Origin of the sequence: Leptospira kobayashii (assembly GCF_003114835.2) — a bacterium.
In the GTDB taxonomy this organism is placed as follows: domain Bacteria; phylum Spirochaetota; class Leptospiria; order Leptospirales; family Leptospiraceae; genus Leptospira_A; species Leptospira_A kobayashii.
The window spans coordinates 2,829,461-2,887,131 of the sequence record NZ_AP025028.1 but is presented as its reverse complement, the minus strand read 5'-3'; the positions used below and the strand labels follow the sequence as shown (position 1 = coordinate 2,887,131).

29 protein-coding genes (2 of these 29 running past the window's edge) are annotated in these 57,671 nt (G+C 41.4%); 23 read left to right on the top strand and 6 right to left on the bottom strand.

Annotated elements, in window-relative coordinates:
• Positions 1-645 carry the 3' portion of a Kelch repeat-containing protein gene (locus tag DI077_RS12920; protein ID WP_109020199.1) on the top strand. The gene continues 1,134 nt to the left of window position 1, outside the view, so the window shows 645 of its 1,779 coding nt (coding positions 1,135-1,779); the start codon falls outside the window, past its left edge; its stop codon occupies positions 643-645.
• Entirely contained in the window at positions 638-2,413 is a 1,776-nt protein-coding gene (locus tag DI077_RS12915) for a Kelch repeat-containing protein (protein WP_109020196.1), read from the top strand. Before DI077_RS12920 ends, DI077_RS12915 begins: the two co-directional genes overlap by 8 nt.
• On the opposite strand, the gene DI077_RS12910 is transcribed toward DI077_RS12915, so the two are convergent.
• Positions 2,410-3,318 carry a DUF4384 domain-containing protein gene (locus DI077_RS12910; protein WP_109020194.1) on the bottom strand — a complete coding sequence of 303 codons (909 nt, stop codon included), beginning with the start codon at positions 3,316-3,318 and terminating at the stop codon, positions 2,410-2,412. The two genes, DI077_RS12915 and DI077_RS12910, sit on opposite strands and share 4 nt — an antisense overlap.
• Positions 3,319-3,321: 3 nt before the next feature.
• On the bottom strand, positions 3,322-4,032 hold the full coding sequence (locus tag DI077_RS12905) for a FecR family protein (RefSeq protein ID WP_109020192.1): 711 nt from the start codon (positions 4,030-4,032) through the stop codon (positions 3,322-3,324).
• A gap of 503 nt (positions 4,033-4,535) precedes the next feature.
• On the opposite strand from DI077_RS12905, the gene DI077_RS12900 reads away from it, so the two are divergent.
• From DI077_RS12900 to DI077_RS12840, 13 genes are all read left to right on the top strand, one after another.
• Entirely contained in the window at positions 4,536-6,194 is a 1,659-nt protein-coding gene (locus DI077_RS12900; RefSeq protein WP_109020190.1) for a TolC family protein, read from the top strand.
• Positions 6,195-7,946: an Ig-like domain-containing domain gene (locus tag DI077_RS12895; RefSeq protein WP_109020188.1), complete on the top strand. Its 1,752-nt coding sequence runs from the start codon at positions 6,195-6,197 to the stop codon at positions 7,944-7,946.
• A 2-nt stretch (positions 7,947-7,948) separates the two neighbouring features.
• Positions 7,949-8,635: a lipoprotein gene (locus tag DI077_RS12890; RefSeq protein WP_167837141.1), complete on the top strand. Its 687-nt coding sequence runs from the start codon at positions 7,949-7,951 to the stop codon at positions 8,633-8,635.
• Position 8,636: 1 nt separating this feature from the next.
• Entirely contained in the window at positions 8,637-9,254 is a 618-nt protein-coding gene (locus DI077_RS12885) for a tetratricopeptide repeat protein (protein WP_109020183.1), read from the top strand.
• A gap of 3 nt (positions 9,255-9,257) precedes the next feature.
• Positions 9,258-9,938 carry a hypothetical protein gene (locus DI077_RS12880; protein ID WP_109020180.1) on the top strand — a complete coding sequence of 227 codons (681 nt, stop codon included), beginning with the start codon at positions 9,258-9,260 and terminating at the stop codon, positions 9,936-9,938.
• Positions 9,939-9,941: 3 nt separating this feature from the next.
• Complete coding sequence (locus DI077_RS12875) at positions 9,942-11,450, top strand: efflux RND transporter periplasmic adaptor subunit (RefSeq protein WP_109020178.1); 1,509 nt, start codon at positions 9,942-9,944, stop codon at positions 11,448-11,450.
• Positions 11,447-14,533, top strand: a complete 3,087-nt coding sequence (locus DI077_RS12870; protein WP_109020176.1) for an efflux RND transporter permease subunit — start codon at positions 11,447-11,449, stop codon at positions 14,531-14,533. The genes DI077_RS12875 and DI077_RS12870 overlap by 4 nt, the downstream gene beginning before the upstream one ends.
• Positions 14,530-17,523 carry an efflux RND transporter permease subunit gene (locus tag DI077_RS12865; protein ID WP_109020174.1) on the top strand — a complete coding sequence of 998 codons (2,994 nt, stop codon included), beginning with the start codon at positions 14,530-14,532 and terminating at the stop codon, positions 17,521-17,523. Before DI077_RS12870 ends, DI077_RS12865 begins: the two co-directional genes overlap by 4 nt.
• A 268-nt stretch (positions 17,524-17,791) precedes the next feature.
• The gene (locus DI077_RS12860; protein ID WP_242935192.1) at positions 17,792-26,170 is read left to right on the top strand and encodes a TIGR04388 family protein; all 8,379 of its coding nucleotides are present in this window, start codon (positions 17,792-17,794) and stop codon (positions 26,168-26,170) included.
• Positions 26,167-26,826: a hypothetical protein gene (locus DI077_RS12855; RefSeq protein WP_109022557.1), complete on the top strand. Its 660-nt coding sequence runs from the start codon at positions 26,167-26,169 to the stop codon at positions 26,824-26,826. The genes DI077_RS12860 and DI077_RS12855 overlap by 4 nt, the downstream gene beginning before the upstream one ends.
• A complete protein-coding gene (locus tag DI077_RS12850) occupies positions 26,823-27,044 on the top strand; it encodes a hypothetical protein (protein WP_135354950.1) in 222 nt (73 codons plus the stop codon). Before DI077_RS12855 ends, DI077_RS12850 begins: the two co-directional genes overlap by 4 nt.
• Positions 27,045-27,342: 298 nt before the next feature.
• Positions 27,343-33,351, top strand: coding sequence for a TIGR04388 family protein (locus DI077_RS12845; protein WP_109022559.1), 6,009 nt, complete (start codon positions 27,343-27,345; stop codon positions 33,349-33,351).
• 7 nt (positions 33,352-33,358) lie between these two features.
• Positions 33,359-33,841: a hypothetical protein gene (locus tag DI077_RS12840; RefSeq protein ID WP_135354951.1), complete on the top strand. Its 483-nt coding sequence runs from the start codon at positions 33,359-33,361 to the stop codon at positions 33,839-33,841.
• A gap of 7 nt (positions 33,842-33,848) precedes the next feature.
• On the opposite strand, the gene DI077_RS12835 is transcribed toward DI077_RS12840, so the two are convergent.
• Both DI077_RS12835 and DI077_RS12830 read right to left on the bottom strand, forming a co-directional pair.
• On the bottom strand, positions 33,849-34,493 hold the full coding sequence (locus DI077_RS12835) for a DUF2625 family protein (RefSeq protein WP_109022561.1): 645 nt from the start codon (positions 34,491-34,493) through the stop codon (positions 33,849-33,851).
• Between the two features lie 132 nt (positions 34,494-34,625).
• Positions 34,626-35,300 (bottom strand): glycosyltransferase, encoded by a 675-nt coding sequence (locus DI077_RS12830; protein ID WP_109022562.1) that lies wholly within the window; start codon positions 35,298-35,300, stop codon positions 34,626-34,628.
• 381 nt (positions 35,301-35,681) lie between these two features.
• On the opposite strand from DI077_RS12830, the gene DI077_RS12825 reads away from it, so the two are divergent.
• On the top strand, positions 35,682-37,754 hold the full coding sequence (locus DI077_RS12825) for a methyl-accepting chemotaxis protein (RefSeq protein WP_109022563.1): 2,073 nt from the start codon (positions 35,682-35,684) through the stop codon (positions 37,752-37,754).
• Positions 37,755-37,763: 9 nt separating this feature from the next.
• Here the strand turns inward: DI077_RS12825 and DI077_RS12820 are convergent, their stop codons facing one another.
• Positions 37,764-39,614 carry an alginate export family protein gene (locus tag DI077_RS12820; RefSeq protein ID WP_109022564.1) on the bottom strand — a complete coding sequence of 617 codons (1,851 nt, stop codon included), beginning with the start codon at positions 39,612-39,614 and terminating at the stop codon, positions 37,764-37,766.
• A gap of 797 nt (positions 39,615-40,411) precedes the next feature.
• On the opposite strand from DI077_RS12820, the gene DI077_RS12815 reads away from it, so the two are divergent.
• The 4 genes from DI077_RS12815 (at position 40,412) to DI077_RS12800 (ending at position 52,200) form a co-directional block, all read left to right on the top strand.
• The gene (locus DI077_RS12815) at positions 40,412-46,714 is read left to right on the top strand and encodes a TIGR04388 family protein (protein WP_242935191.1); all 6,303 of its coding nucleotides are present in this window, start codon (positions 40,412-40,414) and stop codon (positions 46,712-46,714) included.
• 6 nt (positions 46,715-46,720) lie between these two features.
• On the top strand, positions 46,721-47,137 hold the full coding sequence (locus DI077_RS12810) for a hypothetical protein (protein ID WP_109019008.1): 417 nt from the start codon (positions 46,721-46,723) through the stop codon (positions 47,135-47,137).
• Positions 47,138-47,606: 469 nt separating this feature from the next.
• Positions 47,607-51,419: a hypothetical protein gene (locus DI077_RS12805; protein ID WP_109019009.1), complete on the top strand. Its 3,813-nt coding sequence runs from the start codon at positions 47,607-47,609 to the stop codon at positions 51,417-51,419.
• Positions 51,409-52,200 carry an SH3 domain-containing protein gene (locus DI077_RS12800; RefSeq protein WP_109019010.1) on the top strand — a complete coding sequence of 264 codons (792 nt, stop codon included), beginning with the start codon at positions 51,409-51,411 and terminating at the stop codon, positions 52,198-52,200. Before DI077_RS12805 ends, DI077_RS12800 begins: the two co-directional genes overlap by 11 nt.
• A gap of 620 nt (positions 52,201-52,820) precedes the next feature.
• On the opposite strand, the gene DI077_RS12795 is transcribed toward DI077_RS12800, so the two are convergent.
• A complete protein-coding gene (locus DI077_RS12795; RefSeq protein WP_109019011.1) occupies positions 52,821-53,810 on the bottom strand; it encodes an HpcH/HpaI aldolase/citrate lyase family protein in 990 nt (329 codons plus the stop codon).
• A 492-nt stretch (positions 53,811-54,302) separates the two neighbouring features.
• On the opposite strand from DI077_RS12795, the gene DI077_RS12790 reads away from it, so the two are divergent.
• The 3 genes from DI077_RS12790 to DI077_RS12780 all read left to right on the top strand — a co-directional run.
• Complete coding sequence (locus tag DI077_RS12790; RefSeq protein WP_109019012.1) at positions 54,303-54,707, top strand: VOC family protein; 405 nt, start codon at positions 54,303-54,305, stop codon at positions 54,705-54,707.
• Positions 54,704-55,747 (top strand): esterase/lipase family protein, encoded by a 1,044-nt coding sequence (locus DI077_RS12785; RefSeq protein WP_109019013.1) that lies wholly within the window; start codon positions 54,704-54,706, stop codon positions 55,745-55,747. The genes DI077_RS12790 and DI077_RS12785 overlap by 4 nt, the downstream gene beginning before the upstream one ends.
• Before the next feature lie 421 nt (positions 55,748-56,168).
• Positions 56,169-57,671, top strand: the beginning of a protein-coding gene (locus tag DI077_RS12780) for a DUF1554 domain-containing protein (RefSeq protein WP_109019014.1). Its footprint extends 1,743 nt past the window's final position; only the first 1,503 of its 3,246 coding nucleotides appear in the window; the start codon lies at positions 56,169-56,171; the stop codon falls past the right edge of the window.

The window sequence follows — 57,671 nt, the reverse complement described above, 5'->3', positions numbered from 1 at the left end:
GGTGGAATTGTAAACGAAATGTCTTCCCCTTTTCCTTCCATTGCAAGTGCGGAAATTTATAACCCGGCTCTCGGAACGGTTACCACGATCGGAAGTTTGAATTTTGCTAGAAAGGATCATCAGGTTTTGAGATTGGAAGACGGAGGGCTGTACGTATTCGGGGGATTCAAACAACTGGCATTCCCGGATGAATATTCAAATGATACGGAAAAATATAATGAAGTTTCCAAAACTTTTTCTGTTATTCCCAAATACAAACTGAACTTTCCGAGACATTCCTTTTCAGTTCACAAAACCTTCGGAGAAAGTTTGGTTGTCATTGGAACAACGGTTCAGACTGAAATTTATCAGCCGAACGTCGGGGCTTTCGTCACTGGTAGCAATCAGAGTATTCCGAGATCCGGGGAGAACGCCATCCAATTTAGTGATAAAAAAATCATTTTGATCGGAGGAGACAATCAAGGAAGTCTTGTTTCCAGAATCGACTTCTATGATCCCGACACGGAAAGATTCCGATTGGGAAGCAGATTACTTTATCCCAGAACTGCTTCCGAGTCAGTGATGTTGCCCGATGGAAAGGTATTTGTGATAGGCGGCTATTCTTTCGCTCATATTCCTAATATAGAAGAGTATTCTTATGAATAAAATAGGGATATCAATTATCACCTGTTTTTGTTTTTACTGCACATCCCCGGCAACTAACGAGGGGAAGGCTTCCGAGATTTTATTTCAGGAATTGATTGCCAATTCCAGTTTGCTTCAATCGGAAAACTGCTCTGTAACACCTGCTAAAGACTCCAGTTTGAAATCTTTCGAACCCATCAAGTTGAAATGTGCGAGAGGGTATGAAATCAAAGACGAAGCTCTGAAAGAAGGCTCCATTAAATATGCCGCCGTCGTATCAGGGGATCAAAATTCGGTCGCCGATTTTTATTGGGAAAGGGTTTCCTCGGAAGAGGTCCATTTGAAATCCTATTCGAAATCCGTTTCCGGAAAAGTCGGATTTCTTTTAAACCCGATTTTAAACAGAGATGGAAATCCTCTGCCTGCATTGGATTATTTTATGACTGTTGATCCTTTCGGTCCTGCAGTGAGTTTAAAGTACCCTTCCGGAAGTTACGATGAATCCATTTTTTTATCAAATACCTATGATATTACTTTCTCCGAACCGGTTACGGGAGCGATGGATCTTTCCAATTATAAATTGGATTCCTCGGTAGGCGGAAATATCACAATTCGAAATATCGCGAAACTAAACGAGTTATCCTATAGGATTTTTTGGCAGGGAAACTATCCCAGACAAGGCGGGAAGTTATCACTTTCATTGAAAGGAATCAAGGATAGCGCGGGAAATGAAATCAATCAGCGTATCGATTATCAGATATTAGGTTGGAAGGACGGGCCGAATATCATCCAGCCCAGGATGAATTTCAGATCAGTTCAGTTGTCCACCGGAGAGGTTCTGATTTTGGGCGGTATCATTAGTTCTACTGCATTGAAGTCCGTGGAAGGGTATAAGGAAGCCGACGGTGTTTTTGTCGCCAAGAATGATTTAACTGTTGCAAGGCGCCTATTCACTGCTTCCATCAATTCTTCGGATGAGATAGTGATCGCCGGAGGGTATACAACCAACGGTTCGAGTTCCGTTACAAATACGACTGATATATACAATCCGAATACGGGAACCTGGGCGGCAGGACCTACTTTGAGCTCTACCAGAATTTCTCATGCTTCCTGTACTCTCTCTGACGGAAGGGTGATGATTTCCGGGGGCAGAATCAATACGAGTGGTCCGGCATTGAATCAAGTAGGGATCATCACTCTCAATCATTCCGGAGGAGGAACGATCACTAATTATTCAATGTTAGTTGCCAGATACGGTCATGCTTGTGTGACTCTACCCAACGGTTTGACTTGGATTGTAGGTTACGGAAAACAAACGGAATACTTTGATCCTACAACGAATACATTTTCCATAGGCCCTGATCTGGTAGCTCCGCAAGATTCTATGGTAACTATCCAGGACAGGGATGGGAATGTTTACTTAATTGCAGGAAGTTCGGGGCTTACTACCGATATAGTTCAAAAGTTCGATTGGAGAACCGGAAAGGCATCCATTTTCGGTTACTTGCCCCGAACACTGGTTCGCCACGCAGTGGCGCCTTTGCCTGATGATAGTTTCTTAGTAGTAGGGGGAGTTTCTTTTCCACTCACCGCACCCGTTGAAATACCGAACGTTTCGAAAGTATGGAATTCCGGAAATCTGGAGGCATCCGAGCTCTCCAGTTTAAAACAGGCTAGGGGCGGGCACGAATTGGTTAGGTTGCCTTCCGGAAAAATCATTGTAATCGGAGGAGCGGCCGGTTCGGGAGCCGTCGATTATATGCAAAATACGGAAATATTCGGTCCTTAATTCACAGGCGATACTTCGAATTCCCATTCCAATACACTGGCCGAGTTTAGGTTTTTAGCAAGTACCTCTTGCGGGTTTCCCGACTTTGAGCTTGTGATGGCAGGAGGAAACAGTTTATAAAATGTATCTTCTTTTCCTCCCCTAAGCTGAAATCCTTTCCATTCTTCTTTGGAAGCAAATGCTCTCAACTTGTCTTTCCCGAAAGGCGGAGATGCTACAAATGATTTTGTCTCACTCGGAATGATGATTTTTTCTCCTTTCTTCAGAAAATTATTTCCTTGGGAAGGATTAGGAAACAACAAAACGGGATCCTCTCCTCTCTTGTCGGAGATAAGAACTACATATACGAAATTGTCTTCCGTTGTTTCCAATTCGAAACGGATCGGTTCACCTGACACGTATTTTGTTTTTAGTGAATGGAATTTCAAGCTCGAACCGGAATTGGATTTTGTCTGGGAAAGGGCCAGATAAACGTTCTTTTTGTCCATGTAAGAATAAAAATCCTGAATCAAAGTTTTTCTTAAGGATTCCGGCAAAGAATTTTTGTATTCCAATTTGCCGGACATAACGTCTGCTAATTGGATTTGGAAATTGGATCCTGAGAGATTGACAATGATTATTTTGTCGCAAGATTCCAGATTTTTCAGAAATGTTTTTGTCGTTTCGTCCGGCTCACTGTTGCCGTCCCAAGCGAGAGGTTGAGGTAAAGTATAATGGGTTTGTAAAATAGGAATGGCCCGTTTTGCGGAAACAATCTGAGCCTTCATATGTTGAACCAGTTCAAGGCTTTCCTTGGAATCGGAAACCGAATAAAATCCTACTTTATATAATATCACTGTTCCCTGGGATTCGTGGGAAAATAATGATATGGCAAAGACGGGGAAAAAAAGAAAAATCTTTTTCATAAGTTAATTTTTTCCTTTCATTTCATTCATTAGATCTTCGTTTTTTTGGTATTGTTCCTTGATCAATTGGTAGTTTTCTTCTTTGAGTTGTTTGAACTGTTCGAAGATTTTCATCTTTTCCTTCGCGTATTCATTTAAAATTTGTTTTTTTAAAGTCGCTCCGTCCAAGGTGACTTCTTCGTTCGCACCGGTTAAGACTTCCTTTCCTTTTTTGTCGGGTACTACGGCAACGGTTCCTTCATTTACATAGACTCCTTCTCTCAGATCCAAATCGGAATCTTCTTCCGGGCCGGAAGGTGCGGCGACTATAAATTCGGTCCCTCTTACTCCCGCCACGAGACTTGGACTAACAATGTTTAGTTTATTTTGGGCTTTGTTATTTTTGTGAGCTTTTACGAATAATTTTCCGGTATAAACTTTTACCGTGGATTGTCTGGATTTCGGATTGAGCAGATCCTCTAGGGAGGCTTCCGTGAATTTGGCCAGACGAATGGTAGCTTGGGTTGCTAGTTGCAACTCGCAAGTGCCGTCTTTGGAAGTTACCTTGTCTCCTTTTTTAAGAACCTGGTTGATTCTGAGAGCTTCGCCCGTTTTTTTCGACTTAGGCCCGGACCACGTGACTTCCCCTTTGACAAAACTGACTACCGCCACATCTTCTGCGAATACCGGGAAAAAATAAGACAAACAGAGAAGTAGAGGAATAATCTTTTTCATAGAAACGTTTTAACGGGCAATTTTTTTGTTACAAGCGGAAAAAAAAAGGACTTATCCCAAAAAACGGGGCTTTCCGTTTACTACCTGAGGGAACAGTCGCGGCTTTTTACTATGATCCACCGGAAGGTGTTAAAAAAATCCGACAAAAGATTTTCATTTTGTAATTTTCATGTATATTTTGTTTGGCGGCGGGTAGCCAAAAGGATCAATTGCTTATTCGGCGAACAGTTAATAAATAATATCCAATTTCAGCTATGATTTGAACCCTTATTGTTAGCCGGATGAAGGTTGGTTTCCGGTTTGTTAAGAAAAATATGTTATTTGAAATTTATTGCATCAGTTTAAAAAAAATATCTGAATAAATTCCCGTAAACTTTCCACAAACGAAAAAATATTTCTTTTCTTTAATTGGTGTTACATTTTCGATGGCTATTAAGATAGGGCGGAATGTTTTCCGAGAATGTTCTGCGGTAAATTCATCTTTAGTTTAATAAATCGAGATCATGGTAAAAAGAATTATGTCTACTAGATGGAAGTGGAAGAAAAAACACTCAATAAATTATGGACTGCTTATCTTACTTTGTCCTCTCGTTCTTTTCTCCGTTATCAAATCGGAACAAGCTTACGATCCTCTTTCCTTATCTCTGGAGGAAGCAGAGGTAGTAGGTATCACAAACAGCGTAATCCTTCAAAGTTTAAAAGACAGAAGAGAAGTTTTCAAAATGATCTCCACAGAAAAATGGAGAAATTACCTGCCTCGTGTAGGAGTCAGTTACTTCGGATTAAAAAACAATAATATCAATCAATCGGACAGTCAGTACAATGATATTCGGCTCCAGATCAACCAGCTTCTCTACGATGGTGGAGAAAATAAGTTGGAAATCGAATCGGCCACCTTACAGGAACTCATCAATCAGGAAGATTGGAAAATCACAAAGGACAAGTTATCTCTCGAAATCAGGAAAACCTATATCAAGTCTTTGGCCAATCAGGTAAAGTTGCATTTGGTCAAAAAAACCCTGGAAAGAACCTTATCACAGATCAATGACATAAAAAAAGAAAATGCGATGGGATTTGCAACGGAATTGCAGAGACTTGAAATCGAATCCAAGATCAGGGAAATCGAACTTCTGTTATTAAAAACAGAATCGAACAACAACCAGGCGAATATCGAATTAAGAAAAACTCTCAATTTGCCATTGGAGCTTCCCCTTCGTCTGAAGGAATCCCTGTTAAACGATTATGTTCTTCTTCCTCCTTATTTTAAAGAAGAAACTTCAAGTCTTGCCGTAGTACACAAACCGGAGATCAAAAAATCTCAAATTACGATTGAGAATTTAAAAACAAGAAAGGAAATCACCGAAAATTACTGGAAACCCAAAGTATTCCTGGGAAGTTATTACGGCCAAAACATCAACGGTCCTTTGCCTGTAAAAAACGATGTATACGGATTCAGTATCTCATTTCAAACCCAGTTGGGAAGTACTACGAATCAGTCTACCGCCAATTACGGAATGCAAACGGACGGAACCGGTATTCAAAGGATTCCCGGATTCGGTCCTCAGTTTGTCGGCCGAGGGGAAAATGCATTCAATAGTAGCACCTTAAATCTGTTTGACGATTTATCCTATTCCAGAAAAATCTATGAAGGAAAGATCGCTCTTTCCGATGCCATACGCAACAACCAATTGATTGAAATCGCTTTAAAAGCCGAAGCATTCAAAGCACGTGAAAAAGTGAGAGAGGCTTGGCAGGTTTTACGACTTACAAATTCCCGTTTTTATATCACTTACGAAACTTGGAAATCAATGCAGGCAAAATCCGTCACCGGATTTTCCAAAAAAACCGAAATGTTATCCGCCGAACTGGAATTGTTGAAATCCGCCGACGATTTAACTACGGCTATCAGTAGTTATCTGGAGTCCGTTATGGATCTTTCGTTTGCCACGGGAGTGGATGTTTCCGAATGGCAATTTTACATGTACAAAAAGGGTGAGGGAAATTCTTTATTGGCCCAGCTGTATTCCGATGATTCCTTTATTTTCAACAAATCCAAAGATCTGTCGGATAAAAATATTTTTGATGAGAATGATTCGAAACCGGAGAAGGGCGATAACAAACGACGCAAAAAATCGGAATATGATTTTTATTTGGAAGATTAGATGAAAAAGCAGTATTACTTTCTATTATTTGTTTCCCTCTTTGCCTTTGAGTCATGCAAACATGCAAGCTCGGACGCATCGAAAATGCTCACTTTCCTTGGAAATGATTCATCGCCTAAGGTAGTCTCTGCGGTACCTGCTATGGGCGATAAGGAACTACCCCGTAGTCAAAAAATTGCGATTTTGTTTGATAAACCGATGAATATCAATTCTTGTGTTCAGAGTTTTTCCGTTTCCCCGGCAACTCAAGGTTTTTATGATCTGAACGATTATAGTCTGAATTTTACTCCCAGCACTCTTTACAATTACGGTACTTATACATACACTCTTACGAAAAATTGCGAATCGAAAGAAGGCCATGATTTAAAGGATGTTTTCACCGCAAGTTTCACTGTAGGGAATCAAACAAGTGCCGGAACTTTTCCGGAAGTTCAATCGATTACGGTTAGTGCGGGTTCTTCCAGCGTTTGTAATTCCGCAAATCCTCCTTCGGTGAATATTTTAAGTGATTCCGTAACGGACGCTTGTATGGGCACTCCTCTTAGAAATAAAATAAAAGTTCATTTTTCGCGTGCTATGGACCGGGGTGCGACGATTTCCGCTATCACTTTTTCACCTAACTTCAATGTGACTTATTACTGGGAGTCCGATACGGATTTGTCTATTAGTCCGGATGTTCCTTTTCCCTATCAATCCAGAATCAATATGACCGTTTCTACGGTTGCACAGGACACGCAAGGTATCAGAATGCAAATTCCTGTGGCGGGAAGTTTCCAAGTAGGAACTCCGAATTTGGTTCCCCGATTGACATCCCTCACAGTTTCTACGGGAACATTGGCGGATTGTTTGGCGGGGATAGGAGTCTTGGGAGATTTGACTACTACGTCGATTACTACTGCCTGTCTTGGGAATCCTACAAACAATCCTATCGTGTTTAATTTTTCAAGACCAATGAATCAGGTTCAAACCCAATCTAATATCGGGTTTAGCCCTTCTTTCACCGGGACTTTTGTTTGGTCTCCCGACAACCTAACGCTTACATATACGCCTGATGCAAAATTAAGTTATGGAGTCCGTTATACGATTACCGTAGGTCAAAACGTGGTAACTACGGACAAAATTACCGTAGAAGCCCCTTCCACCTATAGTTTCGTCGCAGGCGGGCCTGTTTCTTCTTCTCCCACCGTACAGGCGGTAGGTGTGGCTTCCCAAGGTTGCGCCACGACCTTCCCCGGTACCGGAAGTGCTGCGGGAGGCAACTGGCTTTCCGGGTCTTGCTACTGGGACAATACACTGGCAGTGCTAAGCCCGAGTTCTTATACATTCCGTGCGGGAGATGACGGAACGGGAGCATCTGCTACCACTGCTGCTTGTGCGGATGTCACTTCCGACAATTTCCGACTGATCTTTACAAACTATATGGACTTGAATAGTGCGGTAAATGCGGTTCGTTTGCGAAGACTTTCTCCTCCTTCTACCATTGTCCAGCTATCTTCCTGGACTTGGACGGATTGCCAGGCTGCTTTTCCTTACGGTTGTAGGGTTCTCAATCTATCTTTCGCCGAACAGGAAGCATCTTGTAACGGATCTCTTTTCGGCAATGCATCTACCGGAGGAGATTTCAATCTTTTGCGTTCCGATAATACTCCCGCCGGTTTTCCTTATTATATGATTACAGTAGACACATCTGCAAGAGACGTGAACAATCTGCCTTTTTCCTCCAATTTTAATTTTACCATGGAAGCTAAATGATAATGAATCGAAGTCATGAAAAAGCCGGAGTTTTATTATTTAGCGTTTTATTACTGTTAGTTGTCGGTTGTGCCAAAAATCCGTATAATATCCGTTCTGCTGTGTCTTCCGGGTCCTCTTCCCGAAAAGTTTTGGTAGGTTATATCGAAAACAGGGATTTGAAATCCCTCAAGCAAGCTCCGAAAAACTTTAAAGACCTTTTGCAATTCGAACTGATAAAGAACGGATTCAATTTGGTGCCTTACCGTAAAAATAACATAAACGCTAGGAACAAAGAAGGCAATAAGGATACGATCGGAGCACTTCCTGAATCTTTACGAAGGATTGCCGGAGAAAACAGTTACGAAGATTATAAAGAAGAAAGGCTTTTGGATAAGGAAGAAATAAAGTCCCTTTCTCAAAATGATTCTTTTGATCTTCTTGTGCAAGGATCGATTTCCATTCAATCGAACGATCAGATTTTGGATCGAAAGGAATACAATTATATTTTTCTGCATATATTTGATTCTGAAGGCAATAACTTAGGAATGATTTCATCCACTTTCGACAATAAGATCTTATATGAATCCGAGTTGATGAAAAAAGTTGTGGAAGGCCTTGCCATCGAATTGAAAAGAAATTCCGGCGAGATGATTGCCAGACAAGGAATAAAAGACACGCCGAAAGTCAGTTCGAAAGGTGACAATTGAAATGGCATTCCGGCGTTTTATTTTGTTTTGTTGTTTTGTATCTTTGTTTGCGATCTTTTCGTGTTCCGACAGCGAGACTTTGGAAAAAAATTATTTGGCAGGTAAGGAAGAATACGCCAAAGGCAATTTGGATTCGGCTTTGAATTACCTGAATCAGGTCGACAAGGAAGACTCCTGTTATTCGGATACCCCTATTTATTTGGCTAAAATCGAATTTTATAAAGGGAATTTCAAGAAAGTAGAAGAACGATTGGAAGATGTTTTAGACGATCCTATTTTGGGTTTTCAGGCTAAATTATGGAAATTGAAAGCCGGGTATGCCGGCGGTAAGGATCGCAAAACACTACTTAGTCTTGTTGACGAATTGTTATTAGTAGATAGTTCCAATTTGGATTTATTGATTATCTCCGCTAAAATCAATATAGAGATGGGAAAAATATCCGATGCCATCCGATCTTATAACAGAGCTGTCATCCAGGAAGATAAAATCGCATTAGCGAAGAAGGAACTTGCTTTAATCTACGGCAAAGTAGATTCGAAAAACAAAGATGTAGAAGCCGTCAGTGCATCGAACGCCACAATCAAACGAAGTCCGCAAAGTAAAAATAAAAGGAAGTAAAGTATGAGTTTTCTAAAGAGAATCGTTTCGCCCGCTTACCATATTCAGAATTGGAAGAATATTGTTAAAAATCCTATCATAGAGTATGATAAAAATACAAGCCCTAGAGAAGTTTTCCGTATCGGATTAAGATACTTTCTGTATTTTTCATTCACATATATGTTTTTTTACTTTTTATTATTTCTCTGCGCTTATCCTTATTATAGCAAATTAAACGAAGCTCTCCAGTTGGATTTTGCGGCGAAAGGAAATTCCGGTTTAAGTTATCTGCTAAATTCTTATCCATTCAATGTAGTTTATGTTTTCTCGGCTTTAATCATCTTCATATTTTATATAACAGTGTTTAGTTACTACCTGGCTAAATTTCTGGAAAGTGACGATCGTTCTTTCCTTGCTCATTTTGGAATCTGTCTTCATTCAACTGCGGGTTTGATCACTGTTTTGTTCATTGTACTCATTGTGAATTCGATTTTTCCTTTCAGCCAACCGGTCGGATACGTTTTCTTCGGTTTATTGATCGCAGCTTGGATGATTCTATTCGGTATCGGAATCTATTTATCCGCTCGAATTTTTATCAAAGCATCGAACGAATATTTCGGTCACAACAAGAGAAGAGCGGGTTTAACTTGGCTCGTTCCTTTGTTTCTTTTTTGTTATTTTGTTTTCGGAATCCTGACAGCCTAACTGATGCTAAAAGAGAAGTTCGATTTCCTAACTAAAATTCCTTTTTTCTCCAAGGTAGTGATCAGTGCGCTCATATACCTCGGATTATCGCTCGGATACAGCAATTTGACTTGGGGAGATTTGAGGGCGAAGGTTCCTTTTTTGAACAGGATGTTTTATTCGCCGAAACTTTCTTTGGTCAATTATTATGAAAAGTTGGGGAAAGAGGATAAGAAAGAATCCGAAGGTTTGAGCGATGAAGGAAGTTTAGCGGTTGAATTGTTAAGTATAAAGGAAGAAAGCAGCACTCCCGTTCTATCCTACTCAGCGCTTTTGGAACCGATTGAAAAGGTGGAGATATACTCGAAAGTCAGCGGAAGGTTGGAAAAAACTTTTGTAAACGAGGGAGATTCCGTTTCTCAAGGTCAAAAATTGGCAAAGTTGGACAGTCTGACTTTCGAGTTGGATCTTGCCAAACAAAAAGCGGCATTGGAATCCTCGCAGGCTTTGTACCGGCTTTCCGGAGACAAGTTAGCAATCGCTAAACGAAACTTGGAGATCAAACTCGGAGAAGCTGATAAAAGAATCAATCTCTATAATAAAGCGATCGCCGAACTAGAAAGATTTCAGGACGTGATTAAGAAAAAAGAAGTTCTTCTGGAAAACAAAGCGATCACGGAAGAAGAAATGGCCAACCTTCGCCTTGAACTGAATACCAGAGAGATTAATGTCAGTAATGCGAAGCGGGATTTAGATATGATTCTCGTAGGAATTCGGGATGAAGATATTCAGGCGGAAGGATTGCCGGTCCCCGCCGATAGAAAGGAAAAAAACGAAGTATTAAAAAGAATCAATACGAAGATAGAGAGTTCGGAGCAGGAAGTCGCTTTTAGAAATTTAAAAGCTGCCGAAGTCAATTTACAAACAACAGAGATGTTGATTAAGGAATCCGTCCTCTTTTCCCCGTTAAACGGCGTTGTCGCAAAAATCAACAGAACTGCGGGGGAGCTAGTCAATGCGGGTAGCGGAGGAAGTCTTCCTATCATGACAGTTATTTCGGTAAAATCGGTATATGTAGCTTTTTCCGTAAATGAGGGGGATCTTTCCAAACTGAAGGTGGGATTAAAAGCTGATATAAAGGCCGATGTTTCTCCTGACAAAACATATCGTGGCACGGTGAAAAAGATCAGCCCTTATGTTGATAGTAAAACGCATACTGCGGAAGTAAAGATTCAATTGGACAATCAATATTCCTTGTTAAAGCCCGGTATGTTTGTTAGGTGTGAGGTGATTACCGGAAAAGAAGAAAAATCCATTTTTGTTCCTTTGACTTCTCTCATAGCAGTGAATGAAACGGAAGCATTTGTTTTCGTTGTTCGCAACAAGCGAGCCTATAAGAAACAGGTGAAGCTAGGTGCGAAAAAAGAAGATAGGGTGGAGATCCTGGATGGATTGGAGGAAGGCGATTCGATTGCACTCAGTTCGGTCAGCAGGTTGTTTGACGGAATACTTGTTACACCAAAACTTCAATGATTGAAGCCATTCAGAAATTTATCTTAAAAAGAAAAGTCGCCACCAGTATGGTTTACGGTGGCTTTCTTATTTTTGGGGCACTATCTTTAAGAGATATTCCCATCGGTTTACTTCCCAATATCGAATTTCCCAGACTATCGATTATAACTACTTATTCCAATGCTTCCCCGGCGGAGATGGAAAATTTGATCACCAAACCTATTTCCGAAGTGGTGGGTACGATCCAGGGTGTCGTGAAGGTGGAATCTGAATCGATTGAAGGATATTCTTTTGTTCATTTGAGTTTTAAAAACGGAACAGACATCCATTTTTCTTTGGTGGAAGTTCGTGAGAAATTGGATTTGATTCGGGACTTTCTCCCGCAAGACGCAAGCAAACCTCTGATTTCCAGATTTGATCCGAACAAATCCTCCTTTATGGAGATTGTATTTTTTTCCAACGGGTTGTCCGACGAACACAACTTACGCCAGTTTGTTGAAGAAAATTTGAAAGTATACTTGGATCGTGTGGACGGAGTAGCAGCGGTTCAAATATCCGGGGGATACCAAAAGGAAGTATTCATTGAAATCGATCCGGAACGGATGAATTCGTTTCGGATTTCTCCACAGGATTTGCGTTCTCTCATTTCCATTAATAATAAAAATTACCCTGCAGGCCAATTGCCTTTCGGCAAAAAAGACTTACTGGTCAGAGCCATAGGAGAATATAATTCCACCGAGGAAGTCGGCGGCACAATCGCTTTCTTCAACGAAGGTGCGGGTCCTGTTTATATTTCCGATTTCAGCAATGTGAAAGAACGTTTTCGGGATAGAAGAGGTCTTGCCCGATACAACGGGAAAGAATGTATTGTAGCTTACATTTATAAGGAACCGGGCAAAAACTCGGTACAAATCGCGGAAAATGTTTCCAGTGCGTTATCATTCATTCAAACTCAATTCAAAAAGGAAATTTCTTTGGAAGTTGTTTACGATGAATCCGATTTTATCAAACAATCCATTAATAATTTATTTTTAAGTTTAATCATAGGTGCAATACTCGCCTTTCTAGCGTTACTTATTATTCTAAAAAATCTGCAAAGTCCTAGTTTGTTACTGCTTGCGATTCCGGTTACACTTTTCCCCAGTTTTCTTATATTTAAGTTTGCAGGTATCAGCTTTAACATGATGAGCCTCGGTGGTTTGGCATTGGGAGTTGGTATGCTTTTCGATTCCAGTAACGTAGTGCTTTCCGCAATCGAAAGAAATTTGTTATTGGGAAGTCAACTAACAAAGGCTATTTTAGATGGTGGTAAAGAGGTCGCCACTTCGATTTTGTCCGCTACATTGACTACGATCATAGTATTTTTACCGATTACTTTTTTGAAGAGTACTTTGGGAATCGTATTCTCCGAAATGGCTTTGGCCATCGTAGTCACATTGTCGATGAGTCTAATTGTTTCTTTGACTTTTATACCTCTTGCCGCTTCTTTCTTGTATAAATCCCGAAAAACATTAACTTCTCAAAAAAGTAAATTTCAAATTTATGATGAAGAAAAATTGATCAAAGGTTACCATTCCTTTCTTAAGGAAATGATCGCGACTCCTAACATTTATTTATTGGCGATCATTGCTTTGCTTGTTTTCAGTTTTACTTTGATTCCATTCATTCAAAAGGAATTTTTACCCAAAGTCGATACGGGCGAATTCGAAATGACTGTTTCATTGCCACGAGGAACCGATCTGTCGACTATGTCCGATTTCATTTCCTATCTGGAAGGGGAGCTTTTGAAAGATAAAAAAGTAGCCCGGGTCGTCACAAATATAGGCGGTGAAGAAGATGATTTGAAAATCAATCCGAATGCGATAGTCGATCCCAATAAAGCGTCGCTTCGGGTCGTACTTCAGGAAGACAAGGATGTAAGAACTTCCGACTTCATAAGTATGTTCAGAAAAAAATTGGTGATCGATCCGAGTTATGAGATCATATTCAATACGCGTGATAATATGCTCGGTGATCTTTTGGGCCAAAAAAAAGGATCACTTCAATTTCTGTTGATTGGCAATGATTTGGAATCGATCCAGGAGTTCGGAATAAAAGCGAAGAGCCGATTGCTTTCCAAACCAAGCGTTTTGGAAGTGAAGCTTGGGATGGATACAAAGAATACCGAATATCATTTGAAGTTCAATCAGGTGAAAATGTCCCGATACGGATTGACCAATGCGGCCGTGTCCACTTTCGTCAGGATCGCTCTGAAAGGTCTGACTTCATCCTCGATGAAAATTGCAGGAATGGAAACCAACATCCGGATCGGTATGGAAAAAAAATATGCCAATACCCTGGAAAAATTGAAACGTTTGAAAATCAGAACGCCTTCCGGGGATAATATCAGTTTGGAACAATTCGTAGAGATAAAAGAGGAGAAAAACCTATCGTCCATTATGCGCCGTGGGAATTTCCGGATCAATCCGATTGATGTGACTTTGGATCCCAGTTTGACAAGGGCCGAATCCGATATCAAATCCATGATTCAGAAATGGGAACTTCCGGAAGGAGTCAAACTCCAGTTTGCCGGAGAAGAAGAGGACATAGATGCTTCTTTTAAGGAAGTGATTTTTTCTTTTCTTTTGGCACTATTGCTTATCTATATGTTGTTGTCCGCCCAATTCGAATCTTACTCTTCTTCCTTTCTGATGCTTTTTTCCGTCCCTTTGATTTTCATCGGAACTTTCCCTGCGTTGATACTCGGAGGAAAGTCACTTAACATAAGTTCATTTATGGGTTTCATTCTCCTAATGGGGGTTGTTGTGGACAATGCTTCCCTGTTCTTCGAATACTATCGTTTGTTCTTGGAAGAAAAGAAAGAGCGTTTGGCGGCTATTCTGGCAAGTAGCGAAGCAGTATTCAAACCTGTGATCATGAACAATACTACAACCATTTTGGGTATGTTGCCCATTGTTTTCGAGCTGGGAAAAGGTTCGGAATTTCAGGCCCCTTTGGGAGTAGTCGTTGTTAGTGGGCTTTTTACTTCCACCTTGCTCTCTCTCTTTGTCATACCTTTATTATTTTATAAATTCAATAAAAATGTAACTCCCCACCATCGATGAAAAAATCAAAGATCATACTCTCCATAGAGGAAAGACCTGTGCTCTATTTGATGTTTGCATTGGGGCTTACTTTATTCGGTGTTTTATCTTTTCAGGAAATCAAATTTTCTTTAAGTAGAAAAGAAATTTACCCTGGTATTGCCATTCGGGTGGATGCTTCCGGTTTTGACGCATATCAAACGGAGGAAGTCATTACAACTCCTATTGAAAAAATCATTTCAACAGTGGGAGGAATCAAAGAAATCCGGTCCATCTCCGAATCGGGTAAGTCCGTCATTCAAGTGCAAATGGAAAGAAACTTGGATTTAAAAACCAAGGCTTTGGAAATCAGAGAAAAGATAGATTTGATCTCTTACCAATTTCCGAGAGAAGTCCATAAACCTATGGTCTATCGGTTTGATCCGGGAAATACTCCTGCCATGGTCGCTACTTTTTATAATGAAGGATTAACTCAAGATGAGCTTCGAGAGTTAGTCGAAAAAACCTATAAGGCGGAATTGGAAAATATAGAAGGGGTGAGTCAGGTCATCGTTGCGGGAGGACGGATTCGTGAAATCCTGGTTGCATGCGATGCAAAACAATTGGAAGCTTATACTCTTAACTTAAGAGACATCGTAAATAAAATTCAAGATTGGAATGCGAACTTTTCCTTGGGTAATATTCGTGTATCGGATAAAGACAGTTCCGTATTTGCAAATAGCAAATTCTCCGATCTTTATGCATTGAGAAATATTCCTTTGGTAGTGGATTCTGCGGGCAGAGTTGTATTTTTACATGATGTTGCGAAAGTATCTTTGGAACCTAGGGATGACGAAATAGGTGCCCGTTTGAACGCAGAGGAAAGGGTCTCCGTTTTTATATATAATAACCAAACAAGCGATATACTAAAAATCTCCGGGCAAGCAAGATCGTTATTCTCTTCGAAAAAAAAAGGAAAATTGGAAGTGATTGTGACTCAGGATGAAGCGTTTTCCTTGATTAATACGATTCGTTCCTTACTCATTTCAGGTTTTTTTATCATTTTTTTGATCTTACTGTTTTTTTATAGAAATGCGGATTTCAAAAGGTTTTTTCCTTTTTATCTGATGAGTATACCTTCTTCCTGGTTTATTTTTTCATTGGCAATCGGTATCGGTCGTTTTGATTTAAGTTTGGCTTTCTCCTACGGATTTATCGTCGGTCAGATTTTTTGGGGCATGTTTGTTCTTCGGGTTTATCGGTTTAAAAAGAAGAATATCTATCTTTTCGATTATTATAAATTCAGTCTTTTGTTCGTTATCATCTTAGGTGTTTCCGTTGTTTTTTTATTACTTTCCGAAGGTATCTTTCTATTCTGGTTCGAGTTTGTTTTTGCCATTTGTTTTTCCGTAATTTCAAGTTATCTCTTGTTCCCTGTTTTTTATATCAATCTTGGAGATAGTGTTCTCTTCCTATGGATTCATAGAGAGAATCGTTATTTTATCAAATACTATGATCTTCTCTGCAAATTTCTGGTTAAGAAGGGTTTTGATTGGAGAAAGAAAACGGAGGATTCTCTTTTTACAAATATCTATTTATATCCGGTGAGTCTTGTCTTTCTAAGTTTGCTCGGTATCTATACCTTGTTTTCCTCCGGCTTGAAATATTCAATCGATTCGGATAAAAAGGAAGTAATCGCTTTCCTGGAGTTTCCTCCGGGAACATCTTTCCAACATACAAGCCAAATTACTTTGTCTGCAGAAAAGAAAATTCTTACGGTCACAGGTGTAAAAGAAGTCATTAGTAAAATAGACCCCGCTCATTCGTTACTCTTAATCAAGTTAGACGATGGTAATTTTCCCGACCGGGATTTTCTTTCTTCTTTAAAAACATCCATAGGATCAACAGATGACGGGTTTCTTTATTTTTCTTCGGATGAAGACTCTAAATTTTTTAAAGAAGTCGCATTTGACGTTATCGGTTATGATATCAAGGATTTGGAAAAACATGTAAGCCGGGTTGCCGAAAAAGTAAAATCTATGGAAGGAGTTGCCGAATCGGTTTTACGATTCAAACCTTCCCGTGAAGAGTTGCAGTTGAGTTATAATCCTTATAAGTTCGAGCTTTCCGATATGAAGTTTCATGATTTCGGAGATAATTTACGTTTGGCGATCCAGGGTGGTGTTGCAACGAAGTACCTGGATCAGGAAAGAGAAGTCGATATTCGCGTGCGTTATGCGGAAGAATATCGCAAGTCTTCGGATCATTTGAGTGAGATTAGAATCAAAAACAGTTCGGGACGATTTGTACCTATTTCGGAACTGGTTCATCCCAAGGAGGCTCTTGTTCCGCAAAAGATATATCATAAAAACCGCTCCAGGTCCCTTTCGTTTGCGGTAAAAATGGAAGGCAACTCCCGATCGGAACTGGATAGTTTGATTGATACGGTTATGGATTCTCCTCTTCCGGAAGGTTATCGGGTCGAGCTTAGCAACGAGGAAGATAAGGGTTTTTTCGGTTCCGATTTTTTCCAAAAGATTATTTTTCTAAATCTGCTATGGTTGAACCCTTTGATTTATTTTTCTTTAACCGGCAATTTGAAAAAATCGAAATCATATATCCTGAAAACGATTGCCCCTCTGTTCTTTAGTATTTTTCTTTGGAAGTTTTTTTTCTCAAGCGTTATCTATCTTCCGTTTCTGATCGGTTTGGGGATAGGTCATGTTTTCGGTATTTTTTTATTGGAAAGTAAATACCACCTAACACAATATCCTGTTTTCTATTTTGTTTCTTTGTTTATTCCTTTTATTATAATATCCGATGCTTCTTTGATCAGTTTGGTTCATATTTTCAGTGCGGTCCTGCTGTTTTGTTTTTGTCTCTTGGGTCAGGAAAGGATTACAAGGGAATGGAATCGGAAATATGAAAATCAAAGTATGATTTTACTTTTGTGGGAACTTGTACAGAAGTTTTGGAGATTGGCAAATGAAAAAATGATCTCTCTTAAGCGAAAGAAAGCGACCGGTAAATAGTCTGAAATGAGTTCCCCCTCGCCAGCGATCGTAGCGATGCGACCAGAGGCACCCCAAAGCCATTCGCTTTTCGTCGGTTGTTCCAAGACAAATACTGAACCGAAATCCCGAGAAAATAATTTATTGCATTCTCCGTGGTTTTTTTATGAAAAAATCGAATTTTTTTCACGCAAAAAAAATCACTCATAAAATGTTTTTTTTGACTATATTAAGATATTTGTGTCTAGTTTGTAAAATCGTAGGTTAACTACGTTTAAGGGTTAAAAGTATGTTCACTACTCTCTCTAAAAAAGTAAAACCTTCTCTTCAGGAAGAAACTTTATCAGTCGCAGAGGATTCGTATTCGCTTACTACCAAAATCCAGGCAAGTCTCAGTCTTTTCGCCTTTCTTTTTTCCCTACTGTTTGCCGGCTCCATCGCATCTCAGGAGGTGATCCCTCAACTGCAGATGGAAGCGTATAACTCTAATTTAATGAATCAGGTATATGGTCAGAGTTATTTTTTAAATTCATTAAGTGCCTGGACGGATCAAGTGACTTATTACAAAGGAGTGCTTCGGGCATACTGGGAAGCTGCTGCGGATGATGCTATTTACAATTATGTGGATAGCATTACAACGAGCGATGCTTTCAATTCCGTGGATGCTTATAAAGACTATGTTTTCAAAGAGCTGGACTCGCAAAAGATCGCCGCGTTGAATATTTGGGAAAATCAGGCGAATCTTCAATTACTGGAAAATAGAAACGAGTTTGTATTGAAATTGAATACCGACCGGGTGGATCAGTCTTATTTGAGTCGTTTGGGAATTCAAGGAACTTTCAACCAACCGCAGGATCCGAATGCAAGCACCCAGGAATTACAGAGACAAATAGCTTCCGCTGCCAATAATTGGAATACGAATTTCAATCAAAGTTATCAAGCGGGTTTGAACGATTTTGCCAATTCTTTAAATACGATTCAAAACAAATACGACTCCTTCCTGCAATCGATGAATGATTCGGAAGCGACTTTTACGGACAATTTGTCCGCTATCGATTCGTACAAAACAGTTGTTAAAGATGCGATCAGGGGAATGGTCGGTCAATTCCAGGGAATGATCGATCAACCTTGCAACCAAGCTACCTCTTGTCTCTATCGTGACGGAAACAACGGAGGATTGAATACGGCCGGTCAGACATTGAACGATCTGGTTGCAAGACTCAATACGGTTTTGAACAATCAAAACCTGGATTCTTCCAATGTGCTTACTACTATTTCCTCCGAAATCAACAGCTTTCTGTCCAATCAGACAAACGCGGCCCGACTAACGCAAATTGATTATTCCAATCAGGTGACTACGACTCAAACATCGTTGAACCCTCCTTCGACTTACGGATTAGGAAATGTAAGCAGTTTGATTACTGCAGTGAATAACGGGACTCTTTCATTCTATGATTTGCAGTCTTCGCAAACTTCACAATGGAGAGTTGATACGAGCGGTATATTTTCAGGTATTGTGGATCCATTCATCGAGACCATGATCAGATCGATTACCAACGGAAACAGCGCCAATATCAAAGGAATCATCGAATCTCAAATAGGTGGCGGTAGGACTGCAACGGTTCTTGCAACGAATGTTTATACGGATTGGAACGGCGGCTCCAACGGAGACGGATGGGCTTATTTCCGCGCACTGAATACCGAAATGAATTTAAACCGGGACGGGGCCGCCACTTGGAATTGGGGTGCAGAAAGGTTTATCGTAAGTCCTCCCGCTTATTGGATCAACTGGTTCCAGATGGGTAGGATCGGTTATCAGGTAGTTTATGAAATGTACGATCCGAACGCACAAGCATTGGCAACTTATTGGAATGGAAATTACACTTCTCTCAACGGCCAATTGGCTCAATATCAAAATAATATAACGCCTGCTATAGGAAATTGGGAATCGCAGGTGGCGAGCTATAATTCGTTTTACGAACAGTGGAAAACAAGTGCAGATGCTTTGAAAGCCCAGGCACAAGCTGATTATGAAAACTCTATGGCGGATTTGGAGAGTAAAAAATCAGCTTGGTTGAATCAGATGGAAGCGGAAAGAAATGCGGGATTGAACCAATGGGATCAGTTGTATTCAAACGCTTCTTCGTCAGGCGGACAGAATGCACAATCGGTCGCAAGTTCCATTCAAGCTGTAAATAGTTCCGTCTCCTCAGGAATTAATATCGCAACAGGCACCCAGTCCATATTGGATAATTATAATAATAAATTGGATACTTTGGCTAGTACTGAATTTACATTTACAGACACTACAAAAAGATACGAGCCCGCTCTTGCCGATACCGGAATTCAAAAACAATTGGATCCTTTCGCTCAGATTGGAAATTTAGGAGCGGATTATTCCATTGGAAACATAACAAAAGGCGAGCTGGGAAATAAACTTGCATTTTCCGGTGGAATCAAACAAGCGTTTAATGATATCTCCGACTCGACCATCCGATATGGAATCGGTGCTTCTACGGGAGGTTTCTCCAACGGAACTTTCGGTTCTTTGCAGCAAGCAGCTTTTAATTCCACCGGAATCACTCCGAAAAATACGGATGTTGCGGGAGGAGAAACATCCTTTACTACGCAAAAATTCAGCATTCTAGGTGCTGCGAATGAAAAGAAAATAGATACCAGTCTGAGTGTCGATGGCAAGGACCTAACAGAAGTTTTTGGGAAAACGGCGAATGGTGTTTATCAATATTCTCAGCTGCTTTCTCTTAACGAAAACAATTCCAGTGCGGCAAAGGCGGAACAGGAAAAAGCGGTCAATCAAATGGCATATCAGGTGAATTGGGATTCCAAATGGAGTGCTAAATTGGATGAGACAGGTTCTTTGAAATTAAACGGAACCATAGGGAATCTCTCCAACCAGGAAGTAACCGATATTCTAAAGAAATTATCCACCTACGAATACAAAGGTCTAAAATTCGATCAGTTCTGTATTGCAGGAACAACGGATTATGCTGCTTGTCAGGCGGAAGAACAAAGGATGTCCAAACTTCAGTCGGATGATTACAAAGCGAAATTCCAATCGGATATAGACAAACTCGCCGCCCAAGGTTATGAGATCCAAAATGGAATGATCGTTAAATCCCTTTCCCGTGAGGATAAAATCAGATTGGGACAAACGGAAGGATTGACTTTAACCGATACTGAGAAACAAACAGCAAGTGTATGTTATGTGGACCCTTCCAAGTGTAAGGATTTGCTCAAACAGGAATTTACTATTTCTTACGATAAAACCGGTGGAGTTACATTATCCAAGATCATTAGTAATGGAAGCATCGGAGGCACAAACAATGCGGGGCAGTATATCTCCGGAACGCAAACCGAATCCAGATACATCAGTCTTTCCAAAGTAGCACCTGTGGTAGCCCCTAAAGGCACCGACTTGTTTGCGGAATGGGGGCAAGACGTTTGGAATGATATAGATACTCAAGCAAGCCAAGTGATGAATGATTTTTATACGAAGAGCCTGGCACAGGATTCCAAGATGCTTACGCAGGCAACTTCGGTCATTCGTGATGTCGAATCCAAAAACGAAAAATTATTCCAACAAAAGAAAGCAGTACAAGAAGAAACCGATGAGATGATCAAAGAATTGGTTATGGCTTATATTTCCGGAGGGATGGCCGGAGTCACTGCTTCCATTAAAAGTCAGATCGAAGATAAAATCAACTCAGGACTTGCCGAAGCATTTATCCGAGGTACAGGAGGAAGTGAAGCGGACATACAAAAGGTTGCCGACTTAATCAGTCTTGTGCGAGGACGTATGCAGGCTGACAAGATGAAAAAAAGAGCCAATACGATGTCCATCAGTAACCCGATCCGTTCTTTGGAAAATATGGTCAGTAAATCTTTCAGCACTGTAATGGAAGTTGCAAATAACGTTACTTTCGGAGCCGCAGGAGCTGTGTTAGCTGTTGGAACCGGAATTGTAACGAAGGTCGCGGGGGTGGTATCGGATACAATCGGATCAGTCACAAGGGCTTTAGGCCCTCTTGGAAATACCATCGGAGCAATTTTAAGCCCTACAACTATGTTGGCAGCCGAAGCCACGAAGAAAGCGGCAGACTATATAGGCGAACAATCGGAAAAGATGCTCGGTGCCAAAAATGCTATGAGTGAAATCAAAGCAAACGAAGAGTCCATCATAAAAAATTATGCATCTCAGGCAATTGCCAAGTCAACCGGTTTGCCTCCTGAAGTGGCAAACAATTTGGTGAATGACTATGTAGGTTCACAGAAAGCTAAAAAAGCTAGAAGAGCTGTTAATGCAAATCCACTCGCGAACATAGGTTCCCAAGTAGTCGGTGCAGTGGGGGGAATCATTAAAACCGCGGCAGTTGCATTCGGAGCAAAAGAAAGAGACATCCAGGAGATGTTGAGCGACGGAAATAAAATACTCTATTCGGGGAATTTGGATGTTACTGCGGATGAATTGCGGAATGAAGCATACACCAACCAAATGTTCGGTATGAAATTGGGAGCGCTCAGTTATACTTCTTCCACTCCTAAAGATAAGGAAGGAATCGTAGAAGAACTCGGGCAACGTATGGTGGTGGATCAACTAGCGGCTGCTACCGGATGGGATAAGGATGTAACCAATGCTTTGTTCCGAAAAGAATACGGCAGGATAAAACAGAAGAAAGCGGATAAGAAGGCTCAAAACGCAGCAATCAAGTCTACTGCTATAACCGCCGTTACTACCGCTCTGACGTTGGGGGCAGCTGGTGCTTTAGGTTCAGCAATGCAAGGCGCAATGAACGCAGTAGGCGGTATTGTCGGCGGTGGTGCCAATGTTGGTGCCGCCATTATTAAAGGTGCGATTCAAGTTGTGGATGGTGCAAGGAATGGATGGGAAGGAGCACTCGCCGGTGCTGCAAACGGTGCTTTGGGAGTTATGGGAGCATCCGGTGCTTTTGATATAGGTTCCAGTTTCACATCTTCATTGGGGAGCACTGCAAGTTCTTTCCTACAAAACTCTGCCGTAGGTTTGGGAGTGAGTTATGACAAACAAAACGGTTGGGGAGGAATGATCGGGATCGGAGGAGGTACCGCTAATGCATCCATCAGCTTTTCTCAAAGAGGGGACACTACTATTTCCGGGTCAATGAATATATCGGGTGTTAAAGGGTTGCAAGTAACGGCAAGTACCACAACGAACGGAGCCACATCCATAGGTGTGAATTATAATGCAGGTAAAGGGCCTAGAGAAGGTTGGAATTTAGGAGCGAACTACGATATTAATGGGGGAGGTTTTTCCGGAAGCATCGGTTATACGAATCCGGGCACAGGTTTGGGACTTACTTCTACAATCGATCGGAACGGATTATCCACTTCTTCCCAAATCAACGGTGTGAACATCGCAACAAACGGACCAGACGGGTTCAATATGGATGAGATGAATTGGGCCGAGCAAAATATTAATTTGGCGCAAGATAGAACGGATAAATTAAAAGAAAGCGGAACCTTACGTAAGGCAGGTTATAGTCAGGAACAGATAGACGCAATGAGTGACACAGACCGTGCCGAGTTAGCAGAGATTGCGGAAACGGAACAAACGTTACTTGGTTTAAAAGATAAGGAAGGCAAACCTTATACTCAAGAGCGATTGGATAAAATGTCTGCGGAAGAAATGGGTAAATTAGCAAATGAGCAAACTCCTCAGCCGATTGATATAGAAGCAATTACTGGCACTGCGCTTGCATCTTTGGCAGCCGGAGCAATCGCTTTTGTAGGATTAGGTGGTAATGGATCTTCGAATGGTAGTGAAAGCACTCCTCGGGTTACGGAAGTTGTGGCGAGAAGGAAGGAAGATGAAGAGGGGGGAGGAGATAAGCCGGAGGACGATTCGGATTCTACGCAGGATTATAGATTAACTAAAGAAGAAAAAGAGTTATATGGAAAACTGCAAGAACTAGCTTACGAAAACAAACTCACACCGAAGCAAGAAGCGCTATACAAACAATTTGAAATCATTCGCTATAATGCTAATCCGGAGATAGCTGATAACGGAACTTCCGGTGTCACTGCTGATCGAAATGCTGCTCGTGAAGCGAGCGAGCAAATTAAGAAATTGATGAAAGAGGGAGATGTCAAGACGCCTAAGAAGAAATTGGCGGTAGAGACTAAGAAAGAAGAAACAACAGTTGTTAAGAAACCTAAAAAAGATAAAGTAACCGGTGAACCGAATCTGAAAGATAAATTCCTTAAAGCTATTGGGGATGGATTGAACACAACGGGAAGATTTATAGAAGCATTGGTTGCTCCTGGTTTATCAGCACAAGAAATACCGAAAGGATCCTCCGGCCTGCATCCGGAGACAGAAAGAATCCTTTCCCAAACGGATTCTGGTAAAAAGTATCTGAAGGACAAAATAGATGCTACGGCAAAGATCGCGGAAATCAAATCGACAGAGGAATATAAAAAACTACGGGCTCAGAAACCTGAGTTATTGACGAAACAATTCGATCTTCATAGAGAAATAGACAAGAAATTGTCCGATGGCTATAAGGAAAGTGACGCTGAAATTAAAGCACTAAGAGCCACTTTAGCAAAGACCGAAAGCAATCTCAAAACTGTAACAGCTCAACTGAATCCGAAAGAATTAAAAGCTGCAGAGAACAAACTGGCAAAAGCAAATGCCGGAATTGATGCGCAAATTAGTGAATATAAGACGCAACTTAATTCAGCCACCGCAAAAGATGGCACTGTGGTGTTTAAGAAAACTGACTACGGAGTCACATCGGAATCTTTAAAAGCAAAGCAAGCAATCGTCGAAAAAATGTTGGTTGGGGAGACAAATGCTAATAAGTTGAAGTCAGTCCGCAGTATTATAGAAAATAATAATAAATTGATATCAGACATTGACAGAATACTCGGATCAGTAAAGACAGATACGGATGTAATGCGTTATATGGATAATCCTGCGTTGATAGATAAAATATTGTCAGATGTTACTGTGCCGAGTCAGGCAAGAACTTATTTCATAATGTTAAAGGACGCCATGGTTAGATCTGGAATTGAAGGAAAAAATCAGTCTTCTATAACTGATAATTCAGATTCCCAAATGATCAGAGAAAATGCAATTAAAACAGTCATTACTGAGTTGAAGGCAGATAAAGAATCAATGGTCAAGTGGTTGGAAATCAAACAAAATGAAGCGAGGGCAAAATCTAACGAAACATTGAATCGTGTCATTATCGATAATAACCAAAGTCATAACCCGGATCAGCTTGACAAAACTCAAGCGAGTATCGCGTTGAAGGCAGTTTTGAATAATAAGGAATTGTTTGATAATTATGTAGCTCAAAATGTATCTTCAAGAAAAGATATTTTTGATCAGAGGCTGGACCTTGCTGATCGGAAATCAAAGTTAGAAGCGGATTTACAAGCATCGAATCTAACTAAAGAACAAAAGGCAAGTATTAGAAAAGAAATTGGGCAATTGGAAGTAAAAAGTAAGGCACTTGACAAGAATATTTCTACCAATGTGATCATGATGAAAGAGGGAGAATCTGTAGCGAATTATTTAATTCGTATGAAAGATGATGCAGTCACTGAACTGAATGCAATATCTGATACCAAAGAACGAATCCATAAGGAAATAATCGAAGCACTCTCAAAGACTCCTTTGAATGCTGCTAAACTAGAGCAATTGGACTCAATGAGTAAGTCTCTTGAAGCTCGAGAGGCTAAGGTTAAATTTCTATCAGAGCGATTAAATAACATCAATGTAGCCGAAGTAAGTAAATATCTATCCAATGCCAAAAGGGAGCTTACTCTTCCCGACGGAGTGATCAACCCTGCGGGTACAGGGCGAACTATAACATACAATTCAAGTTTTGGTTGGGATGGTTATGGCCGTGGTCATGATATTTACGAATACGTAACGGGGAATCCCCATAAAGGAGTTGATATCGGGGGTAGGATAGGGGATCCTATTCGAAGCATTACCGACGGAACTATCATTGATTCTACCAAAGGACAATCAATTTATATTCCAAGTTCTCAGAAACTATTGAATGCTGGAGTAGTGTATTTGAATGCAGAGACGGATACAGCAGGCTTTTATGATTCAAAGGGGAATCGATTATCAAATGAGAAATTATTAGAGATAGACTCCGAGTTTAAACCGACGGACTTTAGGAAGACAGGAGTACAGTACAAAGACGGAAATTTTTATCGTTTGGAATTTCAAAATAATGTTAAGGTAAGTGTAAATTTAAGTGCTGCCGAGGTAGCGATGTTACCTCGAGAGTTGACGACTGGGGATCCGAAGGATATAGCAAAGAATTTTAGTTCAAATGGAAATTCAGTAAAGATGAAAACGATAATCGACGGCCAGGCTTATGAAGTGACTTATAAACATTTGGATAAGCTACCATCAGAAAAATATACAACCGCTGGAAATCTGATAACTAGAAATACAACCTTTGGAGAGCTTGGGACGACAGGCAGTTCCACCGGAGCCCATTTGCACTTGGAAGTGCAAACTAAAAACGAGCCAATAGGAATCAGTAAAGATTATTATGAGCCAATGTACGGCGAAGATAAAAAAACGATAGTCGGTTATTTGGTAAATGCGGACTATTTTCTGCGAGAGCTATCGGCAAAATGAAATATAGTAAATTAATATTATTAGTCATTTGTTTGTTTCTATTTGCTTCCAATGGCTGCAAAAAGAAACGCTATGGTAAGGATTGGATCAAGGGGCCCGAAAGAGAGGAATTATCTCCTGGGATATTTTATATAAGAAACAAAAGTTCAGAAGAAGATTTTATAAAATATGAAATGGATCCAAGAGAGATTTCTATTAAGGAAGTCGTTCCTTTTATTATAAAGCTAAGAGAAGACATAAAGAATAAAAATTTCGAAGCTATTGTAAAGAGTACAACAATGGCTGGTGATCTTCGTACAAAACTCGGGGACAAAAGAATCACGGAAGCGGCTTTTGATATATGGATCAGTGATTATAAAAAAAATGGTAAAGATATCTATTGTGGTTTCGATGATTTGTTTTCAAAACCAGTAACGAAGATCGAATTTTCTCTAACAAATCTGGGTGAGCCGTCAGAAACAAACTCGATTATCTTTTATAATATCGACTATGTTATTAAAGTTTTATATGAGGATAAGGAGCCTTTAGTTTTGCGGACATTTTTATCATCCGATTTTGACAATAAATATCCACGTAACTACATAAGCGAATATGTCGGACGATGTCCACGACCAAGATTGAATAATGTTTACGAAGAATGGGAAAACATGGAGTGAGTTCCCCAGCGCCAGGGATCGGAGCGAGGCGGCCAAAGGCCGCCGTCCGAAGGACCGAAGCCGCGATCGGCGGAGTCGCGGAAGAGCCCCCGGTCGGGGATCAGGAATTATCCGGAATTATCGAATCAATCCGAGGCGCCCATAAAAAACCGGTAGAGGCTAACTATCCTTCCTTTGAGTCCTCACCTAATCATATGAATGTGATGTTTTGTTTATGATGAAAAATACAAAATCCTGGTATTTTATTTTTTTTTGAAATTAGAAATATTAATATATTATAAAAATATTAATTATAATTAAATATATTCTGTTTTTCTGATTTTATTGAATTCTGATTTTCTACAAACGATATCCCATTTGGTACATCTTTACTCGTCCGAAAAAAGAATAATTTATAAATTATTTCCAAAATTTTCTTTCAAGGTGAGAAAAAAAATGATACAAGTTTGAGCTTTAGCGGGTCAAAGGCGGTTTCATTTTTTAAGTAAAGACTTCTTAATATAACAGGTATTGCATATGAAAACAGTTTTGAAGAGGCAAATGGATCATGCCGATGGAAGTAAAATATCCAAATTCCATCGGGAATACTCGCCGATTACCAAAATGCAGGCAGGTTTGTGTCTATTTTCTTTCGTGTTTTCCCTGTTTTTTACCGGCACAATCATATCTCAGGAAGTTATCCCCCAACTTCAACTGGAAGAATACAATGCAAATCTAATGAACCAAGTGTACGGCCAAAGTTATTTTTTGGGCAATACCGCGACTTGGACGGATCAGGTAAATTATTATAAAGGAGTGTTGCGTGCTTATTGGGAAGCGGCTGCCGACAATGCGATATATGATTACGTTTCCAACATAACTACAAACGATTCGTTTAATAGTGTCGATGCATACAAGGATTATGTGCAAAGAGAACTGGATTCGCAAAAGATAGCTGCGATGAACGAATGGGAAAATGAAGCGAATCTTCATATGTTGGAAAACAGAAACGAGTTCGTAGCGAGATTGAATTCGAATCGGGTGGATCAATCCTATTTGAGTCGATTGGGGATGCAGGCAACATTCAGTGGGCCTCAGGATCCGAATTTTCAAGCAAGTCAGTTACAACAACAAATTGTTTCCGCTGCAAATAGTTGGAATGCAAATTTCAATCAGACGTATCAATCCGGCTTGAATGATTTTGCAGGTTCGTTGGAAACAATCCAAAATAAATACGATTCCTTTATCCAATCCATGAATGACTCGGAAGCGACTTTTTCGGACAATTTGTCCGCGATCGATTCTTATAAGTCGATTGTGAAGGATGCGATTCGGGGAATTGTCGGCCAGTTTCAGGGAATGCTCGATCAACCTTGTAACCAGTCCTCTTCCTGCTTATATAGAGATGCGAATAACGGTCAGTTGAATGCAGCAGGTCAAACTATGAACGGTTTGGTGGTAAGATTGAATGCGGTGTTAGCCAATGCAAGCCTGGATACTTCAAACGTTCTTACAACGATTTCAACGGAGATAAATAATTTTTTGGCTGACCAAACGAATTCAGCTCATTTAACTCAAGTTGATTATTCCAAACAAATTACTACGACACAAAATTCGATTCATTCCACCTCCAAATATGGATTAGGTGATTTGTCCTCCTATGTCCAGGCTGTGAATGCGGGTTGGTATTCGTTTGGCAATGTAAGCGGCAGCCAACAGAGTATTTGGAGAAGGGATTCTTCAGGCGCTTTTTCCGGAATTGTAGATTCGCAAATTAAAGAGATGATACTTGCGATCGTCAATGGAGATACGAATGGAATTAAGGGGATGGTAGAAGCTTACGTAGGTGGGGGGAGAACGGTAAGTATTCTTGCCACCAATGTTTATACCGATTGGGCAGGAGGTATCAATAGTGACGGAATCGCAAATTTGAATGAAAGCAATACTCAAATGAATTGGAACCGAGATCACGGTGCCACTTGGACTTGGGGAGCTAACCGATATTATCCACCTTTCTTCTTTTGGACGGATTGGTTTCAGATGGGGCAGATCGGTTATGACGTCGCCTATCAAATGTATGATCCTAATGCGGATGCACAGTCCGCCTATTGGAGCGGAAATTTCACATCTTTAAGCGGTCAATTGAATCAGTATAAAAATGTGATCGCTCCTGCGATCGGAAACTGGGAAGCGCAGGTCGCCAGCTATAATTCGTTCTACGATCAATGGAAGGTAAGTTCCGATTCTTTGAAGCTGCAGGCGAAAGAGGATTATGAAAGATCATTGTCGGACTTGGAATCCAAAAAATCCGCATGGATTAGCAAAATGGAAGAAGAGAGAAACGCAGGCCTGAATAAATGGGAAGAATTATATTCAAAAGTCTCCGAGTTGAAAAATACTCAGGATGCCAATATCATATCGGGAGCTATCCAAAATACTTTTAAATCAACAGTGACGGATTTGCATATTGCTACAGGAGCAAAATCCATATCGGACAATTATACTAGTCAATTGGATACATTGAGTAAAACCGAATTCACGTTCACTGATATTCCTGCGACTAAGAGTGATTCCATGTTAGCCGGATTCGGCGGAATGGGAGCAGATCCTTTTGTGAAGGTTTCCAATAGAATAGGATTTGATACCGCATTGCAAAGCGGAGATCTGATTACTGACAGAATGTACGCAAGCGTGACCGGAAGTCTTGATGCAAATTCAGGATACGGAATCACCAATTCTACGGGAGGATTTGCAAGCGGGCTCGTCGGTTCGATTCAGCAGGCGGCATTCAATGCGGTCGGCATTTCTTCCGGAGGCACAACTCAAAAGTTCAGTATATTGAATGCTGCTAATGAGAAAAAAGTAGATACAAGCATTACCGTCGACGGAAAGGAACTAACAGATGTTTTTGGAAAAACTGCGAATGGAGTGTATCAGCTCTCTCAGATACTTTCCATGAATGAAAACAATTCCATTGCTGCAAAACTGGAACAGTCGAAGATCGTGAATCAAATGGCATATACAGTGGATTGGGATTCCAAATGGAGTGCCAAGTGGGATGAAAACGGCAATTTGAAATTGAATGGAACTATCGGGAATCTGACTGCAAGTCAGGTAAATGCAATACTCAAAAAACAAGCGAACTATGAATACACAGGTCAGAAATTCGAGGGGTTTTGCGTAGTAGGTAGTTCCCATTATGCGGCATGTCAGGAGGAAGAGAAACGATTGTCTAAATTGCAATCGGAGGATTTCAATAACACGTTTAAAAGCGAAATATCTCTACTTGCATCCCAAGGATATGAAATCCAAAACGGAATGATTGTAAAGTCCTTAAGCCGTGAAGAAAAAATCCGAATTGGCCAGACGGAAGGATTGACTTTAACCGACGAAGAGAAAGAAACAGCTGGCACTTGTTATCTGGATCCTTCCAAATGCCAGGATCTTTTGAAAAAAGAATTCGATATCGCTTATGATAACAACGGAGGAGTCACTTTATCAAAAATCATAAGCAACGGTAGGATAGGAGGGCAAAGTGCGGGAACTTATATAAGCGGGACGCAAAACGAAGTTAGGCATATTAATTTATCTCAAATCAACCCTGTAACCGCTCCGAAAGGCAAAGATCTGTTTGACGCCTGGGAAGACAGTGAATGGGCTGATGTGGACGCGCAGGCAAACACGGTGATGAATGATTTTTTCAGTAAAGCTTTGGATCGGGATTCTAAAATGTTGACCCAAGCCTCAGCGTCCATTCGTGAAGTTGAATTGAAAAATGAGAAAAATTTTCAGGCCGAAAAGAAAGCTGCAGAAGAGAGAGATGCTTTCTTAAAGGATATGATTATGGCTTATCTCTCAGGAGGTATGGCCGGTGTTCAGGCAGCGCTTAAAAATAAAGTAGAGGATAAAATCAATACGGAGTTAGCGGCTGCATTCATTCGTGCTACAGGCGGAAGCGATCAGGAAATACAAATGTTATCCGACATGGTCGGCCTTGTGCGTGGTCGTATGCAGGCGAATAATATTAAAAAAAGAGCGAATACCATGTCGATCAAAGATCCAGTTCGTTCTATCGGAAACATCGCGACCAAAACATATGCGGCGATGAATGAAATAGGGAATGTAATGACTTTCGGTTTGAGCGGTGCTACGAATGCATTGGTAACCGGGCTTGCGATTTCCGGTGCAAAGACCGTATTTGGGTCAAAAGCGGTAGATGCAAAGTTGGATCGAATCAACGGAGCGAAAACTACATACCAGGAAATACGAGCCAACGAAAAGGCGTTGATTAAAAGTTATACGACACAAGCTGTCTCTACTGCTTCCGGATTACCCGCTTCCGTCGTAGGTCAGATGTTGACTGATTATGAAGGAAGTATGGCTGCTAAAAAAGCTCGGAGGGCAGTCAGATCCAATCCGATTGCAAATATAAGTTCTCAGATAACCGGAATCGCAGGAGGAATCATTAAGACTGCTGCCGTTGCTTTCGGTGCAAAGGAGAGAGACATCCAAAAGGCGATCAGCCAGGGAAATCAATTGAATCATGCAGGCACTCTGGATTCAAGTTGGTCGGAGATTCAATCGGAAGCTTACGCAAATCAGATGTTAGGGATGAAAGCAAGTAGTTTGAGTTATTCTTCCCAAATACCTACTTGGAAAAACAAAGAAGGTATCATTAAGGAAGTCGGACAACGAATTGTTGTGGATGAGATTGTAAAAGCAACAGGTTGGGACAAAGACATAACGAATACTGTATTTCGACAAGAATACGGAAAAAGACTGCAAAAGAAAGCCGATAAAAAAGCGCAAAAAGAAGCGGCCCGTTCAACAGTTATCACTGCAATTGTAACCGTTGCTACGTTAGGTGCCGGTGGGGCATTGGGTGCAGGTTTGCAGGGAGCGATGAGTTCCATAGGTTCCGCGGTGGGTGCCAGTGCGAATGTGGCGGCAAACGTCGGTGCTGCCGTTGTCAAAGCTGCCGTTCAAGTAGTGGATGGAACAAGGAACGGTGCCAAGGGTGCGCTAGCCGGTTTGGCAAATGGTGTTTTAGGAGTCGTCACAGCCGGAGCATTCCAGGGAAACATGGTCGCAGATCTTTTAAGGGAAGGAAGCGATAAAGTAGGATTGGGAATCGGAGTTACTTACGATAAACAAAACGGTTGGGGTGGTTCCTTGGGACTTGGAAATAAAACAAATAATGCATCCATTTCTTTCTCAGAAAGAGGAGCTACTTCCGTTTCGCTTTCCAGCGGAGGTCCTCTCGGTACTCAGTTTAGCATTAATCATTCAACGAGCGGAACATCTTCGATTGGTGTGAATTATGGCGGCAAAGGACCGTTAGATGGAGCAAACGTATCTGCAAATTACGATTTAAACGGAGGAGGAGTTTCCGCCGGAGTGAGTTATACCGACCCTGGCACTAGAACCGGTTTTTCTTTGAACATGGGCAAAGACGGTTTGGTTGCCTCTGCGCAAACCAATGGGGTAAAATTAGGAAGCGTCTCCGAAAACGGTTTTCAAGCGGGAGAAATGAGCTGGGCACAAGAAAATATAAGTGCCGCACAAAGCGCTGCAGTCTCTTCGGAAAAAAATTCGAGTCTGGGAAATGTATTAAGAAATGTTCCGCTTGTAGGAAAATTGTTAGGTGCTGGAGGCGATATCATTTCAGGAACTCTATCTTCCGCAACGGATGTAGTTACATTGGGTCAGGCAGGATCGTTTCGCGCAGGTATTTCTGAATTAGGGAGAGGTTTAAGTGATGTAGGGGAAATTCTATCGGATCTCGGAACAGGCGTTGCAGAATTGGCAGTTGTAGGATCTTCTTCCTTAAGAGACGGGTTTCATAAGGTTCCTGTCATAGGTGGAATGTTAGGTGCTGTTGGCGATGTTTTTGCAGGCACGGTATCCGCTACTGCAAATGTTTTAACTTTAGGAAAGGTTGGGTCAATTCGGGAAGGAATTTCCGATATAGGGAAAGGATTTTATAATTTAGGGGATATTCTGGTTCGTGATGTTGCTGCGGCAGGAGCGGGGTTGATCGGAACATTTGTTACTACCACAATGGATGTGGCAAATATTTTAACTCTCGGGCAATTGGATATGTATGGTAGTCCGAAAGGGGAAGAAGTTACCGAAGTAAAAAATATATTGAACGGAACCGATGAAAAACACGATCCGAGAGAACGTTATGCAACAGGGTTTCCCGGAGCAATAGGCAGGGCCGTGTTAGATCTTGTAATACCGGATTATGGAATGTTTGGTGGTGCAGGTTGGGGGACCGATTTTTTAGGATTTGATAAAAGTATGCGTATCAACCAGGCGGATGTTGCTTCCTTGGAACATGATAGAGATATGAATGAAATTCATTGGATTAGAAGAAATTGGAGCACTAACCCAACCAAACAATCCGTCGGTCCGATAGGAACAGCATTTACTTTACTGGGGACTGCTGGATTCGGTGTGATCGGTACAGCTCAGTCGTTGTTATATGAAATTACCGGAAAGGGGGCTAACGAGTTTACTGCACCGATGAAAAAAGATGAGTAAACATAATATGTATTTTAAGATAAAAAGACTACCCAGTTTATTATTCTTCATAATTGCTTCTTGCATTCTCTTCAATGCATGCGGAATCGTTAAATTGAGTCCGCATGTAAATAAAGCGATAGAAGTTAAGAAGATTTCCGATCCTTCGAAAACAATTACCGTTCCGGACGGAATGGTTTGGTATGATGAAAATCCTCCCGCCGCAGGGATCAGATTTCCACCGGGGATTTACATTCTGGAGGTGGAGAGTTCGGATTATTTATTTTTTCATTCTCCCGAGCCATTGGAGTTTAGGATTTTTAAAAACGGAAAACCTGTGGATGGCAAAAAAATAAAAGGGGGGATCATGTTTGCAAAAAGAAACAATTCCGATGCAGCACCTTATGCGGGTTACGTGAACGGTGAAACCGAAACTGAAAGGATAATGGTTTGGAAATTGGGAAAAGATTTCCTTTTGAGAGAAGGAAAGGAATGGAAAAAGTCGTTTTGATGTAAAACTATTCTTCTTCCAGTTCTTCGTCTTCTTCCGTAGTGAGTTCCCAAAGATCCCGTAAACTCACTACGTTCCGTTTTAAAGATTCGATATCTTCTTCTTCCAGTTCATACACCGGGGGATCGAACTGAAATCCTTGATTTGCTTTTAAAGCTTCGCAGTCGGCCGCAAAGGATTTCCAGAAATACGGTTTATAATAATCTTCGATATCTCCATACAGACACCAATGAAAAAAATCGTTATAGTCTAGTTCCGTACTTTCCCAAAGAAGAGTATCCGGTGCAAAATAATAAACCATGCCGTCTTCATCCTCGAAGGCGCCCGTATTGACTGCAAAAAATCCACCTAATACGTCGTAACCGACGAGAAGAGCGTCTTCGATGAAAACCTGTTCGGAATCGTTGATGTCGTTCCAATCCGAGATAGAGTCCGTAAATTCGGAAGATTCACCACCAAACAGGCGTATCCATCCGTGGTAAACGGAAATACCTGCCGTGTATTTCAGAGTCATCCCTAAAATTGACTCTTCATCGATTCCCAATGCCTCTAAAATGGAATCCCCTTCCTGATTTTTTCTCGGATAGAGTATCGCATGATTCGTAGCATTTTTTATTTCATTCAGAAATTCGGGATTGATCTTTTGGCCCATAGATCATTGGGAACAAACCGGATCAGTTTGGCAAGTAGTTACTAGAAGGAATCGGTTTGTTTTTGTTCTAAAAATTTTGCATTTCCTTTCACTGATTCGAAATTTTGCCGAAAAAGTTTTACATGTTTGGAATTATGAGGAATCTCTCGAACCAGCTCTTTTTATCTTAGCAACTAACCAGAGAAATACGAGTTTCCAGAACATATAGTTGTGAAAAACCGTAATTTTAAACCAACCTTGGGATTTATATTTGCGGTTACTGGTTCGGATATATCCCTGCATCTGATTCAATCTGATATTTTTTTCTTTAGCCATCCAAACAAAAAAAAGATCTTCACCAAGAGTAAGACTTTCATCGAAGCCTTTTAAAATTAAAAATCTCTCCTTTGCAATGCAGAAACTTTGATCTCCGTAAGGACAACCGAATAGATAAGACCGGAGATTCGCACCGATGGAATTGAAATACATCAAAAAAGATTCCGGATAAAATTTTAATTTAAAGTAATGAAGTTTGTCCGGGCCTTCTGCAATTGCTTTCTCCAAAGCCAGGATTTCTTCTTTTTCCAAACGGCTATCTCCATGTAAAAACCAAAGGAATTTACCATGTGCTTTTTTCGCTCCTTCATTGAGAGCGTAAGCTCTGTTTCCTTTTTCTTTCGGAGAAGAAACGATCACTTCCCAATCTTCCGGAATGTGATGGTTTAAAAACTTTAAAAGTTCCTCCGCTTCATTATCTCCGGGAAAGATAGGAATGATAATAGAAACTGATTTTTCCATCGAAGTAAAACAAATTAGAGTTTTTGCCATTAGTATGCACAAGTCTTCTCTTTTCTAAAGAAAAAAGTAGAAACTACTTTACTATTTTTTTGAAAAGGAAATTGATTCTTCCTCCTCAGCCTATGAAAATCCACAGGAAGCAAATACGATGGAACCCAGGAGGTTGCGGGCGGGGCGGATCATCTAACAGGTTACTCGAACGATATTTTGCACCAAGCCGAACATCTTACCAAACTGATCGGAAAATTCAAAATCGAAAATTAGATTCATTCTAAATCCGTTTGTAAGACTGCTGATATCCGATTTTAGTCATTCATCAGTAGCCCTACAAAAAAACTTTTTTAAACCGGGAAATGCCGTAGTTAAGAAATATCTTTACTAATTACTTCCGTCGGATAGATTACACTACCTATGAGCATTCGCCTTCGTATATCCTTGTACATCTCTTTCGTGTTATTTATCGGTTTTTTTATCCTTACTTCCATTCAGTCTTATCAAACTTTTGTCAACCTGAAAGAAGAAGTGGAGCAGAGTGCTGATGTAACCGCGGAAAGATGGTCATTCGAAGTCATGGAACAGCTCAATACGATGATGGGTGTAACGCGGGGGTTTCGTTTTCCATTGATGTATGCATCCCCTCCCAGAGAGCAAGTGATTTCAACAATGAAGGAGATCTTAAAAAGGAATTTCAATTATTTCGCGATGTGGGTTTGTTACGAACCGAACGCATACGACAAACAGGATTTTAGGTTCAAAAACACATTGGGTCATGATTCAACAGGAAGATTTGTCCCTTATCTTCATCAAACGGAAAAAGAAGGAAACATTCAAATCGAAGCACTTGAAGGTTATGACAACCTGGATGGTACAGGCGACTATTATCAAATCACTAAAAAAACGGACAAAATGTCCGTGGTGGGTCCTTATGATTATAAGGTCGGTTCCAAAAATATTCTTATGATTTCTCTTGTAACTCCGATCAGTCTACCGGGAAAATTTTACGGGGCAGCGGGTCTTGACATCGATCTTAAAAACTTGCAGGAAAGGATCGGAGATAAAAAACCGTTTCGGGGGCAAGGATACATCGCTCTTGTTTCACCAAATGGAACTTATGCGATGAACGGAGATGACAAGTCCCAACTTGGAAAAAAGATTCTTGATTCGGACGAACTGAAAGTTTATCTGCAGAATAATAAAGAAGGGAAAAGGTTTACTTACTCATCCAACGGATACACTCATTATTATTTTCCGTTTCATATCGGAAAAGATCCGAAATTCTGGACCATGCAAGTCAGCATACCAAATTCCATTTATTTTAAAAGCGTCGGGAAAATCGTTTTAGAATCCAGTATCATTTCTCTTTTGATACTAATGTTCGTATTGATCGCTTTGAATCTGATTTTTCAAAGATTGGTAAGCCGCGGGCTAACGATAGCGATGCATTTTTCATCCAGAATTGCTGATGGAGATCTTACCGCTGTAAACCATTATAAGAAAACCGACGAGATCGGCCATCTTCTTCAATCCATGACGGCAATGAAGGAAAGTTTGTTTTCCATGATCAGTCAAATCAAACTCTCCTCTGAAAAATTGGGATCCCATTCCACCGAAATGACAAGAACTTCGGAAAATTTTTCCGACATTGCTCAGACGCAAGCTTCCGCTGCGGAAGAATCTTCTGCGGCAGTGGAAGAACTTTCCGCCTCTGCCGATCATGTGGGACGATCTATGGAAACTGCGGTAGGAAAAATGCGGGAAATCGATTCCAATGTTTTAAGGTTGAGAGAACAGATTCAAAGCATCAACCAAGAGATGCAAAGCCTTGCAAAATTGGCGACCGATTCGAAAGAACAGGCAGTGATCGGAGAAAAGGCAATGTCCTCCTCGACGGATGCAATGGAAGAAATCGGGGACAGAGCCTCTCGTATTACGGAAGTTTTGGATATTATCACCGAGATATCGGAAAAAATAAACTTACTCGCGTTAAATGCTGCGATCGAAGCCGCAAGGGCCGGAGATGCAGGGCGCGGGTTTGCTGTTGTGGCGGAAGAGATTGGAAAACTTGCAGGACAGACTTCTCTTTCCGTACAAGAGATCAGCGGACTTGTCGAGTCTACAAATCTTGCGGTTACAAACGGTAATGCCAAAGTGGAAGAAGCGGCTAAGGTCTTACGATCTCTCAACTTAAGCGTGAATGAGTTCGAGTCTTCCGCGAACAAAGTATTGGTTTCGGTAAAATCCCAGGAAACAAATACGAAAGATATCGGAGAGAGTGCCACCGCTTTGACAACACTCAATCTTCAAATTGAAGAAGCTGTCTTTGAGCAAAAAAGAGCTACGGAAGAGATCACAAAAACCATTTTGAGCATTTCCGACGGAACTCAGGAAGTGGCGGGTGGAGCGGACAACCTTACCAATTTATCGGCCGATATGCAAAGACAGGCAGAGCATTTGGGTCAATTAATTGGCAGGTTTAAAGTCTAAGATATTTCCTTAAATGGCAAATACCGATTGGAACGTAAAATAAGATGCGTTCGGTTTGAAATCGTATCTATGCAAAGGATCTGCATTCCACATATTGTTCTTTTGATTGCGGATTGCATCTCCTCCGTAAAGTTGAGAAGCTCCGAACCAGAAGGAAACATTTTCAAACGGAGTTACGATATAGATGAAATTCAACTCTGTTGCGATTTTTTTACCTAATCTAGGAGCAAACTGATCGTATTGTTGAGTATTGAAATAATCTTCAGTGCTGGCAAGTCCGCCGGTTTTAGCGTTCCCTGTCACATAATTGTTGTTATCGTAATACCCGTCTTGGAGTTTTACTTTGTAATACCAATGAGGGTTGAAGATAAAAGTTCCCCATTTACCCGCTTCGTATTTCAAATGAATGGAATAATCTTTTACGTTTTGCCAAAAGACGGCTCCCGAGTTTCCGTTCCCTGCGAAAGGAATGCTTCCTCCTGCCATCCGTCTTGTAGCGAATAACGGGTTGAATGTGGCAACGGATGCGTCGTTTCTGTTGGGATCTCCCGAAGCTTGGACATATTGTACGCCGATTCGGAATTCCTTAATAGGTGAATAACCGAGTTGCACCGCGACCAAATTGGCATCGTATTTTCCATTCTGAGCAAAGAGAGGTTGTGTTCCGTTGGTTTGGTTGGTTTTGAGTTTGCCATCCAGATTCATCCAATCGGGAGCGATCCTTTGACCGTTGTATCCCGATTGCCAAGCTGCTTCTACCATCCAATCGAATTTGACTCCGTCCGGAACCGCATTGCTTTTGGTTCGGTTGGTAAGTCTGAATCCATAAGTATTCATCTGGTCGTTTCCGCGGTAGATCTGTTCTGTTGCCCAGTCCGGTGGATTTTTCACGGCAGTTCTTTTTTTGAAAAGACTGAAATCGTAAACATCGATTCCCAACCAATCCGCTACTTTGAAATTGTGATGAATACCTGCATAATATGCTTCACCTGGCCCACCTAACTTTGTGGAGTTGTTGGAAACGAGACTATTTGAATTGCTCTCGGTGCTGATTACGGATGCGAATACGTCGGTAGTATGATTTTCTATTTTGGTAGTGAGTCGGATGGCATCGAATGAATTTCCGTTCAAACTATCATTTCTCGCTCCCACAATTCGTCCGTCGCCAAAGTCGATGATTTGTCTACCCGTTCTCAATCGGATTCCTTCTTTGGCTGTTTTCAAATCAACAAAGGCTTCTCTGAATCCTGTGTAGTTATTCACAGGAATTGTTGTTTGTTTGGTGGTATCGTAAGTGGTGCCCGCATTGGTAATCACTGCATATTTTTGATCTTGGTTTCCGGAGGAAATTACCTCTCCCCCCCATAAGCGAACGTCTTGAAATGCTACTTTGAAAAGAACATTGGGAGTTAAATCCCCGATCAGATAAAATTGAGTTTGGTTGACTACGGAGTTTCTAGTGTCGGCAGTTGTTTTATCAAAATCGAGGTTAGTGATCGCATCCGCTTTCGGTCGGAGACCAAACCCGACTTTGTATTTGTCTGCGAACCATAAATCAGGATTGGATTGAATTGCTTTTCTTTGTGCTGAAGTGATTTGCAAACTTCTTAAATATTCACCAGATAAGTTTGCCTTCAAAGGACTTTTGTAAGGTTCCACAACTTCCGGCTTGGCTTGCAATGCTTGCGTAGCAGTAGTTCCTTCCTGAGTAGGGGGAGGGTTTTGCGTGCCTGTGCTCGGCGTGTTTGTTTCCTGGCTGGGCGGTTTGGTGGTTGCTTCCGTAGAGTTCGGTGGTGTATTTTGCGCAAACAAACTCGCAGTGGATAAGAGTAAAATAGGGATCAGTTTTTCAAATTTCATAGGATGATGTACCTGCCGTTCCTGGCAGATTAGGAATTTACGCAGGTGGGTCAATAAATTATCTATTATTGCAGATAAAATTCCGTAATAATAGATCAAATTCGCTATTTTGAACATTTTCTTGGCCCGTATTGGACAAAAAAAGACGTGAGATGTTTCACGCTCTTTTTCGCGGAACATCCTGTTCCGACGAAAAAGCTCCGGCCATCCCTGGCCATTCGCAGCGACCCATAGGGAGCGAGAATGTGAACTGGACGGTGAGCGAAAGCGGTAGTCCAGATTCACAGACTTGCTTGCAAGTCTAATCAATCGTCGCATAAATCTTTAATCAACTGACTTTTAAAAAACGCGTCAATCCTGAGATGGGCTTTGATGCCACCGCGAGAAACATCTCACTTGCTTTTAAGAAAGAAGAGACTCTGATTCTAGATTTCCAAAAGTGCTTTTAGGCAATGAGGGGACATAATATCCGACGTCCGATATTAAATCCCCCGCCCTGTTTAGGGTTGGGGGGTGTGGCTCGTGGGCTGCCGCAAACCACCTAACACAAAACAACCGCTTCGACAACCTCAAACCAGGTTTTAAAAAAAATTCTCCGGAAAAGTTCGCCTTTTTGCCAACCGAGATTCAGATTCCCCCCTTTCCGGAAACACCCAACATCCCAATCCACCCCTCAAAAAAAGGGAAATTTTTTTTCCAAAAAACAAAATTTAGCACCAAAAAATGATCGCCCCGTACTCAGATTTTTTTGACCCCTCGCATTAATCCAGATTAGTTGACCTATTCACAGGTCCCTTATGCCAAAAGAGAATTCCGCAGAACAAAAGTTTAGTCGGTTCACAAAAACCCAAGCCTTGCTAGGTCTATTTTCCCTTGTATTTACTATATTTTTTGCAAGGGCTACCTTCTCCCAAGAAGTCATCCCCCAATTGCAGATGGATGAATACAATTCGAATATAATGAATCAGGTGTATGGTCAATCTTACTTTCTGAATTCCATCGCAGGCTGGACGGATCAGGTAACGTATTACAAAGGTTTACTCCGTGCCAATTGGGAAGCCGCCGCCGACAGCGCGATTTACAATTATGTCTCAAACATTACCACAAGCGATTCGTATAACAATGTTGATGCGTATAAAGACTATGTGCAAAAGGAACTGGAATCCCAGAAAATCGCGGCTCTGAATACCTGGGAAGATCGTGCGAACCTGGATTTTCTGGAAAACAGAAATGAGTTCGTGCTCAGACTCAATACAAACAGAGTCGATACCACTTATCTGAATCGAATCGGAATACAAACTACACTTTCCGGACAGGACACACATAACCAAGCGCTCCAATTGCAACAGCAGATTGCCAATGCTTCGAACCAATGGAGCCAAAATTTCAATCAGAATGCCCAACAGGGATTCAATGATTTTGCGACCTCTTTGCAAACGATAGAAAGCCAGTACAGCCAATTCCTGGATTCTATGGACGAGTCGGAGGCCACTTTCCAGAACAATCTGAACGCAATCGATTCTTATAAAACAGCTGTTAAAACCGGAATCAAAGGAATCGTCGATCAGTTCAAAGGAATGTTAGTCGATACCTGCAACCAACCGGATGACTGCGTTTATAAAAAAGCCAATCAGGCAGGATTGAATGATGCGGGAATCATGCTGACTAACTTGATTGGAAGAATGGAAACAGTTCTGAACCAAACAACCTTGGACAGTTCCAACATTCTCACCTCCATTTCTACAGAGGTGACATCTTTTCTGGCGGGAGTCAGAAACACTGCGGCTACCAATACGACTTCTTTTGCCAATCGAATCGATACTTACCAAACTACTTTGAATTTTGATCCCAGTATGAATATTTATACAACAGATGTTTCCGGTATCATCAGTTCGATTTATTCGGATTCATTCGGTTCTGTTCCTGACAACCAACGATTTGTGGCATGGCAACAAAGTCCTGGTTCCAGGGATTTTGCAAATATTCCCGAACCTCTCAAATCCATATTTCTGGCGATCAGATCTGATAATATGGAAGGTGTCAGATTTTTATTGAACCAACTTGTGGGAACGGGAGATCGGACGGTAACAAGCGTAACATTTGCTAACCTGTATACGGATAGTTATAATATGTACAATCAAATGCCAGGAGGCCTCACCGGTGTATCGCATACTGAAGGGAATTTTCTTCGGGATAGAGCCGTTGGTACTCCTTATGACAGTTGGTGGCAAATACGTCCCTGGAATACAACTGAAATGCAAATGGGTGCCATCGGATACCGCGCTTTATACGTAGTGCATGACGCGCACGCTTCGGTTATGGCAGACTATTGGGGATCCAATTCGACTTCTTTGACAGGTCAACTGGGCAAATATACGAACGATATCAATCCTGCGATTCGAAACTGGGAAGGACAAGTAGCAAGTTATAGTAGTTTCTACGAACAATGGAAAGTAAATGCAGATGCATTGAAAGCACAGGCAAAGGCAGATTATGAAAATTCACTCGCCGATCTGGAAGCCAAAAAATCCGCATGGGTTTCCAAAATGGAAACGGAAAGACAAGACGGTCTGATCAAATGGGAAGAAATGCAAAAAAATGCCGCGAACGCAGAATCAAAGAATGATTTAGCGGCCTTGAAAACCGACTTAATCGCCGGTAAGTCTTCCGCGTTCGATTTTTCCACAGGAACCGAATCGGTTCTAAGCCGTTACGAAGATAGTTTAACAAGTCTTACTACGAAGGAATTCGTGTTTCACGAACCGGTTCAACAGCAGGTAATCGCGCAAGATACAAGTATAGGTATCAAAGAATTCTTCTCCAAAGATCAAAGTCTAATGGCAGTCGCAAAGATAGACGTGATCGATAAGGTTTCCACTATGGGGAGTTTTTCGTTAGGCGGTTTGGCATCTGGCATCGGACTTGTTCAAACAGATCCTATTATTTACAAAACGATCAGCACGATTGAATCTGCCGTCGGTGCTGTGGGAGGATTTGCGTCTTCCCTTACAGGCACAAATACATCTACGTCCGGAGGACAACCCTTCTCGATCTTCAATGCAGCGAGCCAAAAAACAGTAGAAACAAGTTTGAAGGTGGATGGCAAAGATATAGGAGCTGTTTTTAGCAACACAGCGAATGGGGTCTACCAATATGCTCAATTATTATCCGCCAATGAAAACAACGAGAGAAGTGCAGATAGAGAACAGGAAAAACTTCTCAATCAGCTAACGTATGCAATTAAGTGGGAAGACCGATCTGTTTTAAAATACAACGACGAAGGAAAACTGGTCGGGACAATGGAGTATCAGCATATTCTGAATCAGATGAATGATGCCAAGTTTGCACCGATGGTGAGTTGTATGGCGAAGCCGGGAGCGACGCAGGAGGATTGTTTCAAAACGACCTTTAAGGATTCGATAGCTTATTTAAAGAATCAAGGTTTGGAATACCAAAATGGAATGATCGTAAAATCTTTAAGTAGAGAAGAGAAGATTGTATTAGGCCAAACGACAGGACTAGATCTAACCGACTCTGAAAAAGAGGCGGCAGGCACTTGTTATGTGAATCCTGGTCAGTGCTGGGATTTGCTAAAACAAGATTATAAATATACGATCAACAAAGAAACGAATGTAGCGACACTCACCAAAATCATCAGTAATGGACAGATAGATGGTAAGAATAGCAAAGGCGAATACAAAAGCGGTAACCAAACAGAGATTCGTTATGTGAGTTTGGCAGAAGTCAAACCGATTATGGCTCCTAAGGGTAAAGATTTATTTGAAGCTTGGGGAGAGGAAGATTGGGAAGATGTAGGAGTACAACAGAATGCTGCGCTCAAAGATTTTTATAATGTGGGACTCGCGGGAGACGCCAAAAAGATTTCAGCTGCAGCAAATGATATCGCCGCGGTGAAAGAGAGAAATGAGAAGAGATTCCAGGAAGCCAAAGCAGCTGCGGAATCAGCGGATTCGTTTCTCAAAGATATGATACTAGCGTATATATCGGGTGGAACCGCAGGGATCAAATCATCGATCAAAGGTAAAATAGAAGATCAAATCAACTCAAGTTTGGCGGGAGCCTTTATCCGTGCTACTGGAGGAAGTGAAGACCAAATTGCGATGGCGTCGGATATCATCAGCTTTATGCGTGGGAAGATGCAGGAGAAGCAAGTGAGAGACCGTGCAAATACATTCTCTATGAGTGATCCATTAAGATCTATAGAGAACGCATTCGCAAAGCAATATAATAAAATGAATCAAATCACCGGAGGAATTTCCGGAGCAGTTATAGGTTCCATGATATCGGCAGGGACAGCCATACTAGATACAGTCGCCGGTGCAGTGAGTTCCGTAGCAGGCGCGTTTGGTGGTATTGGAGGAGCGCTCATGGCAAGAAATCCGCTTGTAGCCGCAAGCGCAGCAATGGTCGTAGCTACGGATAACTATATAGATAAGCAGAAAGAAAAGATGACGGGAGCGAAGGATACGATAGCCGGAATCCGAGCGAACGAAATGGGATTAATCAAAAAACATACAACAAGTGCGATTGTAAGTGCTACAGGTTTACCAGCAGAGGTAGCCAATAACATAGTAGCGGACTATGTAGGATCGCAAGCAGCGAAGAAAGTAAGAAGTGCGATTAATGCCAATCCATTAACCAATGTGGTCACTCAAGTAGTGGGTGTTGTTGGAGGAATTATAAAGACAACTGCGGTAGCATTCGGAGCGAAGGAAAGAGATATCCAGAAAGCATTCGCCGAAGGCAATCGAATTGCGAATGCAGGAAGTTTGGATTATGGGACAGCGGAAATACAATCGGAAGCTTATTTGAACCAAACATTCGGGATGAAATTAGGAAGTGCTAGTTATACATCAGCAACCCCAACCCTTAAAAACAAGAAGGGCTTCGTAGAAGAGTATGGCAAACGAATCGTAGTGGAAGAAATTGTTAAAGCCACAGGCTTCGATAAAGATATAGCGAATGCTGCGTTTAGACAACAGTATGATGGAATCCAACAGAAGAAGGCTGATAAGAAAGCACAAGCTGATGCAGCGAGATCGACAGCGATTACAGCGGCAGTAACACTTATAACCTTAGGAGCAGGAACCGCAGTAACTGGTCCGATGGCAGCGATCAATAGTGCCTTGAGTACAGTAGGTCAATTATTCGGAGCAATTGGAAGCGGAGCGGTTCAACTAGGAGCAACGATCATTAAGACCGCGATACAGGTAATAGACGGTTCAAGAAATGGAACAGAAGGAATGCTGGCTGGACTTGTCAACGGAATCTTGGGTGGACTGACCGGTGGTGGGAAACTTGACTTGAGTTCAGGGATTACTTCATCCATGGGAGCACTAGCTCCGCTTCTCAAAAACACAGCACTAGGTTTGGGAGTGAGTTACGACAAACAGAATGGCTGGGGAGGAAGGATCGGGATAGGAAATGCAAGCACGAATCTAAACATAGGATTTTCTCAGAGAGGAAATACGACACTATCTGGCTCATTAAATGTTCCTGGCGTGAAAGGATTGCAAGCAACTCTTACGACAACAACAAATGGTGCGACTAGTGTAGGGGTAAATTATAACTCTGGTAAGGGACCACGTGAAGGTTGGAACGTAGGAGCGAACTATGATATTAATGGTGGAGGGTTTTCCGGAAGTATAGGGTATACAGATCCAGGAACAGGACTCGGACTCACATCAACGATAGACAGAAACGGTTTGTCTACATCTGCCCAAGTGAATGGTGTGAATCTCGCAACGAATGGGCCTGACGGATTCAGCTTTGATGAGATGAACTGGTCAGAACAGAACATCAATTTGGCGCAAGATAGAGGGAATAAATTACAAGAGGATATTTTGTTGAAAAAAGATGGAGTCGCTGATCCTGATAGTTTATCACCAGAAGAAAGAAATAGAAGATTAGAGGATATTAATCGAAGAAACGAGAATGCACAACTAGCAGCTGATGGGATGAGCGATGACGATATAGAGAACTTGAGTCCGGATGATCGAGAGGCAGCGTTGGATCGGATCAATGGATTAATCAACGTAGCTGATATACCAGGAGTTATTCTTGGTGGAGTGGGAACATTGTTTGGCGGAGCACTTGCATTTATGGGATTAGGTGGGGGGACGAATAGTAGACCATTGCCAATACCTACGACACCTAATGCACAGGTTGTTGAGGTTCCTGCTAAGAGAAGAGAGGATGGGGAGGATGATGTTAATGAAAGACCTTCCGATGTTGCTGATGATGGTGCACCGAAACCAATGGGAGAGGATGGAATCATTAACACGGGGAATGTTTCGCAACCTGTCGAAGCTGCGGGGGTTTATTTCTTTCCAGGTGAAGAGGGAACGGTGACTAATAGTCCAGATAACAATACAAATGCTCAAGAGCCTTCTCCAGACGGAAGTAATATTCTTAGAAATTCAGATAAAATAGTGGAAGCTTTTGTTTTAACAGATCGAAATAAAGCCAAAGAGCTATTAAAGACAATTACAGATCCTGCTGAGCTGAAAATAGCTAAAGAAAAATTAGATAAAGCGATCAAAGAATGGGATGATAACAAATCCTCTCCTGAAGGTATTGCTCGAAATAATGTTTTGGAGGATTATTATTTATCAAAAGCAAGAGGGCTTTCCGAAATTTCTACAACTGGAACTACTATATATAAAACACCAGATGGAGGCTTACTTCCAACTAATGGAAAAATAAATTTACCTCAAGGTGTAGAATATAGTGCAAATGGAACAAAAGTAAAGCCTCATGCTGGAATGGATATTCGAGCAACGATTGGAACGCCTGTTCCCTCTGTTGCAGATGGAACAGTTATTTTTGCCGGTGGAACAACCAAAAACCATCAAGGTATCGCTGGCTATGGAGCACATGTGATAATTGAGCATCCCGATGGAACTCGAACCTTATTTGCGCATAACTCTAATCTGTTAGTAAAAAAGGGTGATATTATAAAAAAAGGCCAAGTCATTGCACTGTCGGGTAATTCAGGAAATTCTTCCGGTCCCCATATTCATTTTGAAGTAATGGACAAAACTGGGATCCCCCAGAATCCCGAGAATTATAAGTGGTAGGTAAATATGAAAAAGTTAACAGTATTAATAATTATAACTAGTTTTAGCTGCTGTTTTGCTGACGCAAGAAGAGCTATTAATGTATTTCATGAACAGTGGTTTCTTGAAAGCCCAATGGATGGGTATGAATCTACTGAAGGAATTGATTATTCCATAGGTTTCAAATTCATTGGTAGCAATGATGATTTAATAATAAAATTGCTTCTTGCTGATGATTCATTAGTGTTCAGAAATCAGAAAATCGAATGTTTTAAACAGGAGTGCAAAATAACAGATAAGATAAATGGTAAAAAGAATTTTCTTCTCTTATTTAAAGATGAAGATAGGTTTATATTAAAATATTCTTCTGTGAAAACAATCACACTTAATTGGAACTTTGTGAGAAAGAAAGGAGAAAATATTTATCGTGGTTTTAACTTTTGACTCTGAGCCTCGTAAAAACTATGCAATTGAACAAAATGCATATTAGATTGAACTAAAATAGAAATGGTAAGGGAATTTCGATAAGATTGACTGAGAAAACTCGAAAAAGGAAACTTGAAATATAAACTAGCTAATAAACTTTAAAGATCACTAGCGAAGTGTAATGAATAAGTTTCCCGCGCCAACGATCGACCGAGCGTTGCCGTCGAGGGAGAGCGTGATCGCTTAAAAAAAGAAATCGGAAAAGAAAAAAGATACGAGGCGCACAAAGAAATATAAATAGAGTTTCTCTTTTCTTAAAAGCAAGGGAGATGTTTCTCGCGGTGGCGAGGCCAAGGATGGCCGAAGCTCGTGCGTCGTAACACGGAGGTTACGCGCACAGGAGCGTGGAACATCGAACGTTTGGGGAGAGGAAGATTGGGAAGATGTAGGAGTACAACAGAATGCTGCGCTCAAAGATTTTTACAATGTGGGACTCGCGGGAGACGCCAAAAAGATTTCAGCTGCAGCAAATGATATCGCCGCGGTGAAAGAGAGAAATGAGAAGAGATTCCAGGAAGCCAAAGCAGCTGCGGAATCAGCGGATTCGTTTCTCAATGATATGATACTAGCGTATATATCGGGTGGAACCGCAGGGATCAAATCATCGATCAAAGGTAAAATAGAAGATCAAATCAACTCAAGTTTGGCGGGAGCCTTTATCCGTGCTACTGGAGGAAGTGAAGACCAAATTGCGATGGCCTCGGATATCATCAGCTTTATGCGTGGGAAGATGCAGGAAAGAAATGTCAAAGCGAGAGCGAATACATTCTCGATCAGTGATCCGTTAAGATCTATAGAGAATGCGGTTGCGAAAAGTTATAATAAAATGAACCAGTTGAGTGGAGGTATAACCGGAGCGATGACAGCGCATTTCGTGTCCGGAGTGACAGCCTTGGTAGATACAGTAGCAGGAGCGGTGAGTTCCGTAGCAGGAGCGTTTGGTGGCATAGGAGGAGCGCTCATGACAACGAATCCGTTTGTAGCCGCAAGCGCAGCGATGGTAGTAGCTACGGATAACTATATAGATAATCAGAAAGAAAAGATGACTGGAGCGAAGGATACAATAGCCGGAATCCGAGCGAACGAAATGGGCCTTGCGAAAAAATATGCGACGAGTGCGGTAGCAAGTGCCACGGGACTTCCTCCTGAAGTAGCAAATAACATAGTGGCAGACTATGTAGGATCGCAAGCAGCGAAGAAAGTAAGAAGTGCGATTAATGCCAATCCATTAACCAATGTGGTCAGTCAAGTAGTGGGTGTTGTGGGAGGAATTGCAAAGACAGCAGCAGTAGCATTCGGAGCGAAGGAAAGAGATATCCAGAAAGCATTTGCAGAGGGCAATCGAATTGCCAATGCGGGGAGTTTGGACTATGGGACAGCGGAAATACAATCGGAAGCATACTTGAACCAAACATTTGGAATGAAATTAGGAAGTGCTAGTTATACTTCTCAGACCCCAACTCTCAAGGACGAGAAGAGATTCGTAGAAGAATATGGGAAACGAATCGTAGTGGAAGAAATCGTTAAAGCCACAGGCTTTGATAAAGATATAGCGAATGCTGCGTTTAGACAACAGTATGATGGAATCCAACAGAAGAAAGCTGACAAGAAAGCACAAGCTGATGCGGCGAGGTCAACAGCGATTACAGTAGCCGTTACTTTATTAACATTGGGAGCATCAGGGCCGTTGTCCGGAGTGATGTCGGGAGTGAACAGTACGTTAAGTACAGTAGGAAACTTTGTATCAAATATGGTAAAATTCTTCGGTCCCGCAATAAACGGTGGAACGCAACTCGGTGCAACGATCATCAAGACCGCCATACAGGTAGTAGATGGTTCCAGAAATGGAACGGAAGGAATGCTGGCCGGACTTGCGAATGGAGTATTGGGAGGAATGACCGGTGGTGGGAAACTAGACTTAAGCAATAGTTTTACCTCATCGATGGGAGCACTTGCTCCGGTTCTCAAGAACACAGCACTTGGTTTGGGCGTGACTTACGACAAACAGAATGGTTGGGGAGGAAGGATCGGGATAGGAAATGCAAGCACGAATGCATCCATTAGTTTCTCACAAAGAGGAAATACAACTATCTCAGGATCAGCGGCAATCATCCCCGGCGTAAAAGAATTCCAGGCTACACTAAGCACAACTACAAACGGAGCCACAACGATTGGAGGGAATTATAACTTCAATGGAAATGGTCCAAGAGAGGGATGGAATATAGGTGCAAACTATGACATCAACGGTGGAGGATTTTCCGGAAGTGTAGGATATACTGATCCAGATACCGGACTCGGACTCACATCAACTATAGATGGAAACGGATTATCTACATCAGCCCAAGTGAATGGTGTGAATCTCGCAACGAATGGACCTGACGGGTTCAGCTTTGATGAGATGAACTGGTCTGAGCAGAACATCAACCTCGCACAAGATAGAGGAAAAACCCTTCGAGAGAATGAGATCATGAAAGAGAACGGAATCTCTGACCCGGATAGTTTGTCTCCTCAGGAAAGGAGTCGGATATTAGGAGAAATCAACAAAGCAACAGAGGATAAACAACTCAGGGCATCAGGCAAAACGGACAAAGAAATAGCAGAAATGAGTCGTGACGCCAGGGAAGCTTTGTTGGATGAAATCAACGGAGTGATAGATCCAGAGAAGCTAGCAATCGGAGCGTTGGCAGGAGTTGGAACATTCTTTGCGAGTGCACTCGCCTATATGGGTTTAGGTGGTGGGACGAATAGTAGGCCATTGCCAACGCCTACGACACCGAATGCGCAGGTTGTTGAGGTTCCTGTCAGGAGAAGAGAGGATGGGGATGATGATGTTAATGAATTCGATCCTAACAAATTGTCTTCAGCAGATAAAGCTGAATATGATCGACTTTTGAAAGAGGCAGAAGATGCGGAACGTGCTGCTGAGAGTGCAAGTTTGGTTGCTGATAATGGGAATGCAAATACAAAATATTGGGAAGATGCAAAAGCTAAAGCCGCTGAGGCAAAGAAAGCACTTTCTAAATTTGCTAAAAATGTAGCTAGGGCGATGGGAGTTAATGATACTACTAGTGCGAATGCAATGAACTCACCGGTAAGAGAAATCAATTCCTTAGGAGACCCAAACCAAGTTAGTCTTCCTCAACATAAGCTATCTCAAATTGATGAAAGTATTTCCAAATTAAATGAGAAATTAAGTAAACTTGGAATAGATTTAGGTGAAGTTGGAAAAGGATATTCTGATACTGTATTTAAAGATTTAGATGCAACTGGCAAAGCAGAGAAAATCAAAGCTGATTTAGACGCTCTTGCGAAACAAAAAGCAGAAATAGAAGCCAAGAGAAATACAGCGAGCACGGCTGATAAAGTGAAATACGATGCTGCGCTCAAAGACCTGGATACACTGTCCGGAAAAATCAAATTTCAGGATCTATTAGTTCGATCTAATCCAGTATTTGAAATCCAGAAGGATATAAGTGGTAATATAAAACCGGAATCACTGCTAGGCCCCGGTAGAGTAATCCTTGATCCTTCCGATTTGAAAACCATGTTGACTTCTGGTTATTTCGCGCAGAATCCTGAGAAGATGGGTGCGATTATGACAAATATAGCAACTGAATTGAATAAACTTCCAGAGGGACAATACCCTATCACAAAGGTAGCCAAAGCAGGAACAGACCCGATTGAATATATAACTGGGGAAGCAGCCATCCGTAAAATGATGAATGATGGAAGTTTTGGAAGAGATGCCGCATCTGGAATTTGTTATGCGTTTGTGAATTATACAATGCAAAAAGCGAATGGAATCGAAGCTAGATCATTTTCTCAGTGGTATGTAGATAATGTAAATCAAGGAAGAATCGGATATGGAGAAACCCAAGGAGGGAGTAAAGGTATATTTGAGGGAACAGCTGACGTAAATCCGTATACATATGCCGATGGCCGAAATGTAAATGGGGTGAATTATGGAACTTACAAGGAACCTTTACGAATCAAAAATTCAGATATAGCGGCCGTTAATAGTGCTGTAACGCAATTAAATAATAGTTCAGCACAAACTGCGATACTTCATATCAATACAGATAACGATGCAGAAGGAGATCACTACATCACAATCATCCGAAATCAAGAAACCGGAACTTGGGAAACTGTGGATCACCATGGAACTGGTTGGAGTAGAGGACAAAACCCGTTTAGCAAAGAGAATATTGTTAATATTAGGAGAATAACTTATGTGGAATAAGTTAATAGTCGTTTGTTTGTTTGTTTGTTCGCTTTTTTGTGGCAACCAAGTTGAAGGTGAAAAGGAAGTGGGTTATGACCAAGGTAAAAAGTGTATATACGCTTCTTCAGGTAACCAAAAGATAAATAAGATTTCTAAATATTTTCATATTAAATTGGACGATGTCGAAAAGCAGGGAATGGATTTTTATTTTTTGATGTCATTAGATAAAGTTGAATTTTCTTTTTACAGTTTATCAAACAATCTCACTTTTCCACTTGTTCGAGTTGAAGACAATGTTTTTCTCGTTCCTGAAAAAAAGGTTTATCTAGGTTTGCTCTTCGACAAAGAAGATAATAAGACTTATGTCTGGATAGAAAATTCAAAAAAAAATCTATTCAAAGACTATGAAATGATTGGGTCTGTTGACCAAAAGGAAACTTCAACAACTTGCTTGGATAGAGCAAAAATAAATTCAATTTACGAAGGACGTAAACAAGAAATAGGGGCCGGCCCAGAACCAGATGGGGGAGTTTTTAAATTAGAAGTAGGTTATAATCGCGTTACACACGACAATATATTGGTTAGAAACAAGCCAGACCAAAATGGCAAAGTGATATCAAAGTTAAAAAAAGACAGTCGCATTGCTCTATTAGCTGATACAGGTATTTATGCAAAAATACCACCATATGGAGCAAGTCACTGGGTAAAAGTGCGTTTAGTGGATGGTAGAATTGGCTATGTATTTGGCTGGTTTTTACTATGGGAAGAAAGCTTTCCGGATGGTTATAAATTGGATTAATCCCCGCGCCAACGATCGTAGCGTAAATCCTTTGCAAAGCAAAGATTGAAGCGAAGAGCGTGGTCGGGTAAAAAAAGAAGTTGGAAAAGAAAAAAGAATGCGAGGCGCCAAGAGAAATATGAATATAGATAAAGTGTTTCTTCTCTTAAAAGCAAGGGAGATGTTTCTCGCGGTGGCGAGGCCAGGACGGCCGAAGCTCGTGCGTCGTAACACGGAGGTTACGCGCACGAGAGCGTGAAGCATCGAACGTTAACGGAAAGACAAGAAGGTCTGAGCCTCGTAAAAACTATACAATTGAACAAAATGTATATTATATTGAACAAAAATAGAAGTTCCAAGGGAATTTCGATAAGATTGACTGAGAGAAAACTCGAAAAAGGAAACTTGAAATATAAACGAGCTAATAAACTTTAAAGATTGCTAGTGGAGTGTAATGAATAAGTTTCCTGCGCCAGTGATCGACCAGCGAAGCGAGCGTTGCCGCCTTAGGGAGAGCACGGTCAGTTAAAGGAAGAGAGGAATTGTAAAAGGAAGATATGGGGCGCACAAGCGCATAAAAAAGGCCACAAAACAAAAGTCTTGCGGCCTCTCTTTTCTAACCGGTTGGTTGGAACGAAGAATTATGCGAAAAATCTTTTTTCCACTTCTTCAGGGAGTTTTTGTCCTGTGAGTTTTGCTCTTTGGACTAGTTCCCAGAAGTAACGGTAAGTCGCTCTGTCATGAAGGTCTCCGTCGTGTTGGATCGGTCCCCATTCTGCGTCTTGTGCTTTGATTAGGATGTCGCAAGCAGTTTGCGTTTCTGCAAAGTTAGGTGCCATTGCATCCAGGATGGATTGGATTTGTGCAGGGTAGATGGACCACATACGTAAAAAACCGAATTCGTCATGGGCACGTTTTGCATCAGCATAAGTTTGGTAGATGTTTTTCAAATCCAAAGTTACGTTGTGTGCAGGAATCACTCCGTTCATAAGAGCTGCTGCGACTAAGTTTGATTTTCCACGACGAAGTAACTCGTGGTCGAATTGGCCTGGGGATTTCATACAAGAAGCAGGAATCGCACCATGGTGGCCTGAGATAAAATCCATAAGTCCGAAGTCCAAAACTTGCAACCAAGGAAGGGCAGCGATTTCGAACACGTCTTGCAACGCACCGTGAGTTTCTATCAAAACATGGATTGGAATTTCTCTTTTGATTCCCGCTTTTTTACAAGCTTCTTGGATATAAGTGATTTGTTCTTTCACTTGAGATGCTTTCGTAGGTTTCGGAATTGTGATGTAAGCGATCACATTTCCTGCACCCGGAACGATGATGTCTATATCGCCTTTCCAATGCGGGTTGGTGTAATCGTGGATACGAACCCCGCTCATTTTATGTTTATTGAGTTCGGAATTTTGAATGCGAACAATCATTTCCGCATGTTCTTTTTCTTTTCCGGTTTGCGCACCGTCTTCGCAATCCATAGTGATATCAAAGAGGCCGCCCAATTTGTTTTGGAGCTCCAGAGCTTTTGTGATCAGTTTTTCAGATCCGGCGAAGTGTTCGCAAGCAGGGATGATCGGGAAAGGTTTTTCTCCTGCGAAAAGTGCGGATTGCGGGTGAGTCAGTGCCATTTAGGGTTACCTTTATTATGAGGAATTTTTTACCAATTTTTGCGATTTTGCCCTTCCGTCTAGGAAATAATGGCGTAGAGGATCTGGGCACCCCGTCCCAAGGTCCGGCCGGGCTACTCCGGGCTCCGCGTTCGCTCCGGTCGCAAGCCGCGACCAAGCCCTCCGTATCCCTGGTGCAGCAGTTGTTTTGGTTCCCGTGTCCATCGTGAATAGAATGACATGAGTCATTGAAACGCAGAAATGCGAATTCTAATCCAGGTAAGGAAAGGCAAAAAGGCGAACTTTTTGGAAATAAATTTTGAGGAAGGGTGGCTTCGCTTTACAGGGAGAAGGTGCTGTGGTAGAGAGGACGCATTGGGTGGCGGGTCTAGTTCCCCACCCAAATCGGGCGGGGAAAAATAAATACCCCAGCCCAAAATCTCCCCATATTTTGATTGCTAAAATGAAAAAACTTAATTCTATTTAGGACTTTCCGTCCTTTAGGAGGATTCAATGAGAGTTGTTACACAAACGTTTCTCAATCTGCCTGTAAAAAACTTGGACAAGTCCATTCAATTTTTTACAAAACTGGGGTTTACATTCAACCCGGACTTCACTGATGAAAAAGCCACTTGCATGATCATCAATGAACATTCCTTTGCTATGCTTCTTGTAGAAGAATACTTCGAAACATTTTCCAAACTTCCTATCTCGAAAGGATCGAGAGAGTATATTCTTGCGCTCTCTCTTACTTCCCGCAGTGAAGTCGATGAGATGGTAAAGATTGCCCTCTCTTCCGGAGGCAAGCCGGCCAATGATGCACAAGACCATGGGTTTATGTACAGTTGCAGTTTTTTGGATCCGGATGATCATCTTTGGGAAGTTTTCTTTATGGATGCACTCCCTCCGAAAGAATGAAAAAGAAAATCCCTTCGGCAAAAACAAAACAAACGGAAAAACCTACCAAAGAACCTATCAATTGGAAGGAGAAATGGGAAACCACCAAGATAGTTGCGGATAGGACTGCAACCTCCGGTGTTTCCATATTAAACGGCGCTTTCGGGAATCATTTGGACTCTTTCGATCTTGCAGCGCCGATGCAGTTTTATTTGGAAAAAAAAAGAGTCTCTCTCCGCAAAGAGGATTTAAAATCCTATCCTCATATTTCTTCTAAAATCTGCGTTCTGGTTCATGGCTTGGGAAGCGATGAAGCCATGTGGAAATTCAGCGGAGAATCGGAAGACTACGGAACTCTTCTCCAAAAAGAAAAAGGGATGACCCCGTTTTACCTGCGTTATAATACAGGACTTCATATTTCCGACAATGGCCAGGCACTTTCATCTCTTCTGGAAGAATTGATTCGAAATTCCCCTGTCTCTATCAAAGAAATTATTTTTATTTCCCATAGTATGGGAGGACTTGTTACGCGTAGCGCCTGTTATTATGGTGAAAAGAAAAAACACAAATGGGTTTCCAAAACCAAGAAAATATTCTTTATCGGTTCTCCCCATCATGGTGCCGGTTTGGAAAAATTCAGTAACGTTGTCACAACCGTTCTCGGTAAAATTCCGAATCCATTCACCCATCTTACGAAAAAAGCGATCAACCTTCGAAGTGCCGGGATCAAAGACTTGCGTTACGGATATCTGGTGGAGGAAGACTGGAAAGGAAAAGATCCCGACGCTTTTCTGGAAAATTCAAAAAGACATATCCCTCTTATGAAATCTGTAGATTATTATGTGATCACGGGAACTCTTACCAAAAATCCGAACCATCCTTTGGCGGACTTTTTCGGAGATGCCATTGTGGGGAAATGGAGTTCTTTGGGAAAATCGGGAAATGGAAAATACGATTTGGATTTTCCCAAAGAGAATTGGAAGGAATTATCCGGAATCAATCACTTACGTTTAATGTATGATAGGCGAGTATACGATGAGATCCGGGAATGGTGCAAATAATTTAAATCTTCTTTGATCCGAATATCATATATCATGGTGAAATACATTCAATCGGTTCGGCCATGGATCGTTCATTGCATTATGATTCCATAATATAGTTGTTATCAAATTGTAAAAAACAATATTTCAGATCCGGCGGATAGTCGTTTTTTGCAATGGCTCTGTGCTTAATTTTTATACATAGGAAACGATCCATTTCCCGGATAAAACAAGAATAACTGATTTTATAGCTATTTTAGCTAAGGGAAAATACTAGGATAACCCTAGGATATTTCCGAAGTTTTTGTATATAACAACGAGTATGCGGCTATATATTTAGGGATAACTAGAAGCAAAAATAAACTGGTGGTATTAATTTCTTTCTTCTTTACTCCTCGAACCATTTTTTTCAACTGAAATTAACTTAAAATTTAGGTTCATTATGCTCGGTTCAAACCTTACCAAATATGTCGTTCGTTCCTCTTTCCTAATTATCATCTTATTTACCAGCTACTGTACTGCCGCGAGTAACGCCGCGGATCAGTTTTTATTCGGGCTTTCAGAGACAGTGGACAAATCTCCTGCGGGGGTCACTGTTAAGTCGCTAACGGGAGGTTATTCCGTTTCGGAAAACCCTTCTCTCGGAACACTCGGAGTTACACTCCAACTCAATAGGCAACCTATTCAGGATGTTAAGATTCCTCTGAGTTTGGACAATCCTGCCATTGCAACTCTTTCCATTGATAGCATGACATTCACTACTTCCAACTGGGATACTCCTCAGACTGTTACGATCAGTGGTGTTAATAATGATGAAGTGGATGGAAACAAAGACACCATCATAGTCATCGGCAAAGGTGTGAGTACGGACGCACTTTATAGCGGACTCATTACTCCTACAAGACCGCTCACTGTGATTGATGATGATTCTTACAGTGTGGTTGTGTCTCCTAAGTCTCTTCAAACTACGGAAGCTGCAGGTGCTGGACGTACTACTACATTTACTGTGGTGCTTGCGAGTAAACCGACGAGTACCGTAACGATTCCCACTCTCAATCCGAATGTGGATTCCACGAATAACACGGGTCAGGAGGGGACGATTGATAAAACCTCATTAACATTCACAACAACTAATTTTAATATCCCTCAAGTGGTAACAGTTACCGGAGTAGACGATGTTTTTTTGGATGGAAACAAAACGTATACGATTCAAATATCCAATAGCACGAGTACCGATCCTAACTACAGCAATCTTGCCGTTCCTTCTGTAACGGTTGTTAATATTGACAACGAATTGCCCGGGATTGTCGTTACACCTACGACGCTTTCTATCAACGAAGCGGATACCAACGGAACGTTTACGGTTGTGCTGACAAACCCTCCTACCGGGAACGTTACGATTCCCGTTACCAATCCGAACCCTACGAGAGCGACCGTCAGCACTACACTACTTACTTTTACGACCGGAAATTATAATACTCCTCAGACAGTTACTGTCACCCCTGTGAATAACCTGATCGCCGATGGAAACTCAAGTTTCACTCTCGACTTGGGAATTGCAACGAATTACGGAAACGAAAATGCTCCCGATGTTGCAATTACGATCGTAGATAACGATACTCCAGGTGTAACGGTTGTTCAATTGAATCAGAATATCGTAGAAGGAACTCTGCAAACTGCATTCTTTCGTCTTCGGTTGAATTCTGAACCTACTGCAAATGTAACGATTCCTATCAACGATACTTTCGACGCCAAAAATACCGGCCATCGACAAGGAAGTGCCGCAGTTACATCCGTTACTTTTACCCCCTCCAATTGGAACACATACCAGGATATAACGGTAACACCTGTCAATGATGATGTAGCAGATGGAAATTTCCAATGGGTCATTGAACTGCAAAGATGCGTGAGCACGGATCCGAAATACGGAGAAACATCTCCTGGC

Bases quoted from the DNA above. Each gene is read 5' to 3' on its own strand.
- DI077_RS12820 (WP_109022564.1), bottom strand. From the start codon at position 39,614: ATGAAATTTGAAAAACTGATCCCTATTTTACTCTTATCCACTGCGAGT.
- DI077_RS12825 (WP_109022563.1), top strand. From the start codon at position 35,682: ATGAGCATTCGCCTTCGTATATCCTTGTACATCTCTTTCGTGTTATTT.
- DI077_RS12885 (WP_109020183.1), top strand. From the start codon at position 8,637: ATGGCATTCCGGCGTTTTATTTTGTTTTGTTGTTTTGTATCTTTGTTT.
- DI077_RS12880 (WP_109020180.1), top strand. From the start codon at position 9,258: ATGAGTTTTCTAAAGAGAATCGTTTCGCCCGCTTACCATATTCAGAAT.
- DI077_RS12895 (WP_109020188.1), top strand. From the start codon at position 6,195: ATGAAAAAGCAGTATTACTTTCTATTATTTGTTTCCCTCTTTGCCTTT.
- DI077_RS12830 (WP_109022562.1), bottom strand. From the start codon at position 35,300: ATGGCAAAAACTCTAATTTGTTTTACTTCGATGGAAAAATCAGTTTCT.
- DI077_RS12785 (WP_109019013.1), top strand. From the start codon at position 54,704: ATGAAAAAGAAAATCCCTTCGGCAAAAACAAAACAAACGGAAAAACCT.
- DI077_RS12890 (WP_167837141.1), top strand. From the start codon at position 7,949: ATGAATCGAAGTCATGAAAAAGCCGGAGTTTTATTATTTAGCGTTTTA.
- DI077_RS12905 (WP_109020192.1), bottom strand. From the start codon at position 4,032: ATGAAAAAGATTATTCCTCTACTTCTCTGTTTGTCTTATTTTTTCCCG.
- DI077_RS12810 (WP_109019008.1), top strand. From the start codon at position 46,721: ATGAAAAAGTTAACAGTATTAATAATTATAACTAGTTTTAGCTGCTGT.
- DI077_RS12900 (WP_109020190.1), top strand. From the start codon at position 4,536: ATGGTAAAAAGAATTATGTCTACTAGATGGAAGTGGAAGAAAAAACAC.
- DI077_RS12855 (WP_109022557.1), top strand. From the start codon at position 26,167: ATGAAATATAGTAAATTAATATTATTAGTCATTTGTTTGTTTCTATTT.
- DI077_RS12870 (WP_109020176.1), top strand. From the start codon at position 11,447: ATGATTGAAGCCATTCAGAAATTTATCTTAAAAAGAAAAGTCGCCACC.
- DI077_RS12790 (WP_109019012.1), top strand. From the start codon at position 54,303: ATGAGAGTTGTTACACAAACGTTTCTCAATCTGCCTGTAAAAAACTTG.
- DI077_RS12915 (WP_109020196.1), top strand. From the start codon at position 638: ATGAATAAAATAGGGATATCAATTATCACCTGTTTTTGTTTTTACTGC.
- DI077_RS12815 (WP_242935191.1), top strand. From the start codon at position 40,412: ATGCCAAAAGAGAATTCCGCAGAACAAAAGTTTAGTCGGTTCACAAAA.
- DI077_RS12910 (WP_109020194.1), bottom strand. From the start codon at position 3,318: ATGAAAAAGATTTTTCTTTTTTTCCCCGTCTTTGCCATATCATTATTT.
- DI077_RS12845 (WP_109022559.1), top strand. From the start codon at position 27,343: ATGAAAACAGTTTTGAAGAGGCAAATGGATCATGCCGATGGAAGTAAA.
- DI077_RS12840 (WP_135354951.1), top strand. From the start codon at position 33,359: ATGTATTTTAAGATAAAAAGACTACCCAGTTTATTATTCTTCATAATT.
- DI077_RS12835 (WP_109022561.1), bottom strand. From the start codon at position 34,493: ATGGGCCAAAAGATCAATCCCGAATTTCTGAATGAAATAAAAAATGCT.
- DI077_RS12795 (WP_109019011.1), bottom strand. From the start codon at position 53,810: ATGGCACTGACTCACCCGCAATCCGCACTTTTCGCAGGAGAAAAACCT.
- DI077_RS12860 (WP_242935192.1), top strand. From the start codon at position 17,792: ATGTTCACTACTCTCTCTAAAAAAGTAAAACCTTCTCTTCAGGAAGAA.
- DI077_RS12875 (WP_109020178.1), top strand. From the start codon at position 9,942: ATGCTAAAAGAGAAGTTCGATTTCCTAACTAAAATTCCTTTTTTCTCC.
- DI077_RS12865 (WP_109020174.1), top strand. From the start codon at position 14,530: ATGAAAAAATCAAAGATCATACTCTCCATAGAGGAAAGACCTGTGCTC.
- DI077_RS12800 (WP_109019010.1), top strand. From the start codon at position 51,409: ATGTGGAATAAGTTAATAGTCGTTTGTTTGTTTGTTTGTTCGCTTTTT.